At 59.4% G+C, this 56,855-nt stretch carries 55 protein-coding genes and 1 tRNA gene (2 of these 56 running past the window's edge); 19 read left to right on the top strand and 37 right to left on the bottom strand.

Annotation, left to right across the window (positions count from 1 at the left end; genetic code table 11):
- Both IE166_RS05070 and IE166_RS05065 read left to right on the top strand, forming a co-directional pair.
- Positions 1–736, top strand: partial view of a bifunctional 2-C-methyl-D-erythritol 4-phosphate cytidylyltransferase/2-C-methyl-D-erythritol 2,4-cyclodiphosphate synthase gene (locus IE166_RS05070; RefSeq protein ID WP_189502170.1) — the 3' portion only. Its footprint begins 488 nt before the window's first position; only the last 736 of its 1,224 coding nucleotides appear in the window; the start codon falls outside the window, past its left edge; its stop codon occupies positions 734–736.
- Positions 733–1,224, top strand: coding sequence for a CinA family protein (locus IE166_RS05065; protein WP_189502168.1), 492 nt, complete (start codon positions 733–735; stop codon positions 1,222–1,224). Before IE166_RS05070 ends, IE166_RS05065 begins: the two co-directional genes overlap by 4 nt.
- 1 nt (position 1,225) lies before the next feature.
- Here IE166_RS05065 and IE166_RS05060 read toward each other — a convergent pair whose 3' ends face one another.
- The 16 genes from IE166_RS05060 to tpiA all read right to left on the bottom strand — a co-directional run bounded on the left by IE166_RS05060 (position 1,226) and on the right by tpiA (position 17,425).
- Complete coding sequence (locus tag IE166_RS05060) at positions 1,226–1,681, bottom strand: type II toxin-antitoxin system RatA family toxin (RefSeq protein WP_189502166.1); 456 nt, start codon at positions 1,679–1,681, stop codon at positions 1,226–1,228.
- A complete protein-coding gene (gene lipA, locus IE166_RS05055) occupies positions 1,681–2,655 on the bottom strand; it encodes a lipoyl synthase (protein WP_189502164.1) in 975 nt (324 codons plus the stop codon). Before lipA ends, IE166_RS05060 begins: the two co-directional genes overlap by 1 nt.
- Positions 2,656–2,798: 143 nt before the next feature.
- On the bottom strand, positions 2,799–3,056 hold the full coding sequence (locus IE166_RS05050; RefSeq protein ID WP_189502162.1) for a GlsB/YeaQ/YmgE family stress response membrane protein: 258 nt from the start codon (positions 3,054–3,056) through the stop codon (positions 2,799–2,801).
- Between the two features lie 139 nt (positions 3,057–3,195).
- Positions 3,196–4,659: a dihydrolipoyl dehydrogenase gene (gene lpdA / locus IE166_RS05045; protein WP_189502161.1), complete on the bottom strand. Its 1,464-nt coding sequence runs from the start codon at positions 4,657–4,659 to the stop codon at positions 3,196–3,198.
- Between the two features lie 10 nt (positions 4,660–4,669).
- A complete protein-coding gene (locus IE166_RS05040) occupies positions 4,670–5,308 on the bottom strand; it encodes an SGNH/GDSL hydrolase family protein (RefSeq protein WP_189502159.1) in 639 nt (212 codons plus the stop codon).
- A 6-nt stretch (positions 5,309–5,314) separates the two neighbouring features.
- Positions 5,315–6,727: a pyruvate dehydrogenase complex dihydrolipoamide acetyltransferase gene (locus IE166_RS05035; RefSeq protein ID WP_189502157.1), complete on the bottom strand. Its 1,413-nt coding sequence runs from the start codon at positions 6,725–6,727 to the stop codon at positions 5,315–5,317.
- Between the two features lie 10 nt (positions 6,728–6,737).
- A complete protein-coding gene (locus IE166_RS05030; RefSeq protein WP_189502155.1) occupies positions 6,738–8,198 on the bottom strand; it encodes a pyruvate dehydrogenase complex E1 component subunit beta in 1,461 nt (486 codons plus the stop codon).
- 12 nt (positions 8,199–8,210) lie between these two features.
- Complete coding sequence (pdhA, locus tag IE166_RS05025) at positions 8,211–9,266, bottom strand: pyruvate dehydrogenase (acetyl-transferring) E1 component subunit alpha (RefSeq protein ID WP_189502153.1); 1,056 nt, start codon at positions 9,264–9,266, stop codon at positions 8,211–8,213.
- 199 nt (positions 9,267–9,465) lie between these two features.
- Complete coding sequence (locus tag IE166_RS05020; protein WP_189502151.1) at positions 9,466–9,786, bottom strand: FtsB family cell division protein; 321 nt, start codon at positions 9,784–9,786, stop codon at positions 9,466–9,468.
- 65 nt (positions 9,787–9,851) lie between these two features.
- Positions 9,852–11,129 (bottom strand): phosphopyruvate hydratase, encoded by a 1,278-nt coding sequence (gene eno / locus IE166_RS05015; protein ID WP_189502149.1) that lies wholly within the window; start codon positions 11,127–11,129, stop codon positions 9,852–9,854.
- 136 nt (positions 11,130–11,265) lie between these two features.
- Positions 11,266–12,096, bottom strand: a complete 831-nt coding sequence (gene kdsA, locus IE166_RS05010; RefSeq protein ID WP_189502146.1) for a 3-deoxy-8-phosphooctulonate synthase — start codon at positions 12,094–12,096, stop codon at positions 11,266–11,268.
- Entirely contained in the window at positions 12,093–12,986 is an 894-nt protein-coding gene (locus IE166_RS05005; RefSeq protein WP_189502144.1) for a VOC family protein, read from the bottom strand. The genes kdsA and IE166_RS05005 overlap by 4 nt, the downstream gene beginning before the upstream one ends.
- A 66-nt stretch (positions 12,987–13,052) precedes the next feature.
- Complete coding sequence (locus IE166_RS05000) at positions 13,053–14,681, bottom strand: CTP synthase (protein WP_189502141.1); 1,629 nt, start codon at positions 14,679–14,681, stop codon at positions 13,053–13,055.
- 140 nt (positions 14,682–14,821) lie between these two features.
- Positions 14,822–15,781: a L,D-transpeptidase gene (locus IE166_RS04995; RefSeq protein ID WP_189502139.1), complete on the bottom strand. Its 960-nt coding sequence runs from the start codon at positions 15,779–15,781 to the stop codon at positions 14,822–14,824.
- Between the two features lie 192 nt (positions 15,782–15,973).
- Positions 15,974–16,507, bottom strand: coding sequence for a preprotein translocase subunit SecG (gene secG / locus IE166_RS04990; protein WP_189502138.1), 534 nt, complete (start codon positions 16,505–16,507; stop codon positions 15,974–15,976).
- A gap of 150 nt (positions 16,508–16,657) precedes the next feature.
- Positions 16,658–17,425, bottom strand: a complete 768-nt coding sequence (tpiA, locus tag IE166_RS04985) for a triose-phosphate isomerase (RefSeq protein ID WP_189502136.1) — start codon at positions 17,423–17,425, stop codon at positions 16,658–16,660.
- A gap of 152 nt (positions 17,426–17,577) precedes the next feature.
- Here tpiA and IE166_RS04980 point away from each other — a divergent pair, with 152 nt between their 5' ends.
- The 5 genes from IE166_RS04980 to IE166_RS04960 are packed head-to-tail and all read left to right on the top strand — an operon-like array spanning position 17,578 to position 22,986.
- A complete protein-coding gene (locus IE166_RS04980) occupies positions 17,578–19,470 on the top strand; it encodes a SurA N-terminal domain-containing protein (protein WP_189502134.1) in 1,893 nt (630 codons plus the stop codon).
- A gap of 2 nt (positions 19,471–19,472) precedes the next feature.
- Positions 19,473–20,492 (top strand): anthranilate phosphoribosyltransferase, encoded by a 1,020-nt coding sequence (trpD, locus tag IE166_RS04975; RefSeq protein WP_189502133.1) that lies wholly within the window; start codon positions 19,473–19,475, stop codon positions 20,490–20,492.
- Positions 20,489–21,301, top strand: a complete 813-nt coding sequence (gene trpC / locus IE166_RS04970; RefSeq protein ID WP_189502131.1) for an indole-3-glycerol phosphate synthase TrpC — start codon at positions 20,489–20,491, stop codon at positions 21,299–21,301. Before trpD ends, trpC begins: the two co-directional genes overlap by 4 nt.
- Positions 21,298–21,783 (top strand): cyclic pyranopterin monophosphate synthase MoaC, encoded by a 486-nt coding sequence (gene moaC / locus IE166_RS04965; protein ID WP_189502129.1) that lies wholly within the window; start codon positions 21,298–21,300, stop codon positions 21,781–21,783. Before trpC ends, moaC begins: the two co-directional genes overlap by 4 nt.
- Positions 21,784–22,986, top strand: a complete 1,203-nt coding sequence (locus IE166_RS04960) for a molybdopterin molybdotransferase MoeA (RefSeq protein WP_189502127.1) — start codon at positions 21,784–21,786, stop codon at positions 22,984–22,986.
- Here IE166_RS04960 and mfd read toward each other — a convergent pair.
- Positions 22,983–26,477, bottom strand: a complete 3,495-nt coding sequence (gene mfd / locus IE166_RS04955; RefSeq protein WP_189502126.1) for a transcription-repair coupling factor — start codon at positions 26,475–26,477, stop codon at positions 22,983–22,985. The genes IE166_RS04960 and mfd overlap by 4 nt on opposite strands.
- Positions 26,474–26,773: a succinate dehydrogenase assembly factor 2 gene (locus IE166_RS04950; protein ID WP_189502124.1), complete on the bottom strand. Its 300-nt coding sequence runs from the start codon at positions 26,771–26,773 to the stop codon at positions 26,474–26,476. The genes mfd and IE166_RS04950 overlap by 4 nt, the downstream gene beginning before the upstream one ends.
- Before the next feature lie 132 nt (positions 26,774–26,905).
- Here IE166_RS04950 and recG point away from each other — a divergent pair, with 132 nt between their 5' ends.
- Positions 26,906–29,014, top strand: coding sequence for an ATP-dependent DNA helicase RecG (gene recG / locus IE166_RS04945; protein ID WP_189502122.1), 2,109 nt, complete (start codon positions 26,906–26,908; stop codon positions 29,012–29,014).
- On the opposite strand, the gene IE166_RS04940 is transcribed toward recG, so the two are convergent.
- From IE166_RS04940 to IE166_RS04920, 5 genes are all read right to left on the bottom strand, one after another.
- Positions 29,000–29,668, bottom strand: a complete 669-nt coding sequence (locus tag IE166_RS04940; RefSeq protein WP_244641428.1) for a DUF502 domain-containing protein — start codon at positions 29,666–29,668, stop codon at positions 29,000–29,002. The two genes, recG and IE166_RS04940, sit on opposite strands and share 15 nt — an antisense overlap.
- Positions 29,669–29,780: 112 nt before the next feature.
- Positions 29,781–31,604, bottom strand: a complete 1,824-nt coding sequence (gene glmS, locus IE166_RS04935) for a glutamine--fructose-6-phosphate transaminase (isomerizing) (RefSeq protein ID WP_189502121.1) — start codon at positions 31,602–31,604, stop codon at positions 29,781–29,783.
- Positions 31,605–31,717: 113 nt separating this feature from the next.
- A complete protein-coding gene (gene glmU, locus IE166_RS04930) occupies positions 31,718–33,076 on the bottom strand; it encodes a bifunctional UDP-N-acetylglucosamine diphosphorylase/glucosamine-1-phosphate N-acetyltransferase GlmU (RefSeq protein WP_189502119.1) in 1,359 nt (452 codons plus the stop codon).
- Positions 33,077–33,152: 76 nt separating this feature from the next.
- Positions 33,153–33,893, bottom strand: a complete 741-nt coding sequence (locus tag IE166_RS04925) for a cytochrome c biogenesis CcdA family protein (RefSeq protein ID WP_189502117.1) — start codon at positions 33,891–33,893, stop codon at positions 33,153–33,155.
- A gap of 113 nt (positions 33,894–34,006) precedes the next feature.
- A tRNA-Lys gene (locus IE166_RS04920) sits at positions 34,007–34,082 on the bottom strand.
- A gap of 264 nt (positions 34,083–34,346) precedes the next feature.
- Between IE166_RS04920 and IE166_RS04915 the strand changes: the two genes are divergently transcribed.
- From IE166_RS04915 to IE166_RS04905, 3 genes are read left to right on the top strand one after another with little or no spacing between them, the layout of a single operon-like run.
- Complete coding sequence (locus IE166_RS04915; RefSeq protein WP_189502115.1) at positions 34,347–36,575, top strand: ATP-binding protein; 2,229 nt, start codon at positions 34,347–34,349, stop codon at positions 36,573–36,575.
- The gene (locus tag IE166_RS04910; RefSeq protein ID WP_189502113.1) at positions 36,572–37,015 is read left to right on the top strand and encodes a response regulator; all 444 of its coding nucleotides are present in this window, start codon (positions 36,572–36,574) and stop codon (positions 37,013–37,015) included. The genes IE166_RS04915 and IE166_RS04910 overlap by 4 nt, the downstream gene beginning before the upstream one ends.
- Positions 37,016–37,031: 16 nt before the next feature.
- Entirely contained in the window at positions 37,032–39,041 is a 2,010-nt protein-coding gene (locus IE166_RS04905; protein ID WP_189502111.1) for a response regulator, read from the top strand.
- A gap of 6 nt (positions 39,042–39,047) precedes the next feature.
- Here IE166_RS04905 and IE166_RS04900 read toward each other — a convergent pair whose 3' ends face one another.
- The gene (locus tag IE166_RS04900) at positions 39,048–39,740 is read right to left on the bottom strand and encodes a L,D-transpeptidase (protein ID WP_244641331.1); all 693 of its coding nucleotides are present in this window, start codon (positions 39,738–39,740) and stop codon (positions 39,048–39,050) included.
- A gap of 177 nt (positions 39,741–39,917) precedes the next feature.
- On the opposite strand from IE166_RS04900, the gene IE166_RS04895 reads away from it, so the two are divergent.
- The gene (locus IE166_RS04895) at positions 39,918–40,379 is read left to right on the top strand and encodes a BA14K family protein (RefSeq protein ID WP_189502107.1); all 462 of its coding nucleotides are present in this window, start codon (positions 39,918–39,920) and stop codon (positions 40,377–40,379) included.
- 120 nt (positions 40,380–40,499) lie between these two features.
- On the opposite strand, the gene IE166_RS04890 is transcribed toward IE166_RS04895, so the two are convergent.
- The 5 genes from IE166_RS04890 to IE166_RS04870 form a co-directional block, all read right to left on the bottom strand.
- Positions 40,500–41,234, bottom strand: coding sequence for a proteasome-type protease (locus IE166_RS04890; protein WP_189502105.1), 735 nt, complete (start codon positions 41,232–41,234; stop codon positions 40,500–40,502).
- Positions 41,235–41,264: 30 nt separating this feature from the next.
- Complete coding sequence (locus IE166_RS04885; protein ID WP_189502103.1) at positions 41,265–42,056, bottom strand: transglutaminase family protein; 792 nt, start codon at positions 42,054–42,056, stop codon at positions 41,265–41,267.
- A gap of 3 nt (positions 42,057–42,059) precedes the next feature.
- Complete coding sequence (locus IE166_RS04880; RefSeq protein WP_189502101.1) at positions 42,060–43,001, bottom strand: alpha-E domain-containing protein; 942 nt, start codon at positions 42,999–43,001, stop codon at positions 42,060–42,062.
- Entirely contained in the window at positions 43,002–44,414 is a 1,413-nt protein-coding gene (locus IE166_RS04875; RefSeq protein WP_385964565.1) for a circularly permuted type 2 ATP-grasp protein, read from the bottom strand.
- A gap of 73 nt (positions 44,415–44,487) precedes the next feature.
- Positions 44,488–44,724, bottom strand: coding sequence for an Lrp/AsnC ligand binding domain-containing protein (locus IE166_RS04870; RefSeq protein WP_189502099.1), 237 nt, complete (start codon positions 44,722–44,724; stop codon positions 44,488–44,490).
- 118 nt (positions 44,725–44,842) lie between these two features.
- On the opposite strand from IE166_RS04870, the gene IE166_RS04865 reads away from it, so the two are divergent.
- Both IE166_RS04865 and IE166_RS04860 read left to right on the top strand, forming a co-directional pair.
- The gene (locus tag IE166_RS04865) at positions 44,843–45,256 is read left to right on the top strand and encodes a DUF4864 domain-containing protein (RefSeq protein WP_244641330.1); all 414 of its coding nucleotides are present in this window, start codon (positions 44,843–44,845) and stop codon (positions 45,254–45,256) included.
- Positions 45,257–45,369: 113 nt separating this feature from the next.
- Complete coding sequence (locus tag IE166_RS04860; protein ID WP_189502097.1) at positions 45,370–46,092, top strand: YoaK family protein; 723 nt, start codon at positions 45,370–45,372, stop codon at positions 46,090–46,092.
- Here the strand turns inward: IE166_RS04860 and tgt are convergent.
- From tgt to coaD, 6 genes are read right to left on the bottom strand one after another with little or no spacing between them, the layout of a single operon-like run.
- The gene (gene tgt, locus IE166_RS04855) at positions 46,089–47,219 is read right to left on the bottom strand and encodes a tRNA guanosine(34) transglycosylase Tgt (protein WP_189502095.1); all 1,131 of its coding nucleotides are present in this window, start codon (positions 47,217–47,219) and stop codon (positions 46,089–46,091) included. The genes IE166_RS04860 and tgt overlap by 4 nt on opposite strands.
- Positions 47,216–48,307, bottom strand: coding sequence for a tRNA preQ1(34) S-adenosylmethionine ribosyltransferase-isomerase QueA (gene queA / locus IE166_RS04850; RefSeq protein ID WP_189502094.1), 1,092 nt, complete (start codon positions 48,305–48,307; stop codon positions 47,216–47,218). The genes tgt and queA overlap by 4 nt, the downstream gene beginning before the upstream one ends.
- Complete coding sequence (locus IE166_RS04845; protein WP_189502092.1) at positions 48,307–48,756, bottom strand: DMT family transporter; 450 nt, start codon at positions 48,754–48,756, stop codon at positions 48,307–48,309. The genes queA and IE166_RS04845 overlap by 1 nt, the downstream gene beginning before the upstream one ends.
- A gap of 10 nt (positions 48,757–48,766) precedes the next feature.
- The gene (locus IE166_RS04840; RefSeq protein WP_189502090.1) at positions 48,767–49,282 is read right to left on the bottom strand and encodes a peptidylprolyl isomerase; all 516 of its coding nucleotides are present in this window, start codon (positions 49,280–49,282) and stop codon (positions 48,767–48,769) included.
- A gap of 51 nt (positions 49,283–49,333) precedes the next feature.
- A complete protein-coding gene (locus IE166_RS04835; RefSeq protein ID WP_189502088.1) occupies positions 49,334–49,924 on the bottom strand; it encodes a peptidylprolyl isomerase in 591 nt (196 codons plus the stop codon).
- Between the two features lie 17 nt (positions 49,925–49,941).
- Complete coding sequence (gene coaD, locus IE166_RS04830; RefSeq protein ID WP_189502086.1) at positions 49,942–50,442, bottom strand: pantetheine-phosphate adenylyltransferase; 501 nt, start codon at positions 50,440–50,442, stop codon at positions 49,942–49,944.
- A gap of 158 nt (positions 50,443–50,600) precedes the next feature.
- On the opposite strand from coaD, the gene IE166_RS04825 reads away from it, so the two are divergent.
- Positions 50,601–50,759: a hypothetical protein gene (locus tag IE166_RS04825; protein WP_189503327.1), complete on the top strand. Its 159-nt coding sequence runs from the start codon at positions 50,601–50,603 to the stop codon at positions 50,757–50,759.
- Positions 50,760–50,840: 81 nt separating this feature from the next.
- On the opposite strand, the gene gyrA is transcribed toward IE166_RS04825, so the two are convergent.
- The gene (gene gyrA, locus IE166_RS04820; protein ID WP_189502085.1) at positions 50,841–53,597 is read right to left on the bottom strand and encodes a DNA gyrase subunit A; all 2,757 of its coding nucleotides are present in this window, start codon (positions 53,595–53,597) and stop codon (positions 50,841–50,843) included.
- Positions 53,598–53,848: 251 nt separating this feature from the next.
- Here gyrA and IE166_RS04815 point away from each other — a divergent pair, with 251 nt between their 5' ends.
- A complete protein-coding gene (locus IE166_RS04815) occupies positions 53,849–54,478 on the top strand; it encodes a MarC family protein (protein WP_189502083.1) in 630 nt (209 codons plus the stop codon).
- On the opposite strand, the gene IE166_RS04810 is transcribed toward IE166_RS04815, so the two are convergent.
- Complete coding sequence (locus IE166_RS04810; RefSeq protein WP_189502081.1) at positions 54,456–55,313, bottom strand: cell envelope integrity EipB family protein; 858 nt, start codon at positions 55,311–55,313, stop codon at positions 54,456–54,458. The two genes, IE166_RS04815 and IE166_RS04810, sit on opposite strands and share 23 nt — an antisense overlap.
- Positions 55,314–55,430: 117 nt before the next feature.
- Between IE166_RS04810 and IE166_RS04805 the strand changes: the two genes are divergently transcribed.
- The 3 genes from IE166_RS04805 to IE166_RS04795 all read left to right on the top strand — a co-directional run.
- Positions 55,431–55,895 (top strand): RidA family protein, encoded by a 465-nt coding sequence (locus IE166_RS04805; protein ID WP_189502079.1) that lies wholly within the window; start codon positions 55,431–55,433, stop codon positions 55,893–55,895.
- Positions 55,892–56,608, top strand: a complete 717-nt coding sequence (locus IE166_RS04800; protein ID WP_189502077.1) for a glycerophosphodiester phosphodiesterase — start codon at positions 55,892–55,894, stop codon at positions 56,606–56,608. Before IE166_RS04805 ends, IE166_RS04800 begins: the two co-directional genes overlap by 4 nt.
- Before the next feature lie 66 nt (positions 56,609–56,674).
- Positions 56,675–56,855 carry the beginning of a GNAT family N-acetyltransferase gene (locus IE166_RS04795; protein WP_189502076.1) on the top strand. 1,019 nt of this gene lie beyond the right edge of the window, so the window shows 181 of its 1,200 coding nt (coding positions 1–181); its start codon is at positions 56,675–56,677; its stop codon lies beyond the right edge, outside the window.

Below are 56,855 nucleotides of genomic sequence, written 5' to 3'. Positions count from 1 at the left end.
GGTTCCGCGTGAGGACCTGCATGCAGCGCAGACGCCACAGGCCTTCAACTATCAGCGCATTCGCTATGCGCATCGTCAGGCTGCTGAAGCAGGGCTCGGAGCCTTTACCGATGACGCCGCCATAGCCTCGTGGGCGGGGCTTGCGGTGCGGATCGTGCCGGGTTCTGTGGACAACATCAAACTGACTTGGGCGAGAGACATCGCAATGGCTGATCAACGCCTGCAACTGGCATCCACATTTCCCGATGTGCGCACCGGAAACGGCTACGACGTGCATGCGTTCGAGCCCGGCGATGCTGTCTGGCTTTGTGGCGTTTCGATCCCGCACGACAAGAAGTTGTCTGGGCATTCTGATGCTGATGTGGGTCTGCACGCCCTCACCGACGCGTTGCTCGCCACGTGCGGCGCAGGTGATATCGGGACGCATTTTCCGCCGTCGGATCCTCAATGGCGCGGTGCAGCGTCGAAGATCTTCGTGGAACATGCTGCGAAAGTCGTTCGTCAGAACGGCGGACGCATCGCCAATGCCGACGTGACTTTGATTTGCGAAGCGCCAAAGGTGGGACCGAACCGCGAAGCAATGGTTGCCGCCATGGCCGAAATGCTCGGCATCAGCCCGAACCGCGTGTCCGTCAAGGCAACGACTAATGAGCGCCTCGGCTTTATCGGGCGCTCGGAAGGCATCGCAGCAATCGCCACAGCAACTGTCGTTTACCCCGGGAGCCTTGAAGAATGAGCGATGATACCGACCTCGTTGTAGAGTTCCTGAAGGGGTGCTGGGAGCGTCGCGTCATGGCTGCGACAGCCGAATCCTGTACCGGCGGACTGATTGCAACGATGCTTACGGACGTGCCCGGTGCGTCCGCCGTGATTGATCGCGGCTTCGTGACCTACTCCAACGCATCCAAGGTCGAGATGCTGGGCGTAACGGTTGAGACCCTTGAGCAATTCGGTGCGGTATCCCAGCAGACCGCTCTGGAGATGGCGGCTGGCGCGTTAGAGAACTCCAAGGCCGGGATCGCTTTGGCCACAACCGGCGTGGCTGGCCCGGAAGGCGGTACAGACGACAAGCCGGTCGGCCTCGTCTGGTTCGGCATCGCCGTCGAACGTCGCAAGCCCCTCGCAATCAAGCGCGTGTTCGAAAACAACGGTCGAGACTTCATCCGCCGTGAAGCCGCACGAACCGCCTTGCAATATGGGGTCGAAGCGCTGCGCGGCGCTTGAGCTAGGCCGGACGGCCGTAGATGACATCGGCGCGCTTCTCGAACGCTTCGGAGAACATCCGAAAGGCGCGATCGAACATAGCGCCCATCATCGCGCCAAGTATCCGGCTCTTGAACTCGTAATCAATGAAGAACTGAATGTCCGTGCCACCATCCGTAGTGGGCGTGAATTGCCACTGGTTCGTAAGGTAACGAAACGGACCATCTAGATACTTCACGTCGATGATGTTCTCGGCCGGCTTCAGCACGACCTGGCTGGTGAATGTTTCGCGGATCGCCTTGTAGCCGACGCTCATGTCGGCAACGAGCACGGTCAGACCATCGCGTTCGCGCTTGGAACGCACGCTCAAGGCTTCGCAAAGCGGCAGGAATTGCGGGTACTGCTCGATATCCGCAACCAGCGCAAACATCTTGTCCGGCGTATGACGGACATGCCGTGTGGTCGTGAACTGCGGCATCAGGCGGCGGTTGCTGCGAAAGCTTTCAGCTGCGCCTCACGCGCCAGGCGTAGGCGTGCGAAATCCTCGCCGGCATGGTGCGACGACCGCGTCAGCGGGCTCGATGCCACAACCAGAAAGCCTTTTGAAAGTGCCACCGTTTCATAGGACTTGAACTCGTCAGGGGTGACAAAGGCCTTGACTGGATGATGCTTCTTTGTGGGCTGCAGATATTGACCGATCGTCATGAAATCGACCTCGGCGCTGCGCAGATCATCCATCAGCTGAAGCACTTCATTCCGCTCTTCACCCAACCCGACCATGATGCCGGACTTGGTGAAGATCGATGGATCGAGCTCCTTCACTCGCTGCAGCAAACGAATGGAATGGAAGTAGCGAGCGCCTGGCCGCACTGTCAGATAGTTCGACGGCACCGTTTCGAGGTTGTGGTTAAACACGTCCGGACGCGCGGCAACCACGATCTCCAAAGCGCCATCCTTGCGAAGGAAGTCAGGGGTAAGGATCTCAATGGTGGTAAGCGGCGTAAGGGCGCGAATGGCACGTATGACCTCGGCAAAATGCTGCGCACCGCCATCGGCAAGATCATCGCGATCAACAGATGTGATCACCACATGCGTCAACCCCATTTGCTGAACCGCCTTGGCGACGTTTGCAGGTTCAAGCGGATCAAGTGCCAGCGGCCGTCCTGTTGAAACGTTGCAGAAGGCACATGCGCGCGTGCAGATTTCGCCCATGATCATGAAGGTGGCGTGCTTCTTGTCCCAGCATTCGCCAATGTTCGGGCATCCTGCCTCCTCGCATACCGTGACGAGTTTGTTGTCCTTCACGATGGAGCGGGTTTCGGCATAGTTCTTGGAAGTCGGAGCCTTGACGCGGATCCAATCCGGCTTCTTCGCCACTTCCTGGTCGGGACGGTGCGCCTTCTCGGGGTGGCGCAAACGGGACCGCTGAACGGTATCGAGGACGGTAACCATGCCAATCCTAACAAACATGCCAGGCGACCGCGCGTGCTGCGGGTTCACCCTTCCCTTCCGCATGTAAGCTCCCAGCAGGCAAAAGAAAACCCCGTCCGCGCTGGCGAGCGCGAACGGGGATCTGCTTTGCAGAAATGCTGGATCTAGCGGCGGATCAAACGGCCGACCCAAATCAGAATACAGGCACCGATGAAGCCCGTGATCAGGTAGGCAATCCAGCCAACGCCAAGAATGCCGATGTTCAGCGCCACGAGGATCGCATTTAAGACGACCGCACCGATGATGCCGAGAATGATATTCATGAAGAGGCCCATGTCGCTCTTCATGACTTTTTCGGCCAGCCAACCAGCCAAACCGCCGATGATGATGGCTGCAAGCCAACCTACGCCATTCACTTCCATTGCCCGCTCCTTTGATTGCCCGGCGCAAAATACCCAGTGCGCTTCCGGGGAACGGCGTGTGCCATTCCAGACCGGAAACGTTCTTAGATGCATTTCGGTTCCGTGACAGGACGGCGAGCTATGAGGAAGGCTGTGGAAATCAGGCGTTTAGCGCTCGTCCATAAGCATCAAGCACGCTTTCCTTCATCATCTCGGACAAGGTTGGATGCGGGAAGATCGTATGCATCAACTCTTCCTCGGTGGTTTCGAGGTTCATGGCAACCACGAAGCCCTGGATAAGCTCTGTGACCTCGGCACCCACCATATGCGCGCCAAGCAACTCGCCGGTCTTGGCATCGAAGATCGTCTTGATGAGACCTTGATCCTCGCCGAGCGCAATCGCCTTTCCGTTGGCTGCAAAGGAGAAGCGGCCAACGCGGATCTCGCGGCCTGTCTCTTTGGCTTTCGCTTCCGTCAAGCCAACTGAGGCGACTTGCGGCTGGCAATAGGTGCAGCCTGGGATCTTGCCTTTGTCGAGTGCATGAACATGGAGACCGGCGATCTTCTCGACGCAGGTCACGCCCTCATGCTCGGCCTTGTGTGCCAGCATCGGCGCGCCGGCGACATCGCCGATTGCATGGATGCCAGGCACATTGGTCGAGCCTTTACCATCAGTCTTGATGATGCCGCGATCGAGCTCGATGCCGAGCGCTTCAAGGCCAAGGCCCTCGAAGTTGCCCTGCACACCAACAGCGGAGATCAGCTTGTCGGCCTTCAGCTGCTGCGTCTTGCCGTCCTTAGTCTCGATATGCGCGATCACGCCGTCAGCCGTCTTCTCGACCTTGGCGACCTTGGCTTCGAGAAGGAACTTCAGTCCCTGCTTTTCCAGCTGCTTCTGCGCGAACTTGGAAATCTCGGCATCTTCCACCGGCATGACCTGCGGCAGCAGTTCGACCACTGTTACATCGGCACCCATGGTGCGATAGAAGGAGGCGAACTCGATGCCGATGGCGCCCGAGCCCATCACGATCAAAGACTTCGGCAGTGCCTTCGGCACCATGGCTTCGAAGTAGGTCCAGATCTTGTCGCCGTCCGGTTCAATGCCGGGCAACACGCGCGGACGCGCGCCCGTTGCAACGATGATGTTCTTGGCCTTGTAGGTGCCCTCGCCCAACGTGCCCTTCGGGGCCGGAGGCTGAGGCTCCATGGCTTTCTTCGACGACTCGCCGACGACGATCTCGCCTGGCGCTTCGCCCTTGGCAGCCTTCGTGATCTTGGCTTCGCCCCAGATCACGTCGACCTTGTTCTTCTTCATAAGGAAGCCGACGCCGCCGTTCAGGCGCAGCGACACACCGCGCGACCGCTTCACCACGGCATCCACATCGGCAGACACCTGGCCGTCGATCGTCAGGCCGTAAGCTTCCGGATGCTGGGCGTAGTGCATGACTTCGGCCGAGCGCAGCAGCGCCTTGGTGGGAATGCAGCCCCAGTTCAAGCAGATGCCGCCGAGATGCTCCCGCTCAACGATCGCTGTCTTGAGGCCAAGCTGTGCCGCACGCACGGCGGCGACATAGCCGCCGGGACCCGAGCCGATGATGATCACGTCGTAGATTGTGTCGGCCATCACCGTCTCCTTAAAGTCCGAGCATCATGCGTACGATCGGCTCAAGACCCTTGCCGATCGCTTTTGTATTGACGGCATCCAGATGGATGCCATCCAACGGCGAGGTCTTCGCCACTGCGCCTGCATCAAAGAAGCCGCAGCCGAGCTGATCGGCCAGGTCGGCATAGAGCGGCGCAAGCATCTGCGACTCCTGAATAGAGCCAGCGAACATCGCTGAAAAATCAGGGTCAGCCGTTTCGCAGATCGAAGGCGGCGCAACGATGAGGATGTCGGGCGCATCCGCCGCGGTAGGATATGCGTGATAGCGAACGATCTCGATAAGTCGCTCCACACCGCGCCGAGCGCCGAACGCCTTGCCGCAAATCTGAGGCTTCATGTCGTTGGTGCCGAGCATGAAGATCACGAGATCAAGCGGTGCATGCGTCGACAGAATGCAGGGCAGGATGCGCGCTCCATTCCGGTCGGCTGGAGCGAGGTAATCGTCCCAAACCGTCGTGCGGCCATTCAGACCTTCGGCGATGATAGCTGCCTGACTACCGAGTGCTGCCTGAAGCACGCTCGTCCAGCGATCCTCATAGGCGTGGCGAACGCCGCCTTCGGGATCGTAACCCCAGCTCAGCGAGTCGCCATAACAGAGCGCCGTCTTCATGGCCGCTTAGACCAGCATGCCGAGCGGGTTTTCGATATGACGCTTGAAGGCGCCAATCAGCTCCGCACCCAATGCGCCGTCCACCGCACGGTGATCGGTCGAAAGCGTCACGGACATCACGGTCGCAACCTTGATCTCGCCGCCCTTTACCACCGGACGCTCCTCACCTGCGCCGATCGCCAGGATCGTGGCGTGCGGCGGATTGATGACGGCGGAGAAGTCCTTGATGCCGAACATGCCGAGGTTGGACACGGCAGTCGTGCCGCCCTGGTATTCCTCGGGCTTCAGCTTGCGCGAGCGTGCTCGTGCGGCAAGGTCTTTCATCTCGTTGGAGATGGTCGAGAGCGATTTTTCTTCCGCGCGACGAATGATCGGCGTGATCAGCCCGCCTGGGATGGACACGGCCACGCCAACATCGGCATGCTTGTGCATGACCATGTTGGTTTCCGTCCACGAGGCATTGGCTGTCGGTACGTCACGCAGCGCAAGCGCCATCGCCTTGATGATCATGTCATTGACCGAAAGCTTGTAGAGCGGCGCGTCGCCCTTGTCGGTCTTCTTCATGGGAGCTGCGGCGTTCAGCTGCTGACGAAGCGCCAGAAGTGCGTCAAGCTCGCAATCCACCGTCAGGTAGAAGTGCGGGATCGTCGTCTTGGCTTCAACCAGACGCCGGGCGATCGTCTTGCGCATGTTGTCATGCGGTACGAGCTCGTAGGAACCTTGCTCGAAGAGCTTGAGAACCGCCTCGTCCGACATGGCCTTAGGTGCCAAAGCGGGAGTGACTGGGGCAGCCGCGTCCGTCTGGGCCGCTGACGTGGCCGGCTGAACCGCACCACCCTTGCCTGCGCCTTCCACATCGGCCTTTACGATGCGACCACGCGGGCCGGAGCCCGAAAGACTTGCGAGATCGATCCCCGCATCCTTTGCCAGGCGACGCGCCAGTGGAGAGGCGAATACCCGTTCACCCTCTGACCTTGCCGGAGGAGTTGCTCTTGCAGCCTCATTCTTGGTCGCTTCTGCCGGCTTTTCAGAGCCAGCCGCAGGAGTTGCGCTTCCGCCGTAACCCGACTTGGTTGCCGCGTCCTCTCCCGACTTGGTGCTCGCTGGCTGCGATGCCGAAGCGCTCTGCGGAGAAGCGGCGTCGCTACCACCCGCTGCAGCGGCGCTGGCGTCCTCTCCCTCGGCCGCCAGAATGGCGATGAGGGAATTGACCTTCACGCCTTCCGTGCCGGCTGGAACCACAATCTTGGCGACCGTTCCCTCGTCAACGGCCTCGACTTCCATCGTGGCCTTGTCGGTTTCAATCTCGGCGATCACATCGCCGGGCGCAACCTTGTCGCCTTCCTTGACCAGCCACTTGGCGAGGTTGCCCTCTTCCATCGTAGGCGACAGGGCCGGCATGGTGATGTTGATCGGCATGACGCTCCCCTTAACCCCGGTAGGTGACGGTTTTCACCGCCTCTACCACATCCGCAACGCTCGGCAGAGCCAGCTTTTCGAGGTTCGCTGCATAGGGCATCGGAACGTCCTTGCCGCAAACCGTAATGACCGGCGCATCCAGATAATCAAAGGCGCGCTGCATGACCTGGCTGGCGATGTGATCGCCGACCGAATTCTGCGGGAAGCCTTCTTCGATGGTCACGAGCCGGTTCGTCTTCTTCACCGAAGCGAGGATCGTGTCGAAATCTAGGGGCCGTATGGTGCGCAGATCGATGATTTCCGCATCGATGCCCATTTCACGCAGTTCCAGCTCCGCCTTAACGGCATAGGTCATGCCGATACCAGCAGACACGATCGTCACATCCTTGCCCTGCTTGTGAATGCGCGCCTTGCCGATCGGCAAAACGAAATCATCGAGCTTCGGCACGTCAAAGGACTGGCCGTACAGGATCTCGTTCTCGAGGAAGATCACCGGATTAGGATCGCGGATCGCGGCCTTCAACAGGCCCTTTGCGTCGGCAGCGGTATATGGCTGCACAACCTTCAAGCCGGGAATGTGGCTGTACCAGGCCGCGTAATCCTGGCTGTGCTGGGCACCGACGCGCGCCGCAGCACCGTTCGGTCCACGGAACACGATCGGCGCGCCCATCTGGCCGCCCGACATGTAAAGTGTCTTCGCCGCCGAGTTGACGATCTGGTCGATCGCCTGCATCGCGAAGTTGAAGGTCATGAACTCGACAATCGGCTTAAGGCCGGACATCGCCGCACCCACGCCAACGCCGGCAAAACCATGCTCGGTGATGGGCGTATCGACCACACGCTGCGGGCCGAATTCCTGAAGCAGGCCTTGGGTGATCTTGTAGGCGCCCTGATATTCTGCAACCTCTTCGCCCATGACGAAGACGTCCTGGTCACGGCGCATTTCTTCCGCCATGGCGTCGCGAAGGGCTTCACGAACGGTGGTCGCAACCATTTCCGTTCCGGCCGGGATGTCCGGATCAGCTGCGACCTCGGCCTTCGGCGTCGCGGGAACCTTTGTGTTGTCGGCCTGAGACGACGGCTCGTCCGTCGAGCGGCGCGCCTTCTCGCCCGCATCACCGGCAGAACTCACAGTCGCCTTGTCTTCCTTGTCGACGTTCGCGACCGGCGATGCTGCTGCATCTTCGGAACTAGGAGGCTTGCTGGATCCAATATCGCCAGCGCTCTCGCCGTCCTGCAGCAGAACCGCGATCGGCGTATTGACCTTCACACCTTCGGTACCGGCGGCAATCAGGATCTTGCCCAGCGTGCCTTCGTCGACGGCTTCCACTTCCATGGTCGCCTTGTCGGTCTCGATCTCGGCGATCACGTCGCCGGGGGCAACAGAATCACCCTCGTTCTTCAACCATTTCGAGAGATTGCCTTCCTCCATCGTGGGAGACAAAGCGGGCATAAGGATTTCGATCGGCATACCCGTCTCCCCTCAAAGCAGAATGTCGGTGTAGAGCTCGGATGCATCCGGCTCTGGATCGGTCTGGGCGAAATCGGCGGAGTCGGCGACGACGTCGCGAACGTCCTTATCGATCGTCTTCAACTCTTCTTCGCTGGCCCAGCCTTGCTCGATCATGCGGTTCTTAACCTGCTCGATCGGGTCGTGTTCGGAGCGCATCTTCTGCACTTCGTCCTTCGAGCGATACTTGGCCGGATCGGACATCGAGTGACCGCGATAGCGATAGGTCTGCATTTCGAGGATGATCGGACCTTGGCCGGACCGGGCATGCTCAAGCGCATATTCCGATGCCGACTTCACTGCCCGCACGTCCATGCCGTCCACCTGCATGCCAGGAATGCGGAAGGACACGCCGCGCTGCGAGAACACGGTTTCAGCCGACGAGCGGGTCACCGAAGTGCCCATTGCATAGCGGTTGTTCTCGATGACGTAGACCACGGGGAGCTTCCATAGCGAGGCCATGTTGAAGCTCTCGTAGACCTGGCCCTGGTTGGCAGCGCCGTCGCCGAAATAGGTAACGCAAACGGAGCCGTCATTGCGATACTTGTTGGCGAAAGCCAGACCAGTGCCGAGCGAAACCTGAGCGCCGACGATGCCATGGCCGCCATAGAACTTGTTCTCCTTGGAGAACATGTGCATGGAGCCGCCCTTGCCCTTGGAATAGCCGCCACGACGTCCGGTCAGCTCGGCCATCACGCCACGTGGATCCATGTCCATCGCCAGCATATGGCCGTGATCGCGATAGGCGGTGATCATCTGATCGCCCTCGCGCATGCCGAGCTTCATGCCCGTCACAACGGCTTCCTGACCGATATAGAGATGGCAGAAGCCGCCGATGAAGCCCATGCCATAAAGCTGACCAGCCTTTTCTTCAAAGCGACGGATCAGCAACATGTGCTTGTAGGCGGAAAGTTCCTGCTCCTTCGAAAGCGTCGCCGGCTGCGGAGCTTCGAGTGTTCCGCGGAACTGTGTATCTGGTTTTGCGTCAGCCTTCGCTTTCGCCGGCGATGTTCTCGCGGCAGTGGCCATGCTCGACTCCCTCAAACTGTCTCTTGGCGGACATCAACGGGGCTCGGAAGCTCCGATGCCCGGGTCGAGGCAGACGCTAGCATGCAGAAAGCCGCACCGCCATGCGCAAAATGCATGGCTGTTATGCGGCTAACCTGTTGAAAGTCGAAGAAGAAAAACGATGAACTAAAAACGGGTTCATCAAAGATTTGGAGCCAGATTAGCCGCCATGCTGGCGCAGGATGACCAATTCGTCATTGTGGGAAAGGTTCAAAGAGCGGCGTGCCTGCTCATCAAGCATGTCTTTCTCGATCGAGCCGTCCTGTAAGAGACGGACGCGCGTTTCGAGCGCGACGCGTTGACTGCGGATAGAATCAAGCTGTTTCTGCAAAGCGACTGCGCGCTCTTCCAAGGCGTACTTGGAGTAGATGCCGTACTCGCCATGCCAGGCATGGAAGCCGAAATAGGATAGAAAAACGATCGTGATGACCGGAAGAATGAGCCGGCCGAAGTTCCGTTGACGATACTGACGTGTCCACATTGGCGCGATCCGCTACTACCGCGCCAATGTGAAGGAACGTGCTTAACAGCGCGTTACAATCAGGCTCAACGAGCCCGCAAAATGCTCGTGCCGGCATATGTCGCCTGCGGTCCAAGCTCCTGCTCGATCCGAATCAACTGGTTGTACTTGGCCAACCGGTCAGAACGCGCCAGCGAGCCGGTCTTGATCTGTCCGCAGTTGGTGGCAACCGCCAGATCGGCAATCGTGGCATCTTCCGTCTCGCCCGAGCGGTGGGACATGACCGCTGTGTAGCCGGCCTTGTGGGCGGTCTCGACTGCGTCCAGAGTTTCGCTGAGTGAGCCGATCTGGTTGACCTTCACTAGGATGGAATTGGCCACGCCCATCTTGATGCCATCGCGCAATCGCGCGGTGTTTGTCACGAACAGATCGTCGCCGACGAGCTGGACGTTCTTGCCGGCCAGATCGGTCAGCGCCTTCCAGCCATCCCAATCGTCTTCAGACATGCCGTCTTCGATGGAGATGATCGGGTAATCGGCCGCCAGCTTGGCGAGATATTCTGCCTGCTCCTGCGGAGAGCGGTTCTTGCCCTCGCCTTCATAAACGTAATTGCCGTCCTTGAAGAACTCGGTTGCGGCACAATCCAAAGCGATGAACATATCCTCGCCCGGGCGGTAACCAGCCTTCTCAATCGACGCGGTGACGAAGTCGAGCGCATCGACCGCGCTCTTGAGATTAGGGGCGAAACCGCCCTCGTCGCCGACATTGGTGTTGTGGCCGGCATCCTTCAAACGCTTCTTAAGCGTGTGGAAAACCTCGGCACCCATGCGTACGGCGTCACGCAGACTTTCTGCGCCGACCGGCATGATCATGAATTCCTGGAAGTCGATCGGATTGTCGGCATGCGCGCCGCCATTGATGATGTTCATCATCGGGACCGGAAGGACGTGCGCGTTGAGGCCGCCGACATAGCGATACAGCGGCAGACCGGAGGATTGAGCAGCAGCCTTGGCGACCGCCAGCGAAACGCCGAGAATCGCATTCGCACCGAGCCGCCCCTTGTTGGCGCTGCCGTCCAGCTCGATCATTGCCTTGTCGATCTGCAACTGGTTCTCGGCGTCCATGCCGCCGATTGCATCGAAGATCTCTCCGTTGACGGCGTTGACGGCTTTCTCCACGCCCTTGCCCAGGTAACGCTCGCCACCGTCACGCAACTCAACGGCCTCATGCGCGCCGGTGGACGCGCCGGACGGCACTGCGGCGCGGCCAAAGGCACCGTCTTCAAGATGCACATCGACTTCAACCGTCGGATTGCCGCGGCTGTCTAGAATTTCGCGCCCGATGATGTCGATAATGGCCGTCATTGCTGCCTCTCCGCTATGATCTGGATCTCGCGGATGTCCTTATCGGAAGCAGGGCGAAAGGCAACAGCGGCCACGCTTCTGCCGCGCGTAAACAGCCGCAGAAGACAGTGGCATTACGGCTTAAGCGGCGTTGTTGTCAGCCTTTCGCGAGAGCATCAAACGCCATCAGGCGTTCCATCAAGGCCGGCAGCTTGTCGAGTGGAACCATGTTGGGTCCGTCCGATGGCGCATGGTCTGGATTCTGATGTGTCTCGATAAAGACGCCGGCAACACCGACAGCAACCGCCGCCCGCGCCAGAGTCTCGACATGCCGCCTTTCGCCGCCCGTAGAGCCGCCCTGCCCGCCAGGCTGCTGCACAGAATGAGTCGCATCGAAGATCACGGGTGCACCAATCTCGCGCAAGACCGGCAAGGCGCGCATGTCGGACACCAGCGTGTTGTATCCGAAGGACACGCCGCGTTCGGTTGTCAGAACATTGGCGTTTCCAGACTCAGTCACCTTGGCCACGACATTCTTCATGTCCCATGGCGCAAGGAACTGGCCCTTCTTGATGTTGACCACTTTGCCCGTGGCTGCTGCTGCGATGAGGAGGTCCGTCTGACGGCAAAGAAAGGCCGGGATCTGCAGGATGTCGACAACTTCGCCAACGATCGCGCACTGCTCTTCCGTATGCACATCCGTCAAGACCGGAAGACCGAGATCCTTCTTGATGTCAGCGAAGATCGGCAACGCAGTTTCAAGACCTGCGCCGCGCTTGCCGCCGAGCGACGTGCGGTTCGCCTTGTCGTAGCTCGTCTTGTAGATCAGGCTGATCCCCAGCTTGGACGCTATATCCTTCAGGCTTCCGGCCATGTCGAAGGCGTGCTGGCGCGTTTCCAGCTGGCAGGGACCAGCAATCAAGGTGAGTGGGAGATCGTTGCCGAAGGTAACGGAACCGACCGAGACATGCGGATTAGGATTGGTCATGATTTTGCTTCCGTAAAAAGGAACGGCACGCCCTGGCCCGCAGCCGCGTCAACGCGGAGCGATTGGCCTGCGAGCTGAACTGGAATGCTGGCAGCTTCAAAGATCGCTCGGGTTGCAGACAGATCCGCTACGCCAAATTCGATCGCAGCAAACTGCAGTGTCGGATCGGCTTCATCCCAACTTGCGTTGCCAAGAAGCGCATTCGCGGAAGCTGGTGTCAGAACCGTGATCAGCGACGTACCGGCTTGAAGTTCGAAGCCGTTCTCGCTTCGGACCGGTTCGGCATGATCCATCAATGTCGTCAGAAGCATCTCGAAGTGATGCGGTTCAGGAGCAACGAGAATCACGCGCCGCAACGCCGTGACGCCGTTCGCATGACGCGTCAGCGGCGTGCGATCAACGGCCGGAACACCCACGCGCTCGCAGGTAAAGAACAGCGCGTCTGGCGCACGAAGATCGCCCGCGAAAGCGAGCAGGAAGCTTGCTTCACCCGTCGTGCCATCAGGACCGACGAAGGGCCGCGAGAAGCGCAGCATCTCGCCTCGCGACACAGAGTTGGCTCGGAAGCGCGCATCATCGGCGGCCGCATCCTGGGTGCCCAGCACCAGCGCCGATAGTCCGTCCTGTGCGACGCGGGTGCGAAAAATTGTATCGTGCCCCACAAAGACATTGCCGGCCTTCACAGCCTCAGCTGCGCTTTCCTGATCCGCCACCGCGAGTGGTTCAAGAAAGGTGCCGTCAGCTAGGTAGACGCAGGCGTTTGCCGTGCCGAAAGGATGCTGCCCGCGCGGCGCGACCTGAAAGCCGAGCGCCTGGTAGCGGGCTTCGGCAGTGGAAAGATCGTCAACAGGCAAAACGAGGTGGTCGAGGGGACGAAGTTGAGCGCTCATCCACGCCCTCTGCCTGAAATCATTGTCGGGTTCAAGACACCGCCCGCAACCCGACTGATCGCCACCTTAGACCAAACGGCTCTGTGCCATCGCCGCCCGCACGAAGCTTGCAAACAACGGATGCGGTTCGAATGGTCGGCTCTTCAGCTCCGGATGATACTGAACGCCGATGAACCAGGGATGGTCGGCATATTCGATCGTTTCCGGCAGAACGCCATCGGGGCTCATACCGGCGAAAACCAGACCGCAGGCTTCCAGCCGCTCCTTGTAGTCGATGTTGACTTCGTAGCGGTGGCGATGGCGTTCGACGATTTGGCTGTCGCCATAGATTTCGGCGATGCGTGACCCTTCCTTGAGGCGAGCATCGTATGCGCCGAGCCGCATCGTGCCGCCGAGATCACCAGCGGCCTGGCGCTTCTCTAGCATGTTGCCCTTCAGCCATTCGGTCATGAGACCGACAACGGGTTCATTCGTCTTGCCGAACTCGGTCGATGAGGCGTGTTCGATGCCAGCGAGTGACCGGGCAGCTTCAAGGCAGGCCATCTGCATGCCGAAGCAGATGCCAAAGTACGGCACTTTCCGCTCTCTGGCGAACTTGGCAGCGAGGATCTTGCCCTCGGAGCCTCGCTCACCAAAGCCGCCGGGAACGAGGATGCCGTGAACCTTCTCCAGGAATGGGGCCGGATCTTCCTTTTCGAAGACCTCGCTCTCGATCCAGTCCAGCTTTACCTTGACGCGATTGGCGATGCCGCCATGCGCCAGCGCCTCGATCAGCGACTTATAGGCGTCCTTCAGGCCGGTATACTTGCCGACAATGGCGATCGTGACTTCGCCTTCCGGATTGTGGATGCGGTCGGCCACCTCCCCCCAGCGCTCCATGCGCGGCTTCGGAGCCGGATCGATGCCGAAAGCCGTCAGCACTTCGCTGTCCAGGCCCTCTCCATGATAAGCCATGGGCACATCATAGATATTGGCGACGTCCAGCGCCTGGATGACAGCCGATTCGCGCACATTGCAGAACAGCGAAAGCTTGCGACGCTCTTCGCGCGGAATAGCGCGGTCAGCGCGGACCAAGAGGATGTCTGGAGCTATACCAAGCGCCTGCAACTCCTTGACGGAATGCTGGGTGGGCTTGGTCTTCAACTCGCCCGCCGCCGGGATGAACGGCATCAGCGTCAAGTGGATATAGACGGCCTGCCCGCGCGGCAATTCGTTGCCAAGCTGACGGATCGCTTCCAGGAACGGCATCGCTTCGATGTCGCCCACAGTCCCGCCGATTTCGCAAAGCACGAAGTCGTAGTCGTCATTGCCTTCGCGAACGAAGTTCTTGATCTCGTCGGTAACGTGCGGGATGACCTGAACTGTCGCACCCAGATAATTGCCGCGACGTTCGCGTTCGATGATGTTCTTGTAGATGCGACCCGTGGTGATGTTGTCGCGGGCATTGGCCGAGCGGCCTGTAAAGCGCTCGTAATGGCCGAGGTCGAGGTCGGTCTCCGCACCGTCGTCGGTGACGAAAACCTCGCCGTGCTGGTAGGGCGACATCGTGCCCGGATCAACGTTGAGATAAGGGTCGAGCTTACGGATCCTCACGCGGTATCCGCGTGCCTGCAACAGAGCTCCAAGAGCCGCTGCTGCTATGCCTTTGCCAAGTGAGGAGACCACGCCGCCGGTGATGAAAACATATCGCGCCATGGGATTTATCGCTTAGCTCTTGCGGATCGATTCCGCCAGTCAAAATTGACAGTCGCCGCCCTTAGCGGTCACTGCCCTGTGCACAAAAGAAAGAGGCCGGCGAACCGGCCTCCCTCGAAGTCTCATATAGCCTGAAAAGATTACAGGACGACGATCTGAGCGCCCATTGGAACGCGCTGGTACAATTCCATCACGTGTTCGTTGATCATCCGGAAGCAACCGTTGGATGCTGCGCTGCCAATCGATTCAGGCTGCGTCGTGCCATGGATGCGGATGTGGGTGTCCGTCTTCCCCTGATAAAGATAGATCGCACGCGCGCCCAAAGGGTTGCTCGGGCCACCGTTCATACCGTCTTTGTACTGTCCATATTTCTTGGGCTCACGCGCCTGCATGTCCTTGGTCGGGAACCACCGCGGCCATTCCTGTTTGTCCCCAACCGTTCCGGTGCCCTTGAACGCCAAACCTTCCTTGCCGACGGCGATGGCATAACGACGTGCCGTATCGCGGGATTCAACGAGGTAAAGACGACGAGCAGTGGTGTCGATGACGATCGTACCCTTCTCATAGCCCGAGAACGCAACCGTCTGCGGTTCGAACTCGGCCTTTACCTTGAAGGGCTTGGCAGCGGCGCGAGCGGCCAGCTTGCCGTCCAGCGTCTGCGTTTCCGGCAGGTAGCGCGGCGGCGCGTCTTCGCCGAAGATGGTCTTGAAGAAGCCACCCTGCGGACGCTGCACGCTGCGCAACTCGCCATTGTTGCCTTCCACGGCGACGTCCACCGTCGGCATGGTGGAAACAGGCTGCACCATCTGCGGCATTGCTACAGTGCGAGCGACCGGCTTGGTCTGTGAAACGGTGTTGGCTTGCGGAACAGATTTAGAAACAGACTTCTTCGTGTCCGCTGCCGAAGTCTTCTTTGCAGCTGCACCCTTCGCAGGGGCAGCGCCGGGCTTGCCCGTCGCACCGGTGGTCACCGTCTGGGCGTCCAGCTTGCGCTGATACATTCCAGCGAAGTCGAAACCACGATCTCCGCCTGCATGGGCTGGAGACACGTAAACAACAGCCGAGCAAAGGCCGGCAACAACAAGGTCACGGAGCAGCATGGGCAAACCTGATTTGACTAAAACGAAGGAGACTCGCGCTTAGGCGATCGCCTGACGCCACCTTCGTCGTTCTTGGTAGTCCCAACTGATCGAAGGCTCAAGAACCTCGTGCCATCCCAAGTGATCGGAACGGCCTGCCGTCGCATCTTTGCAACAGGCTGTGTCCATACGGGCACAGCCTGCATGGCATCCTTATTGACCAGACGGAACCGTGTTACTGCTCTGAGGCGCTGTGCCTTCTGTAGCAGGTGCAGCAGGCACGTTGCCCGCCGGTGCGCCAACCGCTGGTGAGTCAGGTGCCGGGGTGTTTGCAGCGGGCGCAGCAGGGGCGGCCGGAGCATCGCCGGATGGTGGCGTGGCCGGCGCTGGTGTTGCAGGCACTGCTGGCGTCGACGGGCTGCCACCAAGCTGGTCAAGCACACCATTGCCGTTTCCGGCAGGTGCGGTCTGTGTCTGACCAGGTACGTTGTTTGGAAGACGGTCGAGGATATCTAGCGGATCGTTGCCGTAATATCGCGCGAGCAAGGACAACGCGAGCGATGTAATGAAGAACGCCGTGGCCAGGATGGCTGTGGTCCGCGTCAAGGCATTGGCAGCGCCGCGCGCCGTCATGAAGCCCGAACCGCCGCCCACGCCCAGGCCGCCGCCTTCAGAGCGCTGCACAAGAACCACGCCTACGAGTGCAAGCACGATCAGGAGGTGAATGACGATGATGACAGTCTGCATGGTTGGGTCCGGAAATATCGGAGGCGGCGACTAGCGCCGACAAAAAAGGATTGGGCGGCTCACTACACGCAAACGCGGGCCAATCCAAGTCCTGCAGCCTGCCGCGCATTGATACCGTATATGGGTGCCCTTGACTAACGACGCAACGCGTCAGCTCAAACCTTCATAAGCTTCGGCAACGGCAAGGAAATCGGCAGCCTTGAGGCTCGCACCGCCTACCAACGCGCCGTCGACATTGGCGACACCCAGTAAGTCTCGCGCATTGGAAGGCTTTACCGAGCCGCCATAGAGAATGCGGATCTTGGCGGCTTCTTCACCGACCAAACGCGTGAGTTCCTGGCGGATATGCGCATGCGCCTGCTCGACATCCCGCACGGTCGGGGTCAGGCCCGTTCCAATGGCCCAGACGGGTTCATAGGCGATGATCAACCCTTGTGCGGTCGACGAAGACGGAACCGATCCGGTCAGTTGTTCAGACAGGACACGCAACGCTTCGCCGTTCACGCGCTGCTCGTGAGTCTCGCCGATACAAAGAACTGCTTGCAGGCCTGCTCGCCAAGCTGCTTCTGTTTTTGCCTTCACATTTGCGTTGGTTTCGCCGTGATCGGAGCGTCGTTCCGAATGGCCAACGATCACGAACTTGGCGCCAGCATCACGCAGCATTTCGGCTGAAATGTCGCCGGTGTGGGCTCCGGTTTCGCTGGCATGACAATCTTGCCCGCCGACTTTCACCGGCGTGTCCTTGATCCGTTCGCAGGCGCGGGAAAGCAGCGTTGCAGGCACGCAAATCAACGCGTCCGTCTGTGCATCCAGTCCGTGCATGAAGCCTTGGCCGATCCGCGAAAGCTCGTCGAGTGACGAACTCACGCCGTTCATCTTCCAGTTGCCCGCGACCAGCGGACGGATGCCAGGGGTCATGCTCTTCTCCTCACCTCATGAACAGGCGGGTGCCTGCGTACCAAATTACGGCGACAAAGCAATCGACACTGCCTGCGCCACGGGCTATTGCCGCTTCAAGCGCCCTCACCTACTCCAGTTGGGGCTGTAATCTTTAGCCAAACGGACTTCTCATGCTGACTTTCCTGCGAAGCGCTGCCGGAACCTGGATCTCCAAGCTGCTCCTGATTCTGCTTGTCGTGAGCTTCGTCGTTTGGGGCGTTTCGGCGCAGCTGGTGAACGGAACGGGCACAAACAACGTCATCACTGCGGGCGACGCGCATGTTTCCCAGCAGGATTTCCGTCTCGCCTATGACCGGCAGATAAACCTTTACTCGCAGCAATTCGGAACCCGGATCACGCGCGAACAGGCGCGATCCTTCGGCATCGAGGATCAGGTGGTTGCCCAGCTGGTGGCCGGCGCTCTTCTGGATCAGCAGGCGCGCACCATGGGCCTTGGTGTCTCTCAAGACCGTGTCGCCGCGCTGACAGCGTCCGACCAGGCGTTCCACGGGCCCGATGGTCAGTTCAACCGCCAGCAGTTTCAGAACGTGCTGAGCCAGGCTGGCATGCGTCCTCAGGATTACCTGCTCAATCGCGAGCAGGTCGCGCTTCGCCAGCAGATCGTTGAAGCGGTGTCCGATGGCATGACGGCGCCTGACGCATTCATGCGGGCGGCTGCCCTATACCGCGGAGAGGATCGCACCGTGGATTACGTTGTTCTGCCACTCTCGCTGGTCGACGCGGTGGAAGAGCCGAGCGCTGCTGATCTGCAAACCTATTTCGATCAGAACAAAGCCGAGTTCGCTGCGCCGGAATACCGCAAAATTTCCTATGTCCGCATGGAGCCAGCTGACATTGCTGATCCCAATTCGGTCTCAGAAGAGCAGGTTCAGAGCGACTACGGAAAGAACAAGGCCCGCTTCACGACGCCTGAGCGCCGCAAGATCGAGCAGCTAGTTTTTGGCAACGAGGCCGGCGCACAAGCTGCCGTAGAAGCGATCCGTAACGGCTCGACCTTCGAGTCGATCGTATCGGCGCAAAGCAAGACGATCGATGATGTTCAACTCGGCACGCTCGCCAAAACTGAAATTGCGGATAAAGCCATCGCTGACGCAGCCTTCGGCCTTTCGGCTGGGCAAGTCAGCGACGTCGTGAAGGGCAACTTCGGGTCTGTGCTGGTGAGGGTTACGCAGATCACGCCTGAGGTCGTCCGTCCCATGGCGGAAGTCGGTGACCAGATCCGTCGCGATCTGGCTTTGAGCGAAGCAAACCGGATCCTTCTGGATGCTCATGATCGCTTTGAAGACGCCCGCGGTGGCGGTGCCAGGCTTGCCGAAGCCGCACAGCAGCTCAATCTGCGCGTAACAACGATCGATGCCGTTGATCGTCAGGGACGCCGTCCAGACGGCTCCGTAGTGGATGACCTGCCGGCTTCCGCCCAGATGCTGCAGCAGGCGTTTGAAACCGAGGTAGGTGCTGACAATCCAGGCATGCAAACTGATGCCAAGGGCTACGTCTTCTTCGACCTTGATGCCATCGCCCCAGCGCGCGATCGTACCCTCGACGAAGTCCGCGATCAGGTGGTTGAGAACTGGAAGGATGAGCAGGCTGCTTCCCGGCTTTCGGCCCGTGCGGCTGACGCGCAGAAGCGTCTTTCCGACGGAGTAGCGACGCTGGACCAGATAGCATCGGAGACAGCTCAGCAGAAACAGACGAAGCGTGGTCTGAAGCGCGATGCCGATGATGTTGAATTCGGGCGAGAAGGCGTTGCCGCTGTGTTCAGCGTCGGCCAGGGCGGATCGAAAGTAACGCCCGCGCCTCAGGATGGCACACAAATCGTGTTCCAGGTCACCGAGATTTCTGAGCCGGTCGCAGCGGATGCTGCAAGCCTCGGCGAGGAGCAGGCCCGACGCTTCAACACCGGTGTCGCGGATGATTTGCTGGATCAGCTGGTTGCTCGTTTGCAGGGCGAGTACAGCGTGCAGGTCAATCGCGCCGCCATTGATCGCGCTCTGGCGTTCTGAACATGGCTGACCTGAAAACCTATATCGGAAAGGCGGCGCAAGGAACCGCGCTGTCCTTCGATGAGGCCAGGCATGCCTTCGACATCATCATGTCGGGACAAGCGACGCCAAGCCAGATCGGCGGTTTTCTGATGGCTCTGCGTGTGCGCGGCGAAACCGTGGAAGAAATTTCCGGCGCAGTAGCGACGATGCGCGCCAAGATGCTGCGCGTCGAGGCTCCGGCCGATGCTGTGGACATCGTGGGGACTGGCGGCGATCAGTCCGGCTCCTACAACGTCTCGACCTGCGCCGCTTTTATCGTGGCCAGTGCCGGCGTTTCAGTCGCGAAGCACGGCAATCGGGCGTTGTCGTCGCGGTCTGGTGCGGCCGATACGCTCATGGCACTCGGCATCGACGTCGAGATCAGCCCCCCCCATATCAGCCGTTGCATCCGTGAAGTCGGCCTCGGCTTCATGTTTGCGCCTGCGCATCACTCGGCCATGCGGCATGTCGGCCCGAGCCGTGTCGAGCTTGGTACGCGGACGATCTTCAATCTGCTTGGACCTTTGTCGAACCCGGCCGGTGTTTCGAGGCAACTCGTTGGTGTCTTCGCACCCGAGTGGGTCGAACCGATCGCGCACGTTCTGAAGGGACTGGGGGGTACATCGATCTGGGTCGTTCACGGGGAAGGCCTCGACGAGATGACAACAGCCGGCACCACGATGGTGGCGTCGGTGGAAGATGGTGTTGTCCGAACCTTCGAAGTGACACCTGAAGAAGTTGGGCTGCCGAGGGTGCAACTTGACGATCTTCGTGGAGGCGACGCCGAGCACAATGCAGCCGCCTTGCGCGCAGTCTTGGCCGGCGAGCAGAACCCGTACCGCGATATCGCTGTTTTGAACGCCGCCGCCGCCTTCATCGTCGCAAACAAAGTTGCAAACTTGGCGGACGGTATCGCTCTTGCTCGTGAGTCGATCGATAGCGGCAGCGCCCTTTCGATACTCGAACGTCTTGTTGCGATGTCCAGCGAGAAGCCGTCATGAGCGACATTCTGGCGAAGATCGAGGTCTACAAGCGTGAGGAAATCGCTGCGGCAAAAGCTGCGTTGCCGTTCCACGAACTGCGCGCTGAGCTTGCCGATCTCGATACGCCGCGCGGCTTTCAGAATGCCATCGAGAGCAAACGAGCCGATGGCGCGTTCGCGCTGATCGCCGAGATCAAGAAAGCCAGCCCTTCGAAGGGCTTGATTCGTGCGGACTTCGATCCGCCATCTCTTGCCGCTGCCTATGAAGCAGGTGGCGCGGCGTGCCTTTCGGTTCTGACGGATGCGCCATCTTTCCAAGGATCGCCCGATTACCTGAAAGCTGCGAAGCAGGCTTGCTCCCTGCCCGCTTTGCGCAAGGATTTCTTGTTCGACCCGTATCAGGTCTACGAAGCCCGCCTTTGGGGTGCCGACGCGATCCTCATCATCATGGCGAGCCTCAACGATGACGATGCACGCGTGTTGGAAGACGCTGCGTTGGAGGTCGGCATGGATGCGCTGATCGAGGTGCACAATGAAGCTGAGATGGAGCGTGCGCTGAAACTCTCGTCGCGGCTGATTGGCATCAACAATCGCGACCTGCGGACCTTCCACGTCGATCTCGCCGTTTCCGAACGGCTGGCTGCGGACTTCCCGAGTGATCGTCTTTTGGTAGGGGAAAGCGGGATCTTCACCCACCACGACTGTCTGCGCCTTGCTCGCTCAGGCATTGGAACCTTCCTCGTGGGCGAAAGCCTTATGCGCCAGCCGGATGTTGAGGCTGCAACACGGGCACTGCTGGAAGGCAGCGAAGCAATCAGGATTTCATGATGAGCACCCTCACCCATCTCGGCAGCAACGGCGAAGCCAACATGGTGGATGTCGGATCGAAAGCCGAGACGGAACGCACCGCCATTGCTGAAGGCTTGGTGCTGATGCGGCCCGAAACCCTTTCGATCATCATGGAAGGGAACGCCAAAAAGGGAGACGTGATCGCGACGGCGCGCATCGCCGGCATCATGGCCGCCAAGAAAACACACGAGCTAATTCCGCTTTGCCATCCTCTCCTTCTCAACAAAGTGTCGGTGGAGATCGAGGCCGATCCCGCATTGCCGGGTTTGCGTGTCACCGGTCTTGCGCGTGTGAGTGGCAAGACAGGTGTTGAGATGGAAGCGCTGACCGCTGTTTCCGTCGCCTGCCTCACGGTCTATGATATGGCAAAGGCCGTTGACCGCTCCATGACCATCACCAGCGTCCGGCTTGTGGAGAAGTCTGGCGGCAAGTCGGGAGACTTCCGCGCGGGAGATCAGTAAATGGCCCTTCTGCCTGTCCGCGACGTTTTTGAGCGCCTGCTTGGCGATGTTGAGAACCTGCCAGCAGAGGATGTGCCTCTCGTAGATGCGGACAACCGAGTTCTTGCGACAGCGCTGGAAGCACGTCGCACGCAGCCACCCTTCGATGCATCTGCCATGGATGGTTATGCCGTTCGTGCAGAAGACACGTCAGACGCGAACAATCCGCTGGAGATCATTGGCGAATCGGCTGCTGGGCATCGATTTGGCGGAAGGATCGAGGCAGGCCAGGCCGTTCGGATTCTGACCGGCGCGCCGATTCCAGACGGTGCTGACACCGTACTAATCCAAGAAAACACCCGGCGTCTTGGCGATCGCCATATCCTCGCAACCGAGCCGGCTGTGCGCGGGCGAAACATCCGCCATGCCGGTCTGGATTTTGCGGAGGGCGATATCCTTCTTCTCGGCGGACGTTTGCTGGATGCAGGTGCGCTGTCGCTCGCTGCTGCAGCGAACCATCCTTCTTTGCCAGTGATACGCAAACCTCGAGTGGCCATCATCGCGACCGGTGATGAGCTTGTTCTACCGGGTTCTGTTCCCGGTCCGGATCAGATCATCGCCTCGAACAGCTATGGCGTTGCCGCGATCGCGCGGGCAGCCGGCGCGGCGGTTCTCGACTTCGGCGTCGTTTACGATGATCGAGCGAAGATCGCAGCCGTCGTCGCCGAGGCACGCCAGAAAGCGGACATCATCGTCACGCTCGGCGGAGCATCGGTAGGCGACCATGACCTCGTTCGTTCGGTTCTGGAAGCGGAAGGCATGCGCCTCGACTTCTGGAAGATCGCGATGCGTCCGGGCAAGCCGTTGATGTTTGGGAGACTTGATCAAACCCGCGTGCTGGGCTTGCCGGGCAACCCAGTCGCGAGCCTGGTCTGCTCCCACCTTTTCCTTGCGCCGCTTGTCGCCAAGCTCGGTGGACGCCCGCACAGTTTCGACATCCGCAACGCAACCTTGACGGCGCCGCTGCGCGAGAATGACCAACGCCAGGATTACATTCGCGCAACGTCAGAACAGCGGCCGGATCGAATGGCAGCTACTCCCTTCGTGCTTCAGGATTCGTCCATGCTGAACACGCTGGCTCGGGCGGATTGTTTGATCATCCGCCCGCCGTTTGCGCCCGCCGCGGAAGCCGGCGATCTCGTCCAAGTCATGATGATCCGCTAAGCCGCAGCCGTTTGCGCCAAGCGCGCAAGCTGCGTCATGACAATCGCCGAGCCAGACAGCCGTTTGTCCGGCGTGGTCCAATCGCGAATGAAGACGATGCTTTGATCAGGCCGGATCTTGGCCTGCGATCCTTGTTCGCCCACAAACTTGACGAGCCCCACCGGATCCAAGAACTGCTTCTCGCGAAACTGGATAACAACGCCCTTCGGACCGGCGTCCAGCTTTTCGACATTGGCCTGCCGACACAGCGTCTTGATGAAGACGATCTTGAGAAGGTGCTGCACTTCTTCCGGCAAAGGTCCGAACCGGTCAATAAGCTCAGCGCCAAAAGCATCGATCTCCGAGGAGCCTTCCAGCTCGGCAATGCGGCGATAAAGGCTGAGACGCAACTGGAGATCCGGCACGTAGCTTTCGGGGATCATGACCGCCGTACCGACCGAAATCTGTGGCGACCAGTTGCCGTCCGCGACTTCGCCTGTACCCTTCAACTCTGCAACGGCCTCTTCCAGCATCTGCTGGTAAAGCTCGAAGCCGACTTCCTTGATGTGGCCGGACTGCTCGTCGCCAAGCAGGTTGCCGGCGCCACGCAGATCGAGATCATGGCTGGCTAGCTGAAAACCAGCGCCGAGCGTATCGAGGGATTGCAGAACCTTCAGGCGCCGTTCTGCCGTCTGCGTCAGCAGGCGGTTGGCAGGCAGCGTGAACAGGGCGAAGGCGCGCAGCTTGGAGCGACCAACGCGGCCGCGCAACTGGTAGAGCTGCGCCAGACCGAACATGTCGGCACGATGCACGATCAGCGTGTTGGCAGTTGGGATGTCCAGACCAGACTCCACGATCGTCGTCGCCAGCAAGACGTCATATTGCCCATCATAGAAGGCGTTCATGATGTCTTCGAGCTCGGTCGGCGTCATCTGGCCGTGGGCCACGGCGACCTTTAGCTCGGGCACGGCACCGGCCAGGAAATCGCTGACCTCCTTCAGGTCAGAAATACGCGGCACGACGTAGAAGCTCTGCCCGCCGCGGAACCGCTCTCGCAGCAGTGTCTCGCGGATTACGAGTGGATCGAACGGCGAGATGAAGGTCCGCACCGCCATACGGTCAACCGGTGGCGTGGTGATGAGCGAGAGTTCCCTTACACCTGTCAGCGCCAGCTGCAGCGTTCGAGGGATCGGCGTCGCCGAAAGCGTCAGTACATGCACGTCACTCTTCAGCTCCTTCAAGCGCTCCTTGTGCTTGACGCCGAAGTGCTGCTCCTCGTCGATGATCAGAAGACCAAGCCGCTTGAACTGAATGGAGTTGGTGAGCAGCGCGTGCGTCCCAACGACAATGTCGACCTTGCCTTCTGTCAGCTCTCTCTTGGTTTCGTTCAGTTCCTTGGTGGTTACCAGCCGCGACGCCTGACGAACTGTTACAGGAAGCCCGGCGAATCGCTGTGAAAAGGTACGGAAGTGCTGACGCGCGAGCAGCGTGGTTGGGACCACAACCGCCACTTGGAATCCTTCCATGGCAGCGATGAACGCAGCACGCAGTGCCACCTCCGTTTTGCCGAAGCCGACGTCACCGCAAACGAGGCGATCCATCGGCTGACCGGCACCGAGGTCATCGCGGATGGCATCGATCGCCGCCTGCTGATCCTCGGTCTCGTCATAAGGAAAACGCGCTGCGAACTCGCCGTAGACACCTTCCGGCGGAAGCATGGCTGGCGCACCGCGCATCTTGCGCTCAGCAGCGACCTGAATGAGCTGGCCCGCCATCTCAAGCAGGCGCTTCTTCAGCTTGGCCTTGCGCGACTGCCATGCAACACCGCCCAGCTTGTCGAGCGTCGCTTCCGTTCCTTCGGAGCCATAGCGGGACAGCAGTTCAATGTTTTCGACAGGCAGAAAAAGACGATCGTCGCCGGAATAGCGGATCTCAAGGCAATCATGCGGGGCGCCAGCCGCCTGGATCGTCTGAAGCCCGACGAAGCGACCAATGCCGTGGTCGGCATGAACGACGATGTCGCCGGCAGCCAGAGAAGCGACTTCGGCGATGAAGTCCGACGCCTTCTTGCGCTTCTTGCGGCGGATCAGGCGGTCGCCGAGGATGTCTTGCTCGGCGATGACCGTCATGGTTCCGGTGGTAAAGCCAGCCTCGACCGGCAGCACGGCAAGGGCCGCCTGCCCCGGCTTCAGCTTCTCGACGCCGGCCAGACGATCCACGATGATCAGGTTCTCAAGCCCGCGCTCTTCGAGAATGGAGCTCAGGCGATCGAGCGAACCGTCGCTCCAGCCAGCAATTACCATCCGCTTGCCGGCAGCACGCTCATCGGCAATGTATTTCGCCACTGCCTCGAAGACGTTGGCTTTCGGATCGGCACGCTCTTCAGCAAAGCTGCGACCGCCATGCGAGCCCGCATGCAGCACCTTTCGGCCGCCATCGGGTGCATCGAACGGCGTGAACTCGATTGAAAGCCGGTCCTTCTCGGCCGCTAGGACATGGTCGGGTGTCAGATAGAGCAGTTCGGGGCGTATTGGCTTATAAGGAACAGCGTCGCCGAATTCCTTGCCGCTCCCTTGCGTCTTGCGGGCCTCATAGTGGTCCGTAATCAGCGTATGGCGCTCGCTGATGGCCTCGCGTGCAAGGTAATCAAAAACCACTGGCACATCAGGAAGATAGTCAAACACGCTTTCAACGCGATCGAAGAACAGCGGCAGCCAATGCTCCATGCCGGCAAAGCGCCGACCCTCGCTGATCGCAGCATAAAGCGCGTCGTCACGGCTCGGTGCACCAAAGGTGGCGACGTAGTTCTTGCGGAAACGGCTGATGCTTTCTGCATCGAGCGTAATCTCGCTCATCGGCTGCAGCACGAACTCCTTGCGCTGCCCCGTTGTACGCTGATCCGCCGGGTTAAAGGCGCGTATGGATTCCAGTGTGTCACCGAAAAAGTCGAGGCGTAAAGGCTCCGGCGTGCCGGGCACGAAAAGATCAAGGATGCCGCCGCGCACTGCAAATTCACCGACATCGCGCACCGTGCCGACGCGATCAAAGCCCTCGCTTTCAAGCCGGGCGATCAGGCTCTTCATGTCGATCTGGTTGGCAGGTCGAGCCGAGTACGATTGCGCTGCCAAAATCTCCGCAGGCGGCATCTTCTGCAGCGTCGCGTTGGCTGTCGTCAGGATCACCGCACGGTGCGGCTTCTGGCGCAGCGCAATCATCGCGCTCATAGCCTCAAGGCGACGGGCGGCCGAATCGACGCTTGGCGAGACGCGGTCATATGGAAGACAGTCCCAGGCGGGCAACTGAAGCACCGGAATCGTCGGATCGACGAAAGCGAGCGCATCCGCAAAGGCCGGCAATCGCTGGCCGTCGCGCGCAATAAAGATCACCGGGCCACTGCCGCTTTCCACAACCACACGCGCCAAGGCAAAGGCTTCAAAGCCATCGGCAACGCCATCCAGCGTGATCGCACCGAGGTTGGACTTCGGCAGACCGAGTTTTGGAAGAAGCGTCATGAGGGAAATGCCAGGCCTTGCGAACGGGAGAATGCGACGACGCGTCGGAACATCGGGGTGTCGACCGCCTCCGGGGCGGTGCGTTCGCCAGTCATGAAGGAGAAGAGGTCAACATCAGGAACATCCAGAAGCCGCTCATATTGTTCGATTTCTTCTTCGTTCAAGGTGCCGATCTCGGCGTCGGCGAATCGGCCGAGAATGAGGTCCATTTCCCGTATGCCGCGACGCCACGAACGAAGCAGCGCCTTCTTGGCGCGCGGATCGAGTCCGTCGCTGGAGCGGGTTGTACCAGTCATGGATGAGGCCTTGATGCGTTGAGAAGCGAGTTTGAACGGCGATATAACGCGGCAAGAACGAAGTGTCAGCCTTCGTAACCCGGCAGCCGGCCTTATCTTGGAAGTTCAATCGGAAACGCTTACAGCAACATCATGCGTCCACCCAAGCTCGACCCCCTGTTTGCTCCTGCGACATCGCTTGAAGGCGTTGGTCCTAAGCTCTCGGCATTGCTCAAGAATATAGTGCCTGTCGATGTCTCGGATCGGGAGGTTCGCATCGGCGACCTCATTTTCGTTCTGCCACAAGGCATGATCGATCGACGCAATCGGCCTGGTATCGCCTACGCTCCAGAAGGTGCGATCGTCACGCTGGAAGTCCGTGTGGACCGGCATCAGCCGCCACCAAGCGGCAATCGATCTGTGCCGTACAGAGTGTTTGCACATGATGACACCGGCGAGCTGGCACTGACCTTCTTCCGCGGTCATGCCACATGGCTGGAGAAGCAACTACCGGAAGGTGAGACGGTCATCGTCAGCGGTCGGATGGAGTGGTTCAACGGCCGCCCTAGCATGGTTCATCCCGACCACATAGCTTTGCTGGAAGATGCGGCATCCCTGCCGTTGCTCGAACCAGTCTACCCGCTGACATCAGGCCTTTCCGGTAAAGTCTTGCGCAAGGCATTGTCCGCCGCCGTCGAGCGAATATCCCCGCTGCCCGAGTGGCTGGATGCGAGCCTTCTTGCGCGCGAGCGTTGGCAGAGCTTCGACAGTGCCCTACGCGCGCTGCACCACTTCGAGGAGCCGGAGGATATTGCGCCTGAAAGCCCCGCCTGGCGGCGGCTGGCTTATGACGAGTTGCTTGCAAGCCAGGTCGCGCTGGCCCTTGTGCGATCGCGCATGCGGCGTCTGGCTGGACGGCCACTTGATGGTGACGGCCGAATTGTCGAGGCCGTAAAGGCTGCATTGCCCTATAGCCTCACCGGCAGCCAAGCCAATGCCCTAAAGGAGATCGAGGCCGATCTCGCAGACCCCGAACGCATGGTGCGGCTTCTGCAGGGTGACGTTGGTGCGGGCAAGACGGTTGTCGCTTTGCTTGCGATGGCGCGTGCTGCGGAAGCCGGCGGGCAGTCTGCCTTGATGGCTCCAACCGAAATCCTGGCACATCAGCATTATGCGACCATCGCACCGCTTGCGGAAAAAGCCGGTCTCACGACCGCAGTGCTGACGGGACGTGGGAAAGGCGCCGAGCGAGCCCAAATTCTTGCCGGGTTGGCGGATGGCAGCATCGATATCGTCGTCGGCACGCATGCGCTCTTCCAAGAGGGCGTCAGCTACAAGGATCTCGTTCTGGCAATCGTCGATGAGCAGCATCGCTTCGGTGTGCATCAGCGCCTGGCTATGACCGCCAAGGGGGCAGCTCCTGACATGCTGGTGATGACCGCAACGCCTATCCCGCGCACCCTCGTGTTGACTGCCTTCGGCGATATGGACGTGTCACGCCTAACCGAAAAGCCGGTCGGGCGTCAGCCGATCAAGACCGTCACCTTGCCGCTGGACCGTATTGACGAACTAGTGGAGCGCATGCGGGCTGCCGTCGCCGACGGTCAGAAGATCTATTGGATCTGCCCCCTTGTGGAGGAGTCCGAAGAGATCAAGCTGATGTCAGCGGAAGATCGCTTCAAGAAGCTTCAGCCTTTGTTCGGCGATCGGATTGGTCTGGTCCACGGCCGGATGAAAGGTACAGACAAAGACGCGGCCATGGCTGCTTTCAAGAGCGGCGAGACACGCATCCTGATTGCAACCACCGTTATCGAGGTCGGCGTGGACGTACCCGATGCCACGATCATCGTGATCGAACATGCTGAGCGCTTCGGTCTGGCGCAGCTACATCAATTGCGCGGACGCGTCGGTCGCGGCTCGAAGCCATCGACCTGCGTGCTGCTTTACAAGGAGCCAGCAGGCGAAACCGCGCGCAAGCGGCTGAGCGTCTTGCGCGACACCGAGGACGGCTTCCTCATCGCCGAAGAAGACCTCAAGCTGCGTGGCGAAGGCGAGCTGATGGGGACAAAGCAATCTGGCACCCCGGGCTTTCGCGTTGCTCGCTTGGATGTGCATTCCGATCTGCTGGAGATCGCGCGAGACGACGCCCGCTTGCTGTTACAGCGCGACCCCGACCTGAAGTCAGAACGTGGCGAGGCCATCCGCCACCTGCTTTATCTTTTCGGACGCGATGAAGCCGTGCGTCTGCTACGAGCCGGGTAACGATCCTGCCGGGAGCTTGGCTTCCACATCCGCGCGTGACCCATGGAATTCGGGCGTGACCAAGCCGGCGGAAACCAGGAAGCGAACGGCCTCTTCAATCGACATCGAAAGCGGCACGACATCCTCCTCGCGCACATACATGATGTAGCCAGTGGTGATATTCGGCGTAATGGGCCGGAACACCGCCATCACTTTGCCTTCACGCTCAGCCAGCGCCGCGTTAATCTCTGAGTCCTGCTGCTTGGGAATGAAGACGATAGACCATGTGCCACGACGCGGCCATTCAACCAGCCCAACCTTCTTGAACAGCTCGCTGCGGTTATCGAGAACCGTCGTGAAGATCTGCTTCAGGCCACGATAAACGTTTCGAGCCAGTGGGATCTGGTCGAGAATGCGCTCGCCGAACTTGAGGATCGAACCACCGATAAAGTTGGCAGCGAGGAACCCGACAAGCGTGATGAAGATCAACGCCACCACCAGGCCGAAGCCGGGGATTGCGAACGGCAGGTAGCTTTCGGGATTGTAGCGGTAGGGAATGTAGGGCTTCACCCAGCTGTCAATCAGGTGGATGAAGTACCAGGTGAGGTAGGCGGTGATCGCAAGCGGCGCGATCACGACGACGCCCGTCAGAAAGTAGTTTCTGATCCGCGCCATTCCGCGCGGCTTGATTGGATCCGCCATTGTGCCACCTGCCCCTGTACGCTCCTTCTTAGCTGAGAACGCCTGTCGGGCAAATGACAGAGGCGTTTCCGCCTCTGCGCGATGATCACTCCACGGTGACCGACTTGGCGAGATTGCGCGGCTGATCGACGTCGGTGCCCATGAACACGGCCGTGAAATAAGCCAGCATCTGGATCGGTAGAGCATAGACGATTGGCGCGATGATCTCCGGAACGTCTGGCAGGATGATCGTTTCCATCGCGTTGATCGTGGCCCGTCGCGCACCCTCGGTATCCGTAATCAGGATGATGCGGCCACCACGCGCGGCAACTTCCTGCATGTTGGAAACGGTCTTGTCGAAGTTGCGGTCATGCGGCGCGATCACGATCACCGGCATGTTTTCGTCGATCAGCGCGATCGGTCCGTGCTTCAGCTCGCCGGCTGCATAGCCTTCGGCGTGGATGTAGGAAATTTCCTTGAGCTTCAGCGCGCCTTCCATCGCCAACGGGAAGCTTGTGCCACGTCCAAGATAAAGCGCGTGCTTCACCTGTGAGAGTTCGCGCGCCAGCTTCTCGATCTGGTCATCCAGCTTCAACGCTGCCGTGGCAAAGCGCGGGGCTTCGGACAGGAAGCGGACGAGTTCTCGCTCCTGTTCAGGCGAGACATGACCGCGCTGCACACCGGCGCGAACCGCAAGGGCTGCAAGAACAGCCAGCTGACAGGTGAACGCTTTGGTCGAAGCGACGCCGATTTCCGGGCCGGCCAATGTCGGGAAGATCGCGTCCGATTCCCTGGCGATGGTTGATTCCGGAACGTTGACGACAGCCGCAATCGGCACGCCCTGGCTGCGGCAATAACGTAGTGAAGCCAGCGTATCCGCAGTCTCCCCTGACTGCGAGATAAACAAAGCCGCGCTGTTCGGCGAGATCGGCATTTCGCGATAACGGAACTCGGAACCTACATCGATGTCGACTGGAAGCCGGGCGTAGCGCTCGAACCAATAACGCGCGACCGAGCCGGCCAGGAAAGCAGTGCCGCAGGCAGAGATCGACAAACGGTCGATCTGGCTGAAATCGAACGGAAGTGGGATGTCGCGGGTGCGTCCTTCAACGAAATCAAGGTAATGCGCCAGCGTGTGGCCGATCACTTCCGGCTGTTCATGGATTTCCTTTTCCATGAAGTGACGGTGATTGCCCTTGTCCACCATGAAGCTGGTGGAGCGTGCCTTGGTTTGTGGACGTTCGATTTCACGGCCATCGATGTCGTAAATCGTAACGCCATTTCGCTGGATCGCAGCCCAATCGCCGTCTTCCAGATAGGTGATTGCGTCCGTGAAGGGCGAAAGAGCTACCGCGTCGGAGCCCAAGAACATCTCACCATCGCCATGACCGACGGCGAGTGGCGGACCGTTCCGAGCGGCGACGATCAGGTCGTCATGGCTGGGGAAGATGATGGCCAGGGCGAAGGCACCTTCAAGCCGCCTGATCGCCTTGTGAGCGGCTTCGACCGGTTCACTGCCCCGCTTCAACTCGCGCGAAATCAGATGCGCGACGACCTCGGTATCGGTCTGCGAGGCAAACACATAGCCGTCTGCGATCAACTCGGCCCGAAGCTCGGCGAAGTTCTCGATGATGCCGTTGTGGACGATGGCGACGTCCGTCGAGAAATGCGGATGGGCATTGGTTTCGTTCGGAACGCCATGCGTCGCCCAGCGAGTATGACCAATGCCGATGCGGCCGGCCAGCGGTTCAGCCTGGAGCTTCTTCTCGAGATTGACCAGCTTACCTTCGGCGCGGCGACGTTCCATTTGTCCATCATCAATGGTGGCGACGCCTGCGGAATCATAGCCGCGATATTCGAGACGCTTAAGCGCATCCACGATCAATGGTGCGACCGGACCCCGACCGACGATCCCGACAATTCCGCACATAAACTATCCCTCGAATCCGGCTTTAAACCCCGGTGCTATCTACGTTTAACGTCGGCAGTTAAGAAGTCACTTATGGTATCGAAACGTTGCAGCGGTTCTGCAGGTCGCTGCACCTATTTGGATGACGCTTCCTTGATGCTGCGCTGACGAGCCCTGAGGTCTTCGGCACGACCTTCGATCGTCTTCTGGCGGGCACGGCCGAAGGCCAACGCGTCGCCTGGAACGTCCTGGGTGATGACGCTACCGGAAGCCACATATGCGCCATCGCCGATGCTGACTGGCGCAACAAGAGAGGAGTTCGAGCCAATGAAGGCGTTTGAGCCGATCTCAGTCTTGAACTTATTCATGCTGTCGTAATTGCAGGTGATGGTTCCGGCACCGATGTTGGAACCGGCTCCGATCGAAGCGTCGCCGATATAGGTAAGGTGGTTGATCTTGGCGCCCTGACCAACCTTGGCTTTCTTGACCTCACAGAAGTTGCCGACCTTCGACTTCTCGCCAAGTTCCGCGCCTGGCCGGAGCCGCGCGAAGGGCCCGATCTCCGCGCCCGTGCCAATCGTCGTGCCTTCAAGATGCGAAAAGGCATGGATCGTCACGCCGCCATCGACAGTCACGCCCGGACCGAAAAACACATTCGGTTCGATGACCGTGTCTGAGCCGACCACCGTATCATGCGAGAAGAACACGGTTTCCGGCGCAATCAGCGTCGCGCCATCAAGCATCGCCTGATGGCGACGACGGACCTGCCAGAGCGACTCCGCTTCAGCAAGCTCGACGCGGTTGTTGACGCCGAGCACACTCTGCGCATCGACCTCTGCGGCCACGACAGCAAGCCCCTGTTTCCGCGCAATGGCAACGATGTCGGTCAGGTAGTACTCACCCTTGGCGTTGTCGTTGCCGATCGCATCCAGCAGAGCCAGCGCATGCGCGCCGGCTATCGCCATCAAGCCACCATTGCAGAAGGTGATGGCACGCTCGGCCTCCGAGCAATCCTTGTCCTCGCGGATCGCTATGAGCGCACCGTTGTCTTCAATCAGGCGCCCGTAACCGGCAGGCTTGTCGGTGCGGAACCCCATGACGACGACGGTCGCCCCGGATGCGAGCTTTTCGCGCGCGGTCAGTAAGGCGTCGGATTGCACAAGCGGTGTGTCGCCGAACAACACGAGTACGTCATCATAGCCACGGCTAAGTGCTTCACGAGCAGCCAGAACTGCGTGCCCGGTCCCTTTTCGCTCCGTCTGCACGAAAGTTTCCAGCAAACCTTCCTTCGCATCGATCGCGGCGCGAACCTCATCTGCACCACGTCCCACAACGACGGCAATGTCGCCAGCCCCTGCACCGCGCGCGGCGGCAACGACGTGGCCAACAAGGGGGAGGCCTGCCACTTTATGCAGAACCTTTGGCAAAGCGCTCTTCATGCGGGTGCCCTCGCCGGCCGCAAGGACGATGGACAAACAGCTACGATCAGGCATGCGTCGGCTCCGCAACAGGGTGATGAAGCCCGTCTAGCGCAGCTCTCTTAAAAAAGGAACTTTCACACCGCTCGCTTCAGCCAAGACGGCCGAGAACCGGAAAACTCTCGAGGAGCCAGTAGGACACCGTCTGGATGCCTCCGGTCATGAATGCCAAGCCAGCAAGGATGAGCAGCACGCCCATGACCTTTTCTATGCGTCCCAGATGAACCTTGAACCGCCCAAGAAAGCGCATGAAGGCACCGGAAAAGAAGGCCGCCGCCAGAAATGGGATGCCAAGGCCTAGCGAATAAGCGGCAAGCATCGTTGCGCCCTCTGTCAGCGTGCCGCGACCCGCAGCCAGCGTCAGGATCGGACTCAGCACCGGACCGATGCAAGGTGTCCATCCGAAGGCGAAGGCGAGCCCCATGACATAAGAGGCAAACAAGCTCGCCGGTCGTCCTTCCGTCTGAAACCGCGCCTCGCGCGACAGAAACGGAATGCGGATGATGCCGAGGAAGTTAAGTCCCATCAGCATGATGATCGCGCCGGAAACGAAACCGAGCTCATACTTATAGGCGAGAAGCAGACGGCCAAAGGCCGAAGCTGTCAGGCCCAACAAAACAAAGACTGTCGAGAAACCCAGCACGAAAGCCAGACCCGCGCTGGCCAAAGCAGATCGTTGTGCCGTAGGAGCCGCCCGACCCTCGCGAAAATCATCGACGGTCACGCCAGCCATGTAACAAAGGTAAGGCGGCACCAATGGCAGCACGCAGGGCGACAGGAACGACAAGGCTCCGGCTCCGACTGCGCTAAGGTAACCGACGTCGACTGCCATGATCTGAGAAGTGCCCTGCCCGAACGTTTCGCACGGCCTATAGCGCAGATCAGGCCACCAGCCCAATGTGCCAAGGCGTCACGATCCTGTGCGGCGAATGGGGTGTCTTGAAGTGGTGAGCGCGATGGGACTCGAACCCATGACCTACAGATTAAAAGTCCGTTGCTCTACCAACTGAGCTACGCGCCCGGGAGCCGCGAAGCGGTCCGAAAGTGCGGCGGACCATATTCAGCGCCCTGGTAGCGGTCAACCGCCGATTCACGACTTTTGTAGGAAGATGCGATAGGCTGTGAACTGCCGCACGCTTGTCATCACATGTCATGAAATTTCAGTGCCGTTATTTCCATGCGCAGTGCTTGGCCTACATATGCCGCAAATCACCCGCAGCCTTCGGCTCGAAGTATTAGTCAGTTTGAATATTGTTTAGTGGCTTCTATAACATGGAACTAGAATTTGCCTGATGCCTCGGAGTTGCCGTCTCTCGACCTTTGTGCGCAAGAGCCGATCCGCATTCCCGGCGGAATTCAGCCCCATGGAGCCTTACTTTTCCTGGATGAAGCTGACTTCGCCGTTCTGCAATACAGCGCGAACGTGGATGCTGTTCTCGGTGGATTGATCGTTGATGACGGTGGCTCGAAGGTCATCGAGCCGGGCGCTTTCGCGTCATTGCGTAGCGATTTGGCCGCCTGGTTGAAGCGCCCGGACGACTCGTTCGAACAGTCGATCCTGATCGGCAACAACCGGCATCATGTGTCGGCGCAGCGGACGCCACAAGGATTGATGCTCGAATTCGAGCCGGCTTCGGCTCATGGTGGTAATGAAGCGCATTACGCAAAGCTTCGGCGCTTCGTCGATAATGCTGAAAGCTACCAAGGCACGCTGGAACTGGCGGATGCGGTGGCGCGCGAGGTTCGCGATCTGACCGGCTTCAATCGGGTCATGATCTACCGCTTCAATGAGCAATGGGATGGTACGGTCATCGCCGAAGATGGCGACGGGACCCTGCCCTCCTACCTCGATCTTAGATTTCCGGCGACTGATATTCCGGTTCAGGCGCGTGAATTGTATTTGCAAAACCGCATTCGGTTGATCCCGAATGCGACCTATGAGCCTGTTCCTTTGGTGCCGACATTTTCGCCGGTCGACAGGCAGCCGACCGATCTCGGCAGTTCTGCGCTGCGCAGTGTCTCGCCGATCCATCTCGAATATATGCGCAACATGGGTACAGCTGCGTCCATGTCGATCTCGCTGATCGTGGATGGGAAGCTCTGGGGACTTATTTCCTGCCACAATGCCGAGCCGTTGCATGTCCCTCCGCCGGTACGCAACGCTGCTGAATTCCTTGGCCGCATCGTTTCGCAACAGATTGCCGGCTTCGATCGGACGAATGAGAGCAGGCAGCGTCTTGGTTTTAAGCAGATCGAGACGGAACTGATTGCTTATGTCAGCCGTGCAGCGAGTTTCCAGCAAGGCTTGGTTGAGCGCCCCCGTCAGTGGCTCGGCATCACCAATGCGCAGGGCGCGTCGGTGATCACGGAAGACATGGTTCTAGCAACCGGCAGTGTTCCTCCGAGCACAGCCATGCGGGAGCTCGCCACGTGGCTGCACGGCCTCAAGCTCAATGGGCCTTATTCTACCGACAACCTGGCAGCTGCTTGGTCAGGCGGCAGTGCCATTGCTGATTTGGCGAGCGGCTTGCTTGCCGTGCCAATCTCAAGCCTGCATCCGAGCTTCATCATGTGGTTCCGGCCCGAAGTAGTTCGCACTGTGAACTGGGGCGGCGACCCAAAGAAGCCTTCCGTCAGCGAAGTCGATATGCGCATTCACCCGCGCAAATCGTTCGAGACGTGGAAAGAGAATGTGCGCGATCATTCCGCGCCATGGTCGACTGCCGAGATCCAGTCCGCGGGCGAGTTCCGCAATGCTGTCGTCAATTTCGTACTCAAGCGTGCTGAAGAGCGTGCTGAACTCGCAGAAGAGCTGCAGCGCTCCAACAAGGAACTCGAATCGTTTTCCTATTCGATTTCGCATGATCTGCGTGCGCCTTTCCGCCACATCCTCGGCTATGCGCAGCTGCTTGATGAGGAAGAAGCGGAGCTGAAATCGATCTCGCGCCATTATTTGGCCGGGATTTCTAACGCCGCTCTGTCAGCTGGTCAGCTTGTCGACGACCTTCTCCGGTTTTCTCAGCTAGGACGCGCCAGCTTGAACATGTCGTCGATTGACATGCAGAAAGTGGCCGGCGAGGTGCGCCGCAGCTTTGACAACATGACCGAAGAGCGTCGTATCGAGTGGCGCATCGGCACTTTGCCTGACGGTTATGGTGACGCCGCCCTCGTTCGCCAGGCGATCTACAATCTGGCTGACAATGCGGTGAAGTACACGCGTGACCGCGACCCTGCGATCATTGAGATCGAGGGCCACGAGGAAGGCAACACTACCATTTACACAGTGCGCGACAATGGCGTCGGGTTCGACATGGCCTATGGCGGCAAGCTGTTCCAGGTGTTCCAGCGGCTTCATCATATCGAAGATTTCGAAGGCACCGGCATCGGCTTGGCGCTGACCAAGCGGATCATCGATCGGCACGGCGGATCTATCCGTGCGGAGGGCAAGCTCAATGAGGGAGCATCGTTCAGCTTTACGCTTCCGAAGCCGAAAAAGGGGCGTGCGGCCAAATGAACCTGCGTCCGATCCTCTTAGTGGAAGACAATCCCGCAGATGTGGAACTGACACTGGCAGCACTTATGCGCAGCCAAGTTGCCAACCAAGTCATCGTCACGCGCGATGGCGTCCAGGCGCTCGATTACATCTTTTGTGAAGGCGAGTTCGCGGGTCGCGATCCCGAGCCGCCTGCCGTCGTCTTGCTTGACCTCAAGCTCCCAAAGATCAACGGTCTAGAGGTGTTAGAGCGGGTCAAGGCGCATCCTGAGCACCGCAACATTCCAATGGTGATGCTGACCTCGTCTCGGGAAGAAAGCGACGTGGTGCGCAGCTACAGCAGCGGCGTGAACTCGTTTGTTGTGAAACCGGTTGAATTCAACGCGTTCTTCGAAGCGATCCGCCATCTCGGAATGGTCTGGGCTGTTCTGAATGAGCCATTCCCGGCCAGGCAAACTTAAGATGCAGCAAAGTGTTTTGGCCGACTCATCGGAACCAGGCGCCCGCATCCTGTTGCTGGAAGACAGCAGCATCGATGCCGACCTGATCACACGTCAAATTCTTAAGCTAGGCCCGGACACCAGGATTGATCGCGCGGTAATCCGCCGCGATTTCGAGACGGCTTTAAGTGCCTCTCGGTATGATTTGATCTTCTCGGATTACTCGCTGCCGGATTTCACTGGGCTGGAAGCGTTCGGCGTCGCAACAACGCTGGCGCCGAACGTGCCGTTTATCTTTATCTCTGGCGTCATAGGCGAAAAATTCGCCACGGAAGCCGTGCGTGCCGGCGCAACGGATTATGTCACGAAACGCGATCTGGGGCGCATACCCGGCGTCGCCAAGCGTGCGCTCGATGAAGCGCGAGCGCGGCGGGATCGTGAAACGGCAATGCTCGCCTTACAGGAAAGCGAGCACCGCTTTCAGTTGATGGCGGATAGCGCCCCTGCCCTGATCTGGGCGACGGATGAAGTCGGCCGCTTCACCTTCGTCAACCGCCGCTTTGAAACGGATTTCGTCACCACAATTCCAGAGATGATGGATGGTGGATGGGCGACGCTGATTCTGGCGGATGATCTCCCTGCCTTCGCCGCCGCCAATCAGCAAGCGCTTCAGCGTCGCGCCGTACTGAGCGTTGAGGTCCGTGTGATCGACGGCGACGGACATACGCGTTGGCTGCGCTGTGAAGCTGCGCCACGCTATAGCGGGTCGGGCAGGTTTGTCGGTCACGTCGGTTGCGCCATCGACGTGTCTGGTATCCGGCTGGCGAATGACATGCTGGAAGCTGAGGTCGAAGCACGCACACGCGAGCTTGCCGAGAAGGAAGAAGCGCTACGCCAATCCCAGAAGATGGAAGCAATTGGTCAGCTGACCGGCGGTATTGCGCATGACTTCAACAACATGCTGGCCGGGATCAAGGGCGGAGCGGATCTTCTGCGCAAGCGTCTGGCAACTGGCAAGGTTGATGGGATTGATCGCTACATCGACATCATCACGTCATCGGCTGATCGCGCGGCCGCGCTGACGCACCGGCTTCTCGCCTTTTCGCGCCGCCAGTCGCTGGACGTGGAACGGACGGATCTGAACGAGCGAATCTCGTCTTTGCTTGAGCTTTTGCAAAGAACGATCGGCGACAGCATCAATGTTGAAACGAAGCTAGAGCCGCGCTTGTGGCCGGCCTTGACCGATCGCAACCAGTTTGAAAGCGCCGTTCTCAATTTGGCCATCAATGCTCGCGATGCCATGCCGGGCGGCGGTCAACTGACGATCTCGACGTTGAACACGAAGCTCAATCTGGCACAGGCAACGAGCTTCGGTGTTGCGCCGGGAGATTACGTTCAGATCCTCGTTAGCGATACGGGTACGGGCATGCCGCAATCCGTCATCGACAAGGCATTCGACCCGTTTTTCACGACGAAGCCCATCGGCCAGGGTACGGGACTTGGTCTTTCGATGATCTTCGGCTTCGCCAAGCAAGTCGGCGGACATACACGCATCTTGTCGACGCCCGATGAGGGCACGACAGTGGAAATCTATATGCCTCGCGACACCAGTGTCGTTGCGGAGGCCGACGATAGTGAGGACGAAGAAATGACGGTCGCAACGGGTAGCGGAACCATCCTGGTGGTCGAGGATGAAGTTCTCGTTCAGATGCTGATCGTCGATTACCTTAACGATCTCGGCTATGAGACGATCGAAGCCAATGATGCACAACGTGCCCTATCGATCATCGAAAGCGATCAGACCATTGATCTCCTGCTGACTGATGTGGGCTTGCCTGGTATGAATGGCCGCGAACTGGCGGAACGTGCCCGCACCGTTCGCCCGGAATTGAAAGTGCTGTTCGCGACTGGCTATGCCGAAGGTGCAACCAGCCGCCAGGGCTTCTTGGCGCCTGGCATGGACATGGTCGCCAAACCCTTCGATCTCGACAAGTTCGGCGAGAAGGTGAATGCGATGCTGAAGATGGAGTTCTCCGGCACCGCGTGAGGCGCATCAGCCGACGACGATCGTAGCCTTGTTCTGCACGCGATTATACAGGTCGATAACGTCCTGATTGATCATGCGGACGCAGCCGGATGACATCGCTTGCCCAATGGTCCACCACTCCGGCGAGCCATGCACGCGATAGCCGGTGTCAACATTGTCCTTGTAGATGTAGTGCGCACGCGCACCCAGCGGATTGTCCAGACCGCCCGGCTGCCCGCCAGCCCATTTTACGAGTTCAGGCTTGCGCGCGATCATCTCGCGCGGGGGCGTCCAGGTCGGCCATTCCTTTTTGTATTGGATGACCGCACGACCCGACCACAAGAAGCCCTCCTTGCCGATGCCGACGCCGTAACGAATGGCTTCGCCACCCGGCTGTACGAAATACAGGTGGCGCTCCTGCAAGTTCACGACGATCGTGCCTGGTGCCTCGCCTGTGGGGTCCTGGACGACCTGACGGCGGAACTCTCGCGGTACTTTCTCATAGGGAACGGCAGGCAGGACGAAGGGACCATCCTGCATCGAGCCGTACATAGCCTGGTAGCCGCCTAGGGAGCGTTCGACGCTAACCTTCGGCCTGATCGTACCCGTCGGGCTGAAATCCATATCGAACGCAGACATGTCTAAGCTGCGGCTGCACCCGGCTAGTCCGACCAGCCCCAAGCCTGCGAGCACGCCTCGCCGAGAAACCACTTCGCTCACAGGATATTCTCCAAACCCGATGATGAGCGACCATGCGCGAACATGGTTGATGAATCGTTATGAAGTTGATCGTGCTGGATGATCTCGATTGCGTGACCAGCACACTGGGAGGGAACAGAATGCATGCTCCATCGTTTGGAGATCCATAGGGACCAATGCATTTGCTCAGGAGGCAACATGAACAAGATTTGGAAATCCGTCGGCGCTGCAGCTATCTCGGCTATGATGGCGGCCACGACTTTCGTTCCTGCGCAGGCAGCGATGCAGGTTGAGCGCCCGTCGGCGCCAGTCAGCAAGAATGTCGCCGAACAGCCGACCCAGGTTCAGTATCGCCGCCACGGTCATCATCGCGGCTATTATCGCGATGGTCGCGGCCGCGATTACTACAATGGTCACCGAGGCTACCGCCATTATCGTCACGGCTATCGCCGTCATGGCAATGCCTGGTACCCTGCGGCAGCGTTCCTCGGTGGTGCAATCATCGGTGGGGCGATCGCCAATTCGCAGTCAGCACCGCGTGTGAGGTCGGGCAGCAGCCACGTTCAGTGGTGCTACGATCGATACCGGTCATATCGTGCATCGGACAACACGTTCCAGCCGAACAATGGCCCACGACGCCAGTGCAACTCCCCGTACTGATCAACTTAAAGGGCCTCTTCGGAGGCCCTTTTCTTTAGGCAATCTTGCTCAGCGTGCATGACGGCAGCGCGCAAACCTCCAGGCTTCGCAGCGTGAGCGGCATCATCAATCGTTGGAAGATCAGTCTTCGGTAAATTCAGGCAGGCTGCTGAAGGCCGCTTTCAAGGCGTTCGACCATCCATCCGATACTGCTCGATAATAAGGATCATCCCCGCCGATCCGCTTGCGGAAACCGACCCGCATCGTGTTGCGCTCATAGAACATCATGTCGAGCGGCAGGCCGACGGACAGGTTCGACTTCAACGTCGAATCGAAGGAGACCAACAGGAGCTTGGCTGTTTCGGCAAAGCTCATCGCAGGATCGTAGGCACGCACGATGATCGGCTTGCCGTATTTCGTTTCGCCGATTTGGAAGAAAGGAGTGTCTTCCCCGGCCTCGATGAAGTTGCCTTCCGGATAGATCAAAAACAGACGAGGCTCGCCACCCTTGATCTGTCCGCCCAAGATGATCGAAGCGTTGAAATAGGAATCGGCGGTCTGCCCGTCCGGCGAGGATGTCTTGATGACCTCCTTCACCGTGTCGCCCACCAGCTTTGCTGTCTGGAACATCGAAGGCGTTTCGAGAAGCGTTCCGACCCGGTCTGAGGCAGCCTTCGAACGTTCGTCCAACATGCTGACGACGGCTTGGGTGGTGGCCAAATTGCCGGCCGACATCAGCACGATGACGCGCTCGCCCGGCTCCTCCCACACATGCATCTTCCGGAAGGTGGAAATGTTGTCGATGCCGGCGTTTGTGCGGGTGTCGGACATGAACACCAAGCCGCGATCGATCTTGAGGCCGACGCAATAAGTCATGAAAGTCCAATCCAACGAGGGTCGAGCAGATTACTGCTCGACTGTGACGTGAACTTCAAGACGTTCTGCTGCTTCTCCCAGCCTGAAGCCGGAAACAGGACAGGCATCATTGTAATCGCGGCCCGTGGCTAGGCGGACATAGCGTTCATCAGGTGAAATGCCGTTGGCAGGATCGAACGCGACCCAGCCTAGACCCTCGATATGCACTTCTGCCCAGGCATGGCTAGCAGCGTGGTTATCGCCTTCCGACATGAGATAGCCGCTGACATAGCGAGCCGGCACATCTAATAGTCGTGCGGCGGACGCAAATATATGCGCCTGATCCTGGCAGACACCGGCTCCCTTGCGGGCAGCTTCTTCACCCGTAGTCGCAACGGTCGTGCTACCTTTCTCGTAGGCCACGCGTTCAACGATCAGTTGGAGCAGCGCATGCATCCGCTGCAAGGGCGCACCATCGTCAACATCGGCGACAAGCGCCTTGATTGAATCGCCAGCTGCAGTGAGCGGCGTTTCCTGCCTGAACAGCCAAAGTGGCGTGTAGCCGCGATGTGGTCCCGAGACGCCGGAGCGATCGATCGTCTCGATTACGCCAGTTGCCGTTGCGCTGAGACTTGTCTCGCCCGAATCAACACTGACCAGACGCGTGACATTGCCAAACGCATCCGTGTAGCCGGCCTCTTCCGTGGCACCGCTGATGTCGAGCGACCAACTGAGAACACGCTGGCTATGACCGTCTGTGGGGATCAACCTTAGTCTCTGCAAGGCATAGGCATTCGGCTGATCGTAAGCGTATTCAGTCTTGTGGGTGATCTTCAGGCGCATCGATCAGGTGAACCGGTAATTGTCGGCCACAGCCTGGCTGAAGCGCGCATTGTCATCGATGAAGCCTTCGAGATATTCGTGCAGCCCGTAGTCGAAAACATCTTTGATGGAGCTAACCTGCAGCCGCTCCAGCACCTTGACCGCGATGTCATAGCTTGGATGCTGCAAACCGTAATCTTCCGATAGTTGCCGCAGATCCTCGACGATGCCGCGATAGCAGAAGGCCAGCGAGCGGGGCATGCGCGGATTGAGGATCAGATAGTCGGCAATGAGTGTAGGCTTGTAATCGGCTTCGTAAACCCAGCGGTAAGATCGATGGGCCGAGACCGAGCGCAGGATCGACTCCCACTGGTAGTTGTCCAGCGACGAGCCGACCCAGTGCACCGAGGGCAGCAGAACATAGTATTTGACGTCAAGAATGCGCGCTGTGTTGTCGGCTCGCTCCACCAGTGTCCCAAGCGACGCAAAATTGTAGATCTCGTTGCGCAGCATCGTGCCCTGGAAGGAGCCGCGGAACAGCGCCGTGTCCCGCTTGATCGCGTCGAGAACGCTCGGCAACTCCCGCTCATCGATTGGATTGGCGAGGAGCCGCTTCAACGACATCCAGGCTTCGTTCAGGCTCTCCCAGCACTCTCGGGTCAGTGCCGTTCGCACCATCCTGCCGTTCATGCGCGCCGTTTCGATGGACGACACGACGCTTGAGGGGTTGGAGGTGTCGCGCAGCAGAAAGTCCGAAACCGTGGCGGCAGTAAACTCGTCGTGTCGCTCTCGAAACGCCGCTTCGGCACCCGCGCTCACAACCAGGGATGTCCATTCCTCGGCCGAGCTGGTGGTTTGCGTCAGCGCGAGACGCAAGCCCGCATCCAGCAAGCGCGCCATGTTCTCGGCGCGCTCGATATAGCGGCTCATCCAATAAAGACCGTTGGCGGTGCGTCCGAGCAGCATCTAATCGTCCAGGATCCAGGTGTCTTTGGTGCCGCCGCCTTGCGAGGAATTGACCACGAGCGAGCCTTCCTTCAGCGCGACGCGTGTCAGACCGCCAGGCACGATCTGGATGCGGTCCGAGACGAGCACGAAGGGCCGCAGATCGACATGGCGCGGAGCGAGACCAGCTTCGGTCAGGATCGGCACGGTGGAAAGCGAAAGCGTGGGCTGGGCAATGTAGTTTGAGGGTCTGGCCTTGAGCTTTTCGGCAAAAGCTTCCCTCTCCTTCTTTGACGCCGCAGGGCCGACCAGCATGCCGTAGCCACCGGAGCCATGCACTTCCTTGACCACGAGCTCGTGCAGATGCTCGAGCACGTAAGACAGGCTCGATGGCTCCGAGCAGCGGTAGGTCTCGATATTGGGCAGCAGCGCCTTGCGACCTGTGTAGAACTCGATGATCTCCGGCATGTATGAGTAGATCGCCTTATCGTCCGCGATCCCGGTCCCCGGCGCATTGGCGATCGTGATCTTGCCCGCTCGATACACATCCATGATGCCCGGCACACCAAGGGCTGAGTCAGGTCGGAATGTCATGGGATCAAGGAAGGCGTCGTCGACGCGACGATACAGTACGTCGATTCGCTTGTACCCTTGCGTCGTTCTCATCGCGACATGGCCATCGATGACGCGCAGATCTTGTCCTTCAACCAGTTCGACGCCCATCTGGTCGGCCAAGAACGCATGTTCGAAATAGGCGGAGTTGAAGCTTCCTGGTGTTAGAACCGCAATGCGCGGCGAGCCTTCGCAGCCCTCAGGTTTGACGGCCGCCAGCGACTGCCGCAGGAGCTGAGGATAATTGGCGACCGGCCTAACCTTGATCCGCTGAAACAGCTCGGGGAAGAGCTGCATCATGGTTTCGCGGTTCTCCAGCATGTAGGAAACGCCGCTGGGTGTGCGTGCATTGTCTTCCAGCACGAAGAACTCGTCTTCGCCGGTACGAACGATATCCGTGCCTATGATATGGGTATATACGCCGGCCGGCGGCCGCACGCCGATCATCTCTGGCAGGAAGGCCTCGTTGTTGGCGATCAGCTCCTTCGGGATTCGCCCGGCCTTGATGATCTCCTGGCGATGGTAGATGTCGTCCAGAAAAGCGTTGAGAGCCTGCACACGCTGCTCAATGCCTTGCATCAGACGCCGCCATTCCTGGCCAGACAGGATGCGTGGCACGATGTCGAAGGGGATCAGTCGCTCGGCTGCCGCATCTTCTCCGTAAACGGCAAAGGTGATGCCGGTCTTGCGAAAGACACGCTCGGCATCCTGCATCTTTTCCGTGAGACGGGCCGGATCCTGCTCGTCGAGCCAAGCCTGGTATTTCTGGTATGGCTGACGCAGTCCGCTATTTTCCGGACGCATCTCATCGAATGCAACCAAGCTTCTACTCCCTACTTCCACGCATTTCAGAGAGTTCCCGGCTAAAAAGCAAGCACGACGTTAGTCTGGCAACTTAAAAGGCGCGAAAGGTGACGATGGTCCGCGTATCGCGGATACCCGGCAGGATCTGGATCTTCTCGTTAACGAAGTGGCCAACGTCGCCGCCGTCCTCGATGTAGAATTTTGCGAGCAGATCGAACTCGCCGGCAGTGGAATAAACCTCGGACGCCAACTCGGCATCCGCGATTGCACGCGCCACTTCGTAGGCTTTGCCGAGCTCACATTTGATCTGAATGAAAAACGCCTTCATCGCGCCCCCTGATATCTGATGCGATACGCGCGAAACCCAGCGCGGGTTCCTTACGTAACTCGTAATTGGAAGTGACCAGTGTCCGCGCTAAACGCAGGTAGAACAAGGGAGAACACCAGTGCATCGCTTGTTTATAGCTATCCTTCTACTTGGAACAGGTAGTGCGCCTACATTCGCTGGCGAAGCCGAAATCAAGGCAGCGCAAAGCGTCATCCAGCGTCAAATGTCGGCATTTCGTGGCAACCGCGACGCCGAGGCTTACTCCTTTGCCTCACCGATGTTGCGGATGAAATTTCCGAACATGGCTATCTTCATGTCGATGGTCCGTCAGGCATACCCCATGGTGCACAATCCCGCCCGCTACGATTTTGGCACCTCGAAGGAGGTGGGCAACCAGATCCAGCAGGATGTGATGATTTTGGGCGCGGATGGCAAAGACTATGTGGCCACCTATACCCTTCAGCAGCAGCGGGACGGAAGCTGGCTCATCAATAGCGTCACACTGCGTGCCGGCGGGACGCTGAGTACGTAACGGTAAGATTGATGTAGCCGGTTTGTTTTTTGATTGGTCTGTCCGCAGTGCTAAAGATGAACGGGAAAGGGTGAGACTCGGCTGGGCGAGCCTCGTTGATCGTGGCACTGGACATGCTTGTAACGGAAGGGGCTGGTCGCGACAGTCTGCGCAATCGCCAATTGGCGGGGATGTTGGCTGCAATCGCCGGTGGCTTGAACGCGGCGGCCTTCCACGCGGTCGGCTTCTTCGCGGCCAACATGACCGGGAATGTATCGCTTCTATCCGATCACCTGGCGATTGCGGATCTTGGATTAGCCGGCTTCTTCCTGCTGATCGTGCTGTCCTTCGTCACTGGGTCGGCACTTTCGACGCTGCTGATCAATGACGGGCGCCGGCGCGGCAACGCGGCCATCTACGCCCACAGCATCCTGCTTGAAGCCATTATCCTTGCTGCGGTCGGCATCGTCGAACTACTTCGAGGCGGACCGCCCTCCGTCGATTTGACAGTGATCAGCCTCAGCTTCCTGATGGGCCTTCAGAACGCAGTGGTGACGCGGATTTCTCAAGCACGCGTTCGTACCACCCATGTCTCGGGTATGCTGACCGATATCGGCATCGGCCTGGGCATGCTCATCGACATCGCACGCGGTACCGAGACGAGCGAGAACGCCGTCGAAATCCGTGCACGTTTGCGTTTGCACATCGAGACCGTTGCAGCCTTCTCGCTCGGCGGCGTGTCCGGCGTGGTGTTGTATCAGCTGATCGGCACCGGCTCGCTGGTGGTCGCGGCCGCCTTGCTGCTGGCGATTGGCTGGCGAGCGGTTCTTCAAACCCGCCCGTCAACGGCAGCCTAGAGCGGCGGGATATCGCCGCGCGCCCAGCCTTCGGTCGCATCCTCGGCGAATGCCAAGAAGCGACCCTCGCCAATTGCACCGCGAATACTCTGCATCAGATGCTGATAATAAGCGATGTTGTTCCAGGATAGCAGCATCGCACCCAGCGCCTCCTGCGAGCGCACGAGATGATGCAGGTAAGCGCGGGAATAGTCCCGCGCCGCCGGGCAGTCACTTTCCTCGTCCAGCGGTCGGTAATCGTCGGCATGCCTGGCATTGCGGAGGTTCACCCGTCCTCGACGGGTGAAGGCAAGACCATGCCGGCCGGCGCGTGTCGGCATCACGCAGTCGAACATGTCGATACCACGCGCCACCGACTTCAGAATGTCGTCAGGTGTTCCAACGCCCATAAGGTAGCGTGGCTTATCAGCAGGCAAGACAGGGCATGTCACGTCGAGCATTTCCAGCATGACGTGCTGCGGTTCGCCGACCGCAAGACCACCGACCGAATAGCCTTTCAGGTCCATAGCTTTGAGCGCTGATGCCGAGCGCTCGCGCAAAACCGGCTCCGCCCCACCCTGCACGATGCCGAACATCGCACGGCCCGGCTGGTCGCCGAAAGCTGTCTGGCAACGCTCCGCCCATCGCAGCGACATCTCCATGGCACGCTCGACATCCGCGTAAGGCGCCGGCAACGCCACGCATTCATCGAGCTGCATCTGGACATCTGATCCGAGCAAGCCCTGGATTTCAATCGACCGCTCCGGCGACATCTCATAGCGTGCGCCATCGACATGCGAACGGAAGGTAACACCCTGCTCCGTCAACTTGCGCAGCTTCGACAGCGACATGACCTGAAATCCGCCTGAGTCGGTAAGAATCGGGTGAGGCCAACGGGCAAACTCATGCAACCCACCCAGACGCGCCACACGCTCGGCGCCAGGTCGCAGCATCAGGTGATAGGTATTGCCGAGGATGATGTCGGCGCCCGTTCCACGCACCTGATCCATATACAGCGCCTTCACGGTCGCTGCCGTTCCGACCGGCATGAAGGCAGGCGTACGTACGGTTCCACGCGGCATGGTGATGGCGCCAAGCCGGGCGTTGCCGTCTGTTGCTTGAAGCGCGAACTGGAAGGTCTCGCTCATGCCGGCACGCCCTGAACATCGTTGCGAAACAGCAGGCTGGAATCGCCGTAGGAATAGAAGCGGTAGCCATTTCCGATCGCGTGCGCATAAGCGTCATGCATGCTCTGGAAACCTGCAAAGGCGGAAACGAGCATGAAGAGCGTCGAACGGGGAAGATGGAAGTTCGTCATGAGGATGTCCACTGCGCGGAAGCGGTAGCCCGGCGTGATGAAAATGTCGGTCGGACCCTGCCACGGTTGGATCAAGCCATCTGCATCAGCGGCGCTTTCAAGCAGCCGCAGCGAAGTTGTGCCAACGCAAACGATCCGTCCGCCGCGAGCGCGCACGGCGTTCAGGGAAGCGGCCACGTCCTCCGTCACCAAGCCAATCTCAGAATGCATCTTGTGGTCGGCGGTATCATCCGCCTTCACCGGCAGAAACGTCCCTGCCCCGACATGCAGGGTCACGAAGTGGCGCGAGATCCCCGCTTCATCCAAAGCGGCCATCAGCTGCGGCGTGAAATGCAGACCGGCGGTTGGCGCGGCGACGGCCCCTTCCTGATCTGCGTAGATCGTTTGGTAGTCCGAGCGGTCTCGCGCATCTTCGGGCCGCTTCGATGCAATATAAGGCGGCAGCGGAATATGGCCGACAGTGTGCAGGGCTTCATCGAGGAAAGCGCCTGAAAGATCAAAGGCAAGCTCAACTTCGCCGCCCTCACCCTTCTCGACAACCGTCGCGTCCAATGCGCCAATCATGCAAGCTTCGGCGGAGTGGCCGAAGGCAATGCGATCGCCCATAGCAACCCGCTTTGCCGGACGCATAAACGCCCGCCAGCGGTCTGCCGCGACGCGCATGTGCAAGGTCGCGTCTACCGCGGACTTGTTCTCGCCTCGGCTGCGGATGCCTTGCAACTGAGCCGGAATGACCTTAGTATCGTTGAATACCAAGGCGTCACCGGCACGCAGCAGCTTCGGCAGATCAAACACGTTTCGATCGCCAAGCGCACCATCATCACCGACAACGAGCATGCGCGCGCTGTCACGCGGATCGGCTGGCCGAAGCGCTATGCATTCGTCAGGTAGGTCGAAGTCGAAAAGATCGACCTTCATCAGGTGAAACGGATCATCAGGGCGCCGGACAAAAGCAGCAGAGCGCCCATGATGCGGCCCATGGAAATCTCCCGCACGGCCAAACCCAGGAACCCGATGCGATCAAGAAACATGCTGGCCAGCAGCTGTCCTGCTACCAGAAATGCCATCAAGGCCGCTGCGCCAAGACGCGGGATCAGCAGGATCGACGTTGTGACGTAAACGGCGCCAAGCAGACCGCCGGCTACGAACAGCCAGGGTGCTGGCGCACGGAAAGTCGGCGCGGTGCCCTGCATGCGCGTCATCACGGCTGTCGCGATAATGAGCACCAGTGTTCCGGCAAGGAATGAGATGCAGGCAGCCGCAATCGGCATGCCCAAGCCCCGACCCAACTGGGTGTTGATCGGGGCTTGAAAGGCGATGAGCGCTCCGGACACGATGCCGAGCAGTGACCAGAGCAACTGCGTCATAGACTAAGCCTTAAGCGGCGACGTCGGCCGCAACCTTTAGCGACGTAATCTTGTCGGGATCCTGTACCGGCTCACCGCGCTTGATATTGTCAACATTCTCCATGCCCTCGATGACCTGGCCCCAGACGGTGTACTGGCGGTTCAGGAAGGCAGCGTTTTCGAAGCAGATGAAGAACTGCGAATTTGCAGAGTTTGGGCTCTGCGAACGGGCCATCGAGCAGGTCCCGCGGCCATGGTTCATGTTGTTGAACTCGGCCTTCAAGTCCGGCTTCTCCGAACCGCCCATTCCGGCGCGCGACGGGTTGAAGCCGGAGGTCGTGGAGTTGCCGAACTTCACGTCGCCAGTTTGCGCCATGAAGCCGTCGATAACGCGGTGGAACACGACGCCGTCATACGCACCTTCGCGTGCCAGTTCCTTGATCCGGCCGACATGGCCGGGAGCCAGGTCCGGGAACAGTTCGATAACGACCTTGCCCTTGGTGGTTTCCATCACCAGCGTGTTTTCTGGATCCTTGATCTCAGCCATGTGAGCTCCTTTTAGTGGGTCGCCGGGATCGGCGCCGCTTGCTTGATCTGGTTACTTGGCGTCGGCAGCGATGCGCGCCTTGACGATGCGGTCAGGCTCGGAAACCGAACCATTATCCGAAGGATCGCCGCGCTTGATGGAGTCGATGAGGTCCAAGCCCTTCTCGACCTTGCCGACGATCGTATAGTCGCCGTCCAGCGGAGGTGCCGGGGCGAACATGATGAAGAACTGCGAATTGGCAGAATCCGGGTTCTGCGACCGCGCCATGCCCACCGTGCCGCGAACGAAATGTTCCTGCGAAAACTCTGCCGGCAGATCCGGGAGTTCCGAGCCGCCGGTGCCAACAGCCGAAGCCTTGTAGCCTTCCTTCAGGTCGCCATACTGCACGTCGCCCGTCTGCGCCATGAAGCCTTCGATTACACGATGGAAGGCCACATTGTCATAGGCGCCTTCACGGACCAGCGTCTTGATCTGCTCGACATGCTTCGGTGCGAGATCCGGCCGAAGTGCAATGGTCACGTCGCCGTTTTTCAGGGTCAGAACAAGCGTATCCTGAGGACCGGCAGCAAGCGCCGGCGCGCTTCCAACGGCCGACGACAAAGCAAAGGCAAGGGCCAGCGAAGCGAGCCTGAACGTGCGCATAAGACTGTCTCCCGAAATCATTTCTTGAACTTGGCTTCCAGCGCGGCTGCGACGGAAGCTGGGACGAAGGGCCTGATATCGCCGCCCATCGCGGCTATCTGCCTGACAAGTGTGGCAGTTATTGTGCGAACGGAAGGGCTGGCCGGCACAAAAATCGTTTGCAGCTCCGGTGCCATGGTTTCGTTCATACCCGCCATCTGCATTTCGTAGTCCAGATCCGTGCCGTCGCGCAGTCCGCGGATCATGATCCCAGCGTCATGCTTGCGCGCTGCGGCAATGACCAGACCTTCAAAAGCAATCACGGACAGCCGTTCTGCGGTCGCCCCGAGTTCGTCGCGGGCAGCGGTCTCGATCAGCTTTACCCGCTCATCGAACGAGAAGAGCGGCGTCTTGGAAGCCTGAATGCCGATCGCAACCAGCACCTTGTCGGCAACGGTAAGCGCCCCCTTGAGAACATCAAGGTGTCCGTTGGTCAACGGATCGAACGATCCTGCATAAATTGCCACGCGCTGTGTCATGGGGCGCTTCTAATCGGCCATCCAACCAAAGGCAAACGGGTTCGGAGATCGCGCACAAGCAAACTCACGGAACCGTGACGATTGCTGTTTTGAAGAAAGTAACGGCCGGTTGGAACCGATCGAAGATCAATGTGTTCTTGGAGCAGGAGAACAAAGCCATGATGATCTTGATGCTCGCCGCCGCTATGACCATTGCGATGCTGATCGCGACCGTGTTCGGCCTCCACCAGGAAGCACAGCACGTGAAGCAGACGGTGAAGCGCAGCCGCATGAACCGCTTTGGCCCTAACTTCCAGCAGCCTTACCGCTTCAACTAAGAATTTCCTGCCCTCCAGCAGATGAAAAGGGACGCTTTCCCGGGCGTCCCTTTTTCTTTGTTTCAATAAAGGCGCCTCTCGCTATTCGATCTCGGCAACCGGTGCAGCATCCTCGCCATCCTCGACCTGAGGCTCTGAGATGCGCTCAACCGACACGACGCGCTCATCCTTTGCCGTGACGAAAACCTTGACGCCCTTCGTGGCCCGGCTCGCCATTCTGATGCCTTCCACCGGCACCCGGATCACCTGGCCGCCGTTGGAAACCAGCATGATTTGATCAGTGGTTTCCACAGGGAAAGCCGCAACCAGGCGACCGATCTCAGCGGTCTTCGAGACGTCGGTGGCGCGGATACCTTTGCCGCCGCGACCCGTGACACGGAAATCATAGGACGAAGAGCGCTTGCCGTAACCACGTTCGGTAACGGTCAGCACCATCTCCTCACGCGATTTCAGTTCCTCGTAACGTTCGTCTGCAAGGTCGCCTTCAACGGCGACATCTTCCGTCGGTGCTACGATTTCCTCATCGTCGCCAGTGAGCGCACGGCGTTCACTTGCAGCGCGGCGAAGATAAGCGACCCGCTCCCAAGCTTCCGATTCGACGCCATGCAGGATCGTCATTGAAATCGCACGATCGTCCTCTGCCATGTTGATGCCGCGCACACCGACCGAGTTGCGGCTGGAGAAAACGCGAACATCGCCGACCGGGAAGCGAATGCACTGGCCGGATGCTGCGGTCAGCAGAACATCATCACTATCGGTACAGGTCGCGACACCGAGGATCTCGTCGCCCTCTTCTTCCAGCTTCATCGCAATCTTGCCGTTGCGATTGACCTGAACGAAGTCGGACAGCTTGTTGCGGCGGACAGTGCCACGCGTTGTGGCGAACATGACATCCAGGTTACCCCAGCTATCTTCGTCCTCCGGCAGCGGCATGATCGTCGTGATACGCTCGCCCTGTTCCAGCGGCAGCATGTTGATCAGCGCCTTGCCGCGCGATTGCGGATTGCCGATCGGCAGACGCCAGACCTTTTCTTTGTAGACGATGCCGCGCGAGGAGAAGAACAGCACCGGCGTATGGGTGTTCGCAACGAACAGCCGCGTGACGAAATCTTCGTCGCGCGTCGACATACCCGAACGGCCTTTGCCGCCCCGACGCTGGGAACGGTACAAGGAAAGCGGCACGCGCTTGATGTAGCCGGTATGGCTGACAGTGACGACCATGTCCTCGCGAGCAATGAGGTCCTCGTCCTCCATGTCCGCACCGCCGTCCACCAGTTCGGTGCGGCGTGGCGTGCCAAACTCGTCGCGAACGGCAGCAAGCTCGTCCTTGACGATCGTCTGGATGCGCAGACGCGACGAAAGGATGTCGAGGTAATCCGAAATTTCGGCGCCGATCTTGTTCAACTCATCGGCGATTTCGTCGCGTCCGAGCGCGGTCAGGCGCTGCAGCCGCAACTCGAGAATGGCGCGGGCCTGTTCCTCGGACAGATTGTAGGTGCCGTCTTCGTTGATCTTGTGGCGTGGATCATCGATGAGGCGGATCAAGGCTTCGACGTCCTGAGCAGGCCAGCGACGCTCCATCAACTGGTCACGCGCGGTCTGCGGATCCGGTGCCCGACGGATCAGCGCAATCACCTCGTCGATATTCGCAACGGCGATTGCAAGGCCCACGAGGATATGGGCGCGATCGCGCACCTTGCGCAGAAGGTACTTGGTGCGGCGGCTGATGACATCTTCGCGGAAAGCGATAAACGCTTTTAGGATGTCGATGAGGTTGAGCACTTCCGGCTTGCCGCCGTTCAGCGCAACCATGTTGCAGCCGAACGAAGTTTGCAGCGGCGTGAAGCGGTAGAGCTGGTTCAACACCACTTCCGCATTGGCATCGCGCTTGAGCTCGATCACCACGCGATAGCCCTGGCGATCGCTCTCGTCGCGGATGTCGGAGATGCCCTCGATGCGCTTGTCGCGCACCAGTTCGGCCATCTTCTCGATCATGGAGGCCTTGTTCACCTGGAACGGCACTTCCGTGACGATGATCGCTTCGCGCTCACCGCGGATCGTTTCCGTGTGAACCTTCCCGCGCATCAGCACCGAACCGCGACCGGTGGAATAAGCGGAGTGAATGCCTGAACGACCAAGGATCAGCGCGCCGGTCGGGAAGTCGGGACCTGGAATGATGTCCATCAGGTCCGTCAGATCGAGCGCCGGATTGTCGATCAGCGCGATCGTGCCGTTGATGATCTCGGAAAGATTGTGCGGCGGGATGTTGGTCGCCATGCCGACCGCGATACCGCCCGAACCGTTGACCAACAGGTTCGGGAAGCGCGCCGGCAGAACCTTCGGCTCGGAACCGGAAGAATCATACGTGTCCTGGAAGTCGACAGTGTCCTTGTCGATGTCTTCCAGAAGCTCATGCGCGACCTTGGTGAGACGCGCTTCGGTGTAACGCATGGCCGCCGGGCTATCGCCGTCGATCGAGCCGAAGTTGCCCTGCCCGTCGATCAGCGGCACGCGCAGGGACCAATCCTGCGCCATGCGGACCAGTGCGTCATAGATCGAGGCGTCGCCATGTGGATGGTATTTACCCATCACATCCGCAACCGGACGCGCCGATTTCACATACTTGCGGTTCCAGTGATAACCACTGTCATAGGACGCAAACATGATGCGGCGATGAACAGGCTTCAGACCATCGCGAACATCAGGCAGCGCACGGCTCACGATCACGCTCATGGCGTAATCGAGATACGAGCGCTGCATCTCCTCCATGATGGAGATCGGCTCAATGCCGTTCGGGCCACCGTCGCCGGGGACGCGCGGAGTGCTTTGGTCTGTCAACTTAGAAGTACCGATCGCTAGGAATCATCAGTCTTTTATATAGGAACTCGTCTGCTGACACCAATCCGGCAGGAGCGATTCCCACAGCAAAGCTGATCGAAATTGCGAGGAATAACAACGTGATAGCTTTAGTGGCTGCTAGTTGTTATGAGGCAGGCGAAAAAAGCGTCGCGCCGATATGTAAAAACATCGGCAAATCGGGTTCAGCCTGGTTGAAACAACACCCCGGCTAGGGGGAAGAAGAAGCAGAAATGCCTGAGTTTGAAAGCGCCTTCAACGCCTTCGTGACGATCCTGGTCACGATCGATCCGCCCGGTCTCGCGCCGCTGTTTCTTGCCATCACGGCCGGCATGAATCGGTCTGAGCGGCTTCAGGTCGGCGTCCGCGCGTCCATCATCGGCTTTGCCATTCTGGCGCTTTTTGCGCTCGGCGGAACCGTCATCCTGACGATGTTCGGTATCACGCTGCCCGCCTTCCGCACGGCCGGCGGACTGCTGCTGTTCTTCATCGCATTCGAGATGATCTTCGAGCGTCGCCAGGAACGCCACGAGCGCAGCGCCACAACGGCGGTGACGCGCGACATGATCCGCAACATCGCAGCCTTCCCCTTGGCGATCCCGCTGATCGCAGGGCCCGGGGCGATCTCGGCTACGGTGCTGCTATCAGGCGGCTTCACCTCGCCGCTGGCAAAACTTGCCTTTGTGGCAATCCTGATGGCCTGTTTGGCCATCACCGCCTTGGTGCTCGCTCTCGCCCATCGCGTCGACCGCTTTCTGGGCGAAACCGGTCGATCCATTCTAACTCGGCTGCTCGGCGTCCTGCTCGCGGCGCTTGCTGTTCAGTTCGTCGCCGATGGAATCAGGGCTTTGGTTGCGGCTTAGGCTCGACCTTGTCGACCGGGCAAGGCTTTGATGGCTTGTCCAGCACGTCGAGATTGACCAGCGTGCCAGTCATCGAGAAGTCGCCGTAGTCCATGACGAGATCGCGCGTCAGGCCATTGGCGTGAAGCTTGAAGCTGGTGCGATAATCAGGCGTTTCTTCGCCACCTTCGCCAACCAGGTCGAAGTACGCGATGTTGACCGGCCAATAGGTATCCTCGGCCATGGTCTTCAGCGGACCGGCTTCCGGATCGCCGGTCTTTTCCTTCGTGGGCTTGCCGATGACGATCGTCGTGGTCATCACCTTGTCGGCCTCATCCGAGCCATCGAACAGCGTGGTTTCGTAGAAGGTGTCGCCCTTCTCCGCACGATTCACCAGTTCCATCATGTGCTGGGTTGGGAACTGAGTGGCTGGAAGCTTGATGTCGTTCGGCTGCGGCTTCTCGATCTTCACATCGACGGCTTCGGCCTGACGAGTGGCGGCACCGCGCAGCTCGCGGTCAAGCGCGCGATCGATGTAGGACTTCGTGGCGAAGTTGAAGGTCTTACCCTCGGCGTCTTCGAAGGTCGTCGTTTGCTGGTCGGTGACCCGCGTGGCGTCCGCTGTGTCAATCTCGGTCACGAAGCGGAAGGTGACGGTGTAGCCTTCGCACGGTGAACCGTTAAACTCGTAGACCATGCGGCCCGAAATATTCGAGATGCCGGACTGTTCGGTCGCCTTGTCGAGCTTCAGGTCGTAAACCGCGCGGTGCGGTATCAGCGTGACTGCGCCCTGCGCGTGTGCGGCCACCGGAGCCAGCAGAACAAGTGTCGGTACAACGGCGCGGACAATCCGCATGGGCCTCTCCCTGGATCGGGGCACGAAAATGCGCAACAATCCGGCTGTATCTACAAGGGGAACGTGGCAGAAGCGAGCCGCTACGTCTTCGAACAGGCTGCATATAAGGAGACCACGATGAGCGACACAATCGAAAAACGGCTGCTGGAACTCGGTGTCACACTGCCGGAAGCGGCAGCGCCCGCAGCGAACTACGTGCCCTTTATCCAAACAGGCAATTTGATCTTCACGGCCGGCCAACTGCCGCTCAAGGACGGCAAGCTGATGGCCATGGGCCTGCTCGGTCGCGAGCTTGGAACCGAGGCGGGCAAACTTGCTGCCAAATGGTGCGCCGTCAACGTTCTGGCGCAAGCCAAGGCCGCTCTCGGCGATCTCAGCCGAATCAAACGGCTGGTGAAGATCACCGTGTTTGTGGCTTCGACGCCTGACTTCACTGAACAGCATCTGGTCGCCAACGGCGCTTCCGACTTTCTGGCCTCAGCCTTCGGCGATCAAGGCAAGCATGCGCGCTCGGCAGTTGGTGTTGCCGCCTTGCCGTTGAACGCGCCGGTCGAGATCGAGGCGATCCTGGAAGTCGAATGAGCACGATCGATCTTGGCTGGCTGACCGCTCGGCCCATTGCCCATCGCGGCTACCATGACCTCAATAAGATCCGCTGGGAGAACACTTTGTCGGCGTTCGAGGCTGCTGTTGAGCGGCAATATACGATCGAGTGCGACGTGCATCTCTCGGCCGATGGCGTGCCAATCGTCTTCCATGATGATGAGCTGAAGCGCCTGACCGGCATGGAAGGCTCGATCTTCGAAAAGACGGCAGCCGAGCTGCGTGAGTTTCGTATCGGTGGAACCGACGATCATCCGCCAACCTTGGCCGAGCTTCTCGCGCTTGTTGCCGGACGCGTGCCGCTGGTGATCGAACTGAAGGGCATCGAAGGCAAGGATGACGGGTTGGTTGGCAAGGTTGCCGAACAACTGAAAGCCTACGATGGAGCCGCCGCCATCATGTCCTTTGATCATTGGCTGATCCGGCAGTTCCGCACGCATGCACCAGGCATTCCGGCCGGCCTTACAGCCTATGGCCGCGAAGACAGCGAGCTGGAAGCGCACTTTTCCATGTTGGTGCACGGCTTCGACTTCGTGTCCTACGGCGTCGATGATCTGCCGAATCGCTTCATCACCTTCGTGCGCGAGAAGCTGAGCATGCCGGTTATTACCTGGACGGTCCGCAACGAGCAGGCCAAGGCAAAGACCTTTGCTCATGCTGATCAGATGACCTTCGAGGGCTTCGAAGCCTGATCGTTTCCGTCTCTCCTGCCGCATCGTCATCTTGTTCTCGCATCCGCCAAGCGTATGTTGAGCGGGATGGCGGATGCTGGCGGCGAGATGGCAGAAGACGGTGAGATCACGATCCGCGTCGCGACGGATCTGAAAGCGTTTTCAGCTGCCGAATGGAGCAGCCTCGATGGGGCGTCGAAGAGCGGCTCTCTGCCCTACAACCCCTTCATCTCCTATGCCTTCCTCAGCACCCTCGAAGACTCTGGCT

Source organism: Tianweitania populi (assembly GCF_014652875.1).
GTDB lineage: Bacteria > Pseudomonadota > Alphaproteobacteria > Rhizobiales > Rhizobiaceae > Tianweitania > Tianweitania populi.
This window is presented reverse-complemented; position numbering and strand designations above follow the sequence as displayed.

Excerpts from the sequence above, each read along its gene's own strand:
- IE166_RS04960 (WP_189502127.1), top strand. The coding sequence starts at position 21,784 with ATGGCCCTTCTGCCTGTCCGCGACGTTTTTGAGCGCCTGCTTGGCGAT.
- glmU (WP_189502119.1), bottom strand. The coding sequence starts at position 33,076 with ATGCCTGATCGTAGCTGTTTGTCCATCGTCCTTGCGGCCGGCGAGGGC.
- IE166_RS05060 (WP_189502166.1), bottom strand. The coding sequence starts at position 1,681 with ATGCCGCAGTTCACGACCACACGGCATGTCCGTCATACGCCGGACAAG.
- IE166_RS04885 (WP_189502103.1), bottom strand. The coding sequence starts at position 42,056 with ATGCGCCTGAAGATCACCCACAAGACTGAATACGCTTACGATCAGCCG.
- mfd (WP_189502126.1), bottom strand. The coding sequence starts at position 26,477 with ATGACGCTTCTTCCAAAACTCGGTCTGCCGAAGTCCAACCTCGGTGCG.
- moaC (WP_189502129.1), top strand. The coding sequence starts at position 21,298 with ATGATGAGCACCCTCACCCATCTCGGCAGCAACGGCGAAGCCAACATG.
- IE166_RS05050 (WP_189502162.1), bottom strand. The coding sequence starts at position 3,056 with ATGGAAGTGAATGGCGTAGGTTGGCTTGCAGCCATCATCATCGGCGGT.
- pdhA (WP_189502153.1), bottom strand. The coding sequence starts at position 9,266 with ATGGCCACTGCCGCGAGAACATCGCCGGCGAAAGCGAAGGCTGACGCA.
- IE166_RS05020 (WP_189502151.1), bottom strand. The coding sequence starts at position 9,786 with ATGTGGACACGTCAGTATCGTCAACGGAACTTCGGCCGGCTCATTCTT.
- recG (WP_189502122.1), top strand. The coding sequence starts at position 26,906 with ATGCGTCCACCCAAGCTCGACCCCCTGTTTGCTCCTGCGACATCGCTT.
- IE166_RS04870 (WP_189502099.1), bottom strand. The coding sequence starts at position 44,724 with ATGAAGGCGTTTTTCATTCAGATCAAATGTGAGCTCGGCAAAGCCTAC.
- secG (WP_189502138.1), bottom strand. The coding sequence starts at position 16,507 with ATGCAGACTGTCATCATCGTCATTCACCTCCTGATCGTGCTTGCACTC.
- IE166_RS04890 (WP_189502105.1), bottom strand. The coding sequence starts at position 41,234 with ATGACTTATTGCGTCGGCCTCAAGATCGATCGCGGCTTGGTGTTCATG.
- IE166_RS04910 (WP_189502113.1), top strand. The coding sequence starts at position 36,572 with ATGAACCTGCGTCCGATCCTCTTAGTGGAAGACAATCCCGCAGATGTG.
- IE166_RS05005 (WP_189502144.1), bottom strand. The coding sequence starts at position 12,986 with ATGAGCGCTCAACTTCGTCCCCTCGACCACCTCGTTTTGCCTGTTGAC.
- tgt (WP_189502095.1), bottom strand. The coding sequence starts at position 47,219 with ATGAGCGAGACCTTCCAGTTCGCGCTTCAAGCAACAGACGGCAACGCC.
- IE166_RS04950 (WP_189502124.1), bottom strand. The coding sequence starts at position 26,773 with ATGACTGGTACAACCCGCTCCAGCGACGGACTCGATCCGCGCGCCAAG.
- kdsA (WP_189502146.1), bottom strand. The coding sequence starts at position 12,096 with ATGACCAATCCTAATCCGCATGTCTCGGTCGGTTCCGTTACCTTCGGC.
- IE166_RS04995 (WP_189502139.1), bottom strand. The coding sequence starts at position 15,781 with ATGCTGCTCCGTGACCTTGTTGTTGCCGGCCTTTGCTCGGCTGTTGTT.
- coaD (WP_189502086.1), bottom strand. The coding sequence starts at position 50,442 with ATGACACAGCGCGTGGCAATTTATGCAGGATCGTTCGATCCGTTGACC.
- glmS (WP_189502121.1), bottom strand. The coding sequence starts at position 31,604 with ATGTGCGGAATTGTCGGGATCGTCGGTCGGGGTCCGGTCGCACCATTG.
- eno (WP_189502149.1), bottom strand. The coding sequence starts at position 11,129 with ATGACGGCCATTATCGACATCATCGGGCGCGAAATTCTAGACAGCCGC.
- IE166_RS04895 (WP_189502107.1), top strand. The coding sequence starts at position 39,918 with ATGAACAAGATTTGGAAATCCGTCGGCGCTGCAGCTATCTCGGCTATG.
- queA (WP_189502094.1), bottom strand. The coding sequence starts at position 48,307 with ATGAAGGTCGATCTTTTCGACTTCGACCTACCTGACGAATGCATAGCG.
- IE166_RS04835 (WP_189502088.1), bottom strand. The coding sequence starts at position 49,924 with ATGCGCACGTTCAGGCTCGCTTCGCTGGCCCTTGCCTTTGCTTTGTCG.
- IE166_RS04800 (WP_189502077.1), top strand. The coding sequence starts at position 55,892 with ATGAGCACGATCGATCTTGGCTGGCTGACCGCTCGGCCCATTGCCCAT.
- IE166_RS04860 (WP_189502097.1), top strand. The coding sequence starts at position 45,370 with ATGCTTGTAACGGAAGGGGCTGGTCGCGACAGTCTGCGCAATCGCCAA.
- IE166_RS04815 (WP_189502083.1), top strand. The coding sequence starts at position 53,849 with ATGCCTGAGTTTGAAAGCGCCTTCAACGCCTTCGTGACGATCCTGGTC.
- tpiA (WP_189502136.1), bottom strand. The coding sequence starts at position 17,425 with ATGACCCCTGGCATCCGTCCGCTGGTCGCGGGCAACTGGAAGATGAAC.
- lpdA (WP_189502161.1), bottom strand. The coding sequence starts at position 4,659 with ATGGCCGACACAATCTACGACGTGATCATCATCGGCTCGGGTCCCGGC.
- IE166_RS04845 (WP_189502092.1), bottom strand. The coding sequence starts at position 48,756 with ATGACGCAGTTGCTCTGGTCACTGCTCGGCATCGTGTCCGGAGCGCTC.
- IE166_RS04825 (WP_189503327.1), top strand. The coding sequence starts at position 50,601 with ATGATGATCTTGATGCTCGCCGCCGCTATGACCATTGCGATGCTGATC.
- IE166_RS04880 (WP_189502101.1), bottom strand. The coding sequence starts at position 43,001 with ATGCTGCTCGGACGCACCGCCAACGGTCTTTATTGGATGAGCCGCTAT.
- IE166_RS04840 (WP_189502090.1), bottom strand. The coding sequence starts at position 49,282 with ATGGCTGAGATCAAGGATCCAGAAAACACGCTGGTGATGGAAACCACC.
- IE166_RS05040 (WP_189502159.1), bottom strand. The coding sequence starts at position 5,308 with ATGAAGACGGCGCTCTGTTATGGCGACTCGCTGAGCTGGGGTTACGAT.
- IE166_RS05000 (WP_189502141.1), bottom strand. The coding sequence starts at position 14,681 with ATGGCGCGATATGTTTTCATCACCGGCGGCGTGGTCTCCTCACTTGGC.
- IE166_RS04925 (WP_189502117.1), bottom strand. The coding sequence starts at position 33,893 with ATGGCAGTCGACGTCGGTTACCTTAGCGCAGTCGGAGCCGGAGCCTTG.
- trpC (WP_189502131.1), top strand. The coding sequence starts at position 20,489 with ATGAGCGACATTCTGGCGAAGATCGAGGTCTACAAGCGTGAGGAAATC.
- IE166_RS04810 (WP_189502081.1), bottom strand. The coding sequence starts at position 55,313 with ATGCGGATTGTCCGCGCCGTTGTACCGACACTTGTTCTGCTGGCTCCG.
- trpD (WP_189502133.1), top strand. The coding sequence starts at position 19,473 with ATGGCTGACCTGAAAACCTATATCGGAAAGGCGGCGCAAGGAACCGCG.
- IE166_RS04940 (WP_244641428.1), bottom strand. The coding sequence starts at position 29,668 with ATGGCGCGGATCAGAAACTACTTTCTGACGGGCGTCGTCGTGATCGCG.
- IE166_RS05035 (WP_189502157.1), bottom strand. The coding sequence starts at position 6,727 with ATGCCGATCAACATCACCATGCCGGCCCTGTCGCCTACGATGGAAGAG.
- IE166_RS04980 (WP_189502134.1), top strand. The coding sequence starts at position 17,578 with ATGCTGACTTTCCTGCGAAGCGCTGCCGGAACCTGGATCTCCAAGCTG.
- IE166_RS05065 (WP_189502168.1), top strand. The coding sequence starts at position 733 with ATGAGCGATGATACCGACCTCGTTGTAGAGTTCCTGAAGGGGTGCTGG.
- IE166_RS04805 (WP_189502079.1), top strand. The coding sequence starts at position 55,431 with ATGAGCGACACAATCGAAAAACGGCTGCTGGAACTCGGTGTCACACTG.
- IE166_RS05030 (WP_189502155.1), bottom strand. The coding sequence starts at position 8,198 with ATGCCGATCGAAATCCTTATGCCCGCTTTGTCTCCCACGATGGAGGAA.
- lipA (WP_189502164.1), bottom strand. The coding sequence starts at position 2,655 with ATGGTTACCGTCCTCGATACCGTTCAGCGGTCCCGTTTGCGCCACCCC.